This window comes from Halalkalibacter kiskunsagensis, assembly GCF_037027555.1.
Classification (GTDB): Bacteria; Bacillota; Bacilli; order Bacillales; family Bacillaceae_D; genus Halalkalibacter; species Halalkalibacter kiskunsagensis.
Genome location: NZ_JAXBLX010000023.1, coordinates 1 through 57671, shown reverse-complemented (window position 1 = coordinate 57671; position 57671 = coordinate 1). Strand labels below are relative to the sequence as shown.

54 protein-coding genes and 1 pseudogene (1 of these 55 running past the window's edge) are annotated in these 57671 nt (G+C 40.4%); 42 read left to right on the top strand and 13 right to left on the bottom strand.

Features of this window, described 5'->3' with window-relative positions; all coding sequences use genetic code 11:
• The 5 genes from SLH51_RS14470 to SLH51_RS14450 all read left to right on the top strand — a co-directional run.
• Positions 1 to 240 carry the 3' portion of a carbohydrate ABC transporter permease gene (locus SLH51_RS14470; protein ID WP_335962047.1) on the top strand. It extends 687 nt beyond the left edge of the window, so 240 of the gene's 927 nt are visible here — the last part of the coding sequence; the start codon falls outside the window, past its left edge; its stop codon occupies positions 238 to 240.
• Between the two features lies 1 nt (position 241).
• Positions 242 to 1084: a carbohydrate ABC transporter permease gene (locus SLH51_RS14465; protein ID WP_335962046.1), complete on the top strand. Its 843-nt coding sequence runs from the start codon at positions 242 to 244 to the stop codon at positions 1082 to 1084.
• A 33-nt stretch (positions 1085 to 1117) separates the two neighbouring features.
• Positions 1118 to 2146, top strand: coding sequence for a Gfo/Idh/MocA family protein (locus SLH51_RS14460; protein WP_335962045.1), 1029 nt, complete (start codon positions 1118 to 1120; stop codon positions 2144 to 2146).
• A gap of 156 nt (positions 2147 to 2302) precedes the next feature.
• Complete coding sequence (locus SLH51_RS14455; protein ID WP_335962044.1) at positions 2303 to 3382, top strand: Gfo/Idh/MocA family protein; 1080 nt, start codon at positions 2303 to 2305, stop codon at positions 3380 to 3382.
• Positions 3383 to 3596: 214 nt separating this feature from the next.
• Positions 3597 to 3932: a helix-turn-helix domain-containing protein gene (locus SLH51_RS14450; RefSeq protein WP_335962043.1), complete on the top strand. Its 336-nt coding sequence runs from the start codon at positions 3597 to 3599 to the stop codon at positions 3930 to 3932.
• A 60-nt stretch (positions 3933 to 3992) separates the two neighbouring features.
• On the opposite strand, the gene SLH51_RS14445 is transcribed toward SLH51_RS14450, so the two are convergent.
• Complete coding sequence (locus SLH51_RS14445) at positions 3993 to 4193, bottom strand: helix-turn-helix domain-containing protein (RefSeq protein ID WP_335962042.1); 201 nt, start codon at positions 4191 to 4193, stop codon at positions 3993 to 3995.
• Positions 4194 to 4307: 114 nt separating this feature from the next.
• On the opposite strand from SLH51_RS14445, the pseudogene SLH51_RS14440 reads away from it, so the two are divergent.
• The 8 genes and pseudogenes from SLH51_RS14440 to SLH51_RS14405 all read left to right on the top strand — a co-directional run.
• Positions 4308 to 4445 (top strand): annotated as a pseudogene (locus SLH51_RS14440) (UTP--glucose-1-phosphate uridylyltransferase); the annotation flags it as partial.
• 244 nt (positions 4446 to 4689) lie between these two features.
• On the top strand, positions 4690 to 5628 hold the full coding sequence (gene manA / locus SLH51_RS14435) for a mannose-6-phosphate isomerase, class I (protein ID WP_335962041.1): 939 nt from the start codon (positions 4690 to 4692) through the stop codon (positions 5626 to 5628).
• Positions 5629 to 5678: 50 nt separating this feature from the next.
• Complete coding sequence (locus tag SLH51_RS14430) at positions 5679 to 6371, top strand: peptidylprolyl isomerase (RefSeq protein ID WP_390183779.1); 693 nt, start codon at positions 5679 to 5681, stop codon at positions 6369 to 6371.
• Between the two features lie 172 nt (positions 6372 to 6543).
• Complete coding sequence (locus tag SLH51_RS14425; RefSeq protein WP_335962038.1) at positions 6544 to 7326, top strand: SDR family NAD(P)-dependent oxidoreductase; 783 nt, start codon at positions 6544 to 6546, stop codon at positions 7324 to 7326.
• A 415-nt stretch (positions 7327 to 7741) separates the two neighbouring features.
• The gene (locus tag SLH51_RS14420; protein WP_335962037.1) at positions 7742 to 8077 is read left to right on the top strand and encodes a PucR family transcriptional regulator; all 336 of its coding nucleotides are present in this window, start codon (positions 7742 to 7744) and stop codon (positions 8075 to 8077) included.
• Between the two features lie 237 nt (positions 8078 to 8314).
• Positions 8315 to 9637 (top strand): Zn-dependent hydrolase, encoded by a 1323-nt coding sequence (locus tag SLH51_RS14415; protein WP_335962036.1) that lies wholly within the window; start codon positions 8315 to 8317, stop codon positions 9635 to 9637.
• 4 nt (positions 9638 to 9641) lie between these two features.
• Positions 9642 to 9785: a hypothetical protein gene (locus SLH51_RS14410; RefSeq protein ID WP_335962034.1), complete on the top strand. Its 144-nt coding sequence runs from the start codon at positions 9642 to 9644 to the stop codon at positions 9783 to 9785.
• The gene (locus SLH51_RS14405) at positions 9757 to 10317 is read left to right on the top strand and encodes a TRAP transporter large permease subunit (protein ID WP_335962066.1); all 561 of its coding nucleotides are present in this window, start codon (positions 9757 to 9759) and stop codon (positions 10315 to 10317) included. The genes SLH51_RS14410 and SLH51_RS14405 overlap by 29 nt, the downstream gene beginning before the upstream one ends.
• A gap of 211 nt (positions 10318 to 10528) precedes the next feature.
• Here SLH51_RS14405 and SLH51_RS14400 read toward each other — a convergent pair whose 3' ends face one another.
• Positions 10529 to 11056: a YsnF/AvaK domain-containing protein gene (locus tag SLH51_RS14400; RefSeq protein WP_335962033.1), complete on the bottom strand. Its 528-nt coding sequence runs from the start codon at positions 11054 to 11056 to the stop codon at positions 10529 to 10531.
• A gap of 177 nt (positions 11057 to 11233) precedes the next feature.
• A complete protein-coding gene (locus tag SLH51_RS14395; protein WP_335962032.1) occupies positions 11234 to 11710 on the bottom strand; it encodes a YsnF/AvaK domain-containing protein in 477 nt (158 codons plus the stop codon).
• A 294-nt stretch (positions 11711 to 12004) separates the two neighbouring features.
• Between SLH51_RS14395 and SLH51_RS14390 the strand changes: the two genes are divergently transcribed.
• On the top strand, positions 12005 to 12847 hold the full coding sequence (locus tag SLH51_RS14390) for an SDR family oxidoreductase (RefSeq protein ID WP_335962031.1): 843 nt from the start codon (positions 12005 to 12007) through the stop codon (positions 12845 to 12847).
• A 461-nt stretch (positions 12848 to 13308) separates the two neighbouring features.
• On the top strand, positions 13309 to 14535 hold the full coding sequence (locus tag SLH51_RS14385; RefSeq protein ID WP_335962030.1) for a dicarboxylate/amino acid:cation symporter: 1227 nt from the start codon (positions 13309 to 13311) through the stop codon (positions 14533 to 14535).
• A gap of 97 nt (positions 14536 to 14632) precedes the next feature.
• On the opposite strand, the gene SLH51_RS14380 is transcribed toward SLH51_RS14385, so the two are convergent.
• Positions 14633 to 15799 (bottom strand): ROK family transcriptional regulator, encoded by a 1167-nt coding sequence (locus tag SLH51_RS14380; RefSeq protein WP_335962029.1) that lies wholly within the window; start codon positions 15797 to 15799, stop codon positions 14633 to 14635.
• A 351-nt stretch (positions 15800 to 16150) separates the two neighbouring features.
• Here SLH51_RS14380 and xylA point away from each other — a divergent pair, with 351 nt between their 5' ends.
• The 3 genes from xylA (at position 16151) to tkt (ending at position 21554) form a co-directional block, all read left to right on the top strand.
• Entirely contained in the window at positions 16151 to 17482 is a 1332-nt protein-coding gene (gene xylA / locus SLH51_RS14375) for a xylose isomerase (RefSeq protein WP_335962028.1), read from the top strand.
• A gap of 239 nt (positions 17483 to 17721) precedes the next feature.
• Positions 17722 to 19221: a xylulokinase gene (gene xylB, locus SLH51_RS14370; RefSeq protein ID WP_335962027.1), complete on the top strand. Its 1500-nt coding sequence runs from the start codon at positions 17722 to 17724 to the stop codon at positions 19219 to 19221.
• Between the two features lie 326 nt (positions 19222 to 19547).
• Positions 19548 to 21554, top strand: a complete 2007-nt coding sequence (gene tkt / locus SLH51_RS14365) for a transketolase (RefSeq protein ID WP_335962026.1) — start codon at positions 19548 to 19550, stop codon at positions 21552 to 21554.
• Between the two features lie 262 nt (positions 21555 to 21816).
• Here tkt and SLH51_RS14360 read toward each other — a convergent pair whose 3' ends face one another.
• Positions 21817 to 22623 carry a histidinol-phosphatase gene (locus SLH51_RS14360; RefSeq protein ID WP_335962065.1) on the bottom strand — a complete coding sequence of 269 codons (807 nt, stop codon included), beginning with the start codon at positions 22621 to 22623 and terminating at the stop codon, positions 21817 to 21819.
• A 121-nt stretch (positions 22624 to 22744) separates the two neighbouring features.
• A complete protein-coding gene (locus tag SLH51_RS14355) occupies positions 22745 to 23152 on the bottom strand; it encodes a helix-turn-helix transcriptional regulator (protein ID WP_335962024.1) in 408 nt (135 codons plus the stop codon).
• Between the two features lie 77 nt (positions 23153 to 23229).
• Between SLH51_RS14355 and SLH51_RS14350 the strand changes: the two genes are divergently transcribed.
• The 6 genes from SLH51_RS14350 to SLH51_RS14325 all read left to right on the top strand — a co-directional run bounded on the left by SLH51_RS14350 (position 23230) and on the right by SLH51_RS14325 (position 32313).
• Positions 23230 to 23451 carry an ABC transporter permease family protein gene (locus SLH51_RS14350; protein WP_335962023.1) on the top strand — a complete coding sequence of 74 codons (222 nt, stop codon included), beginning with the start codon at positions 23230 to 23232 and terminating at the stop codon, positions 23449 to 23451.
• Between the two features lie 407 nt (positions 23452 to 23858).
• Positions 23859 to 24869 (top strand): LacI family DNA-binding transcriptional regulator, encoded by a 1011-nt coding sequence (locus tag SLH51_RS14345; protein ID WP_335962022.1) that lies wholly within the window; start codon positions 23859 to 23861, stop codon positions 24867 to 24869.
• A 516-nt stretch (positions 24870 to 25385) separates the two neighbouring features.
• The gene (locus SLH51_RS14340; RefSeq protein WP_335962021.1) at positions 25386 to 28199 is read left to right on the top strand and encodes a pullulanase; all 2814 of its coding nucleotides are present in this window, start codon (positions 25386 to 25388) and stop codon (positions 28197 to 28199) included.
• 1025 nt (positions 28200 to 29224) lie between these two features.
• Entirely contained in the window at positions 29225 to 30418 is a 1194-nt protein-coding gene (locus SLH51_RS14335) for an efflux RND transporter periplasmic adaptor subunit (protein ID WP_335962020.1), read from the top strand.
• On the top strand, positions 30402 to 31091 hold the full coding sequence (locus tag SLH51_RS14330; protein WP_335962019.1) for an ABC transporter ATP-binding protein: 690 nt from the start codon (positions 30402 to 30404) through the stop codon (positions 31089 to 31091). Before SLH51_RS14335 ends, SLH51_RS14330 begins: the two co-directional genes overlap by 17 nt.
• Entirely contained in the window at positions 31084 to 32313 is a 1230-nt protein-coding gene (locus SLH51_RS14325; protein WP_335962018.1) for an ABC transporter permease, read from the top strand. Before SLH51_RS14330 ends, SLH51_RS14325 begins: the two co-directional genes overlap by 8 nt.
• 113 nt (positions 32314 to 32426) lie before the next feature.
• Here the strand turns inward: SLH51_RS14325 and SLH51_RS14320 are convergent, their stop codons facing one another.
• A complete protein-coding gene (locus SLH51_RS14320; RefSeq protein ID WP_335962017.1) occupies positions 32427 to 33047 on the bottom strand; it encodes a cell wall hydrolase in 621 nt (206 codons plus the stop codon).
• Positions 33048 to 33393: 346 nt separating this feature from the next.
• Complete coding sequence (locus SLH51_RS14315) at positions 33394 to 34161, bottom strand: SGNH/GDSL hydrolase family protein (RefSeq protein ID WP_335962016.1); 768 nt, start codon at positions 34159 to 34161, stop codon at positions 33394 to 33396.
• Positions 34162 to 34414: 253 nt separating this feature from the next.
• On the opposite strand from SLH51_RS14315, the gene SLH51_RS14310 reads away from it, so the two are divergent.
• Entirely contained in the window at positions 34415 to 34567 is a 153-nt protein-coding gene (locus SLH51_RS14310) for a hypothetical protein (protein ID WP_335962015.1), read from the top strand.
• Positions 34568 to 34633: 66 nt separating this feature from the next.
• Here SLH51_RS14310 and SLH51_RS14305 read toward each other — a convergent pair whose 3' ends face one another.
• From SLH51_RS14305 to phnF, 4 genes are all read right to left on the bottom strand, one after another.
• Positions 34634 to 35326 carry an N-acetylmuramoyl-L-alanine amidase family protein gene (locus SLH51_RS14305; RefSeq protein WP_335962013.1) on the bottom strand — a complete coding sequence of 231 codons (693 nt, stop codon included), beginning with the start codon at positions 35324 to 35326 and terminating at the stop codon, positions 34634 to 34636.
• Between the two features lie 247 nt (positions 35327 to 35573).
• On the bottom strand, positions 35574 to 36746 hold the full coding sequence (locus tag SLH51_RS14300; RefSeq protein ID WP_335962012.1) for an MFS transporter: 1173 nt from the start codon (positions 36744 to 36746) through the stop codon (positions 35574 to 35576).
• Between the two features lie 115 nt (positions 36747 to 36861).
• Positions 36862 to 37953 carry an ABC transporter ATP-binding protein gene (locus SLH51_RS14295; protein ID WP_335962011.1) on the bottom strand — a complete coding sequence of 364 codons (1092 nt, stop codon included), beginning with the start codon at positions 37951 to 37953 and terminating at the stop codon, positions 36862 to 36864.
• A 358-nt stretch (positions 37954 to 38311) separates the two neighbouring features.
• Complete coding sequence (phnF, locus tag SLH51_RS14290) at positions 38312 to 39034, bottom strand: phosphonate metabolism transcriptional regulator PhnF (protein WP_335962010.1); 723 nt, start codon at positions 39032 to 39034, stop codon at positions 38312 to 38314.
• Between the two features lie 218 nt (positions 39035 to 39252).
• On the opposite strand from phnF, the gene nagA reads away from it, so the two are divergent.
• The 16 genes from nagA (at position 39253) to SLH51_RS14210 (ending at position 55528) form a co-directional block, all read left to right on the top strand.
• Complete coding sequence (gene nagA / locus SLH51_RS14285; protein ID WP_418769971.1) at positions 39253 to 40440, top strand: N-acetylglucosamine-6-phosphate deacetylase; 1188 nt, start codon at positions 39253 to 39255, stop codon at positions 40438 to 40440.
• Positions 40437 to 41189 carry a glucosamine-6-phosphate deaminase gene (nagB, locus tag SLH51_RS14280; protein WP_335962008.1) on the top strand — a complete coding sequence of 251 codons (753 nt, stop codon included), beginning with the start codon at positions 40437 to 40439 and terminating at the stop codon, positions 41187 to 41189. The genes nagA and nagB overlap by 4 nt, the downstream gene beginning before the upstream one ends.
• Before the next feature lie 516 nt (positions 41190 to 41705).
• Entirely contained in the window at positions 41706 to 42662 is a 957-nt protein-coding gene (locus SLH51_RS14275) for a calcium/sodium antiporter (protein ID WP_335962007.1), read from the top strand.
• 246 nt (positions 42663 to 42908) lie between these two features.
• A complete protein-coding gene (locus SLH51_RS14270) occupies positions 42909 to 43250 on the top strand; it encodes a DUF2294 domain-containing protein (protein ID WP_335962064.1) in 342 nt (113 codons plus the stop codon).
• 188 nt (positions 43251 to 43438) lie between these two features.
• Complete coding sequence (locus SLH51_RS14265) at positions 43439 to 44512, top strand: ABC transporter substrate-binding protein (protein WP_335962063.1); 1074 nt, start codon at positions 43439 to 43441, stop codon at positions 44510 to 44512.
• 17 nt (positions 44513 to 44529) lie between these two features.
• Entirely contained in the window at positions 44530 to 45468 is a 939-nt protein-coding gene (locus SLH51_RS14260; protein WP_335962006.1) for a nucleoside hydrolase, read from the top strand.
• A gap of 48 nt (positions 45469 to 45516) precedes the next feature.
• Positions 45517 to 46338: an ABC transporter permease gene (locus SLH51_RS14255; RefSeq protein ID WP_335962005.1), complete on the top strand. Its 822-nt coding sequence runs from the start codon at positions 45517 to 45519 to the stop codon at positions 46336 to 46338.
• Between the two features lie 7 nt (positions 46339 to 46345).
• Positions 46346 to 47134, top strand: coding sequence for an ABC transporter permease (locus tag SLH51_RS14250; protein ID WP_335962004.1), 789 nt, complete (start codon positions 46346 to 46348; stop codon positions 47132 to 47134).
• Between the two features lie 13 nt (positions 47135 to 47147).
• Positions 47148 to 48209 (top strand): ABC transporter ATP-binding protein, encoded by a 1062-nt coding sequence (locus SLH51_RS14245; protein ID WP_335962003.1) that lies wholly within the window; start codon positions 47148 to 47150, stop codon positions 48207 to 48209.
• Positions 48210 to 48227: 18 nt separating this feature from the next.
• The gene (locus SLH51_RS14240; protein ID WP_335962002.1) at positions 48228 to 49940 is read left to right on the top strand and encodes an adenine deaminase C-terminal domain-containing protein; all 1713 of its coding nucleotides are present in this window, start codon (positions 48228 to 48230) and stop codon (positions 49938 to 49940) included.
• Between the two features lie 376 nt (positions 49941 to 50316).
• Positions 50317 to 50574 carry a hypothetical protein gene (locus SLH51_RS14235; RefSeq protein WP_335962001.1) on the top strand — a complete coding sequence of 86 codons (258 nt, stop codon included), beginning with the start codon at positions 50317 to 50319 and terminating at the stop codon, positions 50572 to 50574.
• Positions 50575 to 51004: 430 nt separating this feature from the next.
• Positions 51005 to 51475, top strand: a complete 471-nt coding sequence (locus SLH51_RS14230; protein ID WP_335962000.1) for a hypothetical protein — start codon at positions 51005 to 51007, stop codon at positions 51473 to 51475.
• On the top strand, positions 51468 to 52727 hold the full coding sequence (locus SLH51_RS14225; protein WP_335961998.1) for a glutathionylspermidine synthase family protein: 1260 nt from the start codon (positions 51468 to 51470) through the stop codon (positions 52725 to 52727). The genes SLH51_RS14230 and SLH51_RS14225 overlap by 8 nt, the downstream gene beginning before the upstream one ends.
• Positions 52718 to 53134 (top strand): DUF350 domain-containing protein, encoded by a 417-nt coding sequence (locus tag SLH51_RS14220; RefSeq protein WP_335961996.1) that lies wholly within the window; start codon positions 52718 to 52720, stop codon positions 53132 to 53134. Before SLH51_RS14225 ends, SLH51_RS14220 begins: the two co-directional genes overlap by 10 nt.
• A gap of 71 nt (positions 53135 to 53205) precedes the next feature.
• Positions 53206 to 54453: a glutathionylspermidine synthase family protein gene (locus SLH51_RS14215; protein ID WP_335961995.1), complete on the top strand. Its 1248-nt coding sequence runs from the start codon at positions 53206 to 53208 to the stop codon at positions 54451 to 54453.
• 55 nt (positions 54454 to 54508) lie between these two features.
• Positions 54509 to 55528: a potassium channel family protein gene (locus SLH51_RS14210; protein WP_335961993.1), complete on the top strand. Its 1020-nt coding sequence runs from the start codon at positions 54509 to 54511 to the stop codon at positions 55526 to 55528.
• A 175-nt stretch (positions 55529 to 55703) separates the two neighbouring features.
• Here SLH51_RS14210 and SLH51_RS14205 read toward each other — a convergent pair whose 3' ends face one another.
• Positions 55704 to 56684: a glycerophosphodiester phosphodiesterase family protein gene (locus SLH51_RS14205; protein ID WP_335961992.1), complete on the bottom strand. Its 981-nt coding sequence runs from the start codon at positions 56682 to 56684 to the stop codon at positions 55704 to 55706.
• 130 nt (positions 56685 to 56814) lie between these two features.
• On the opposite strand from SLH51_RS14205, the gene SLH51_RS14200 reads away from it, so the two are divergent.
• Entirely contained in the window at positions 56815 to 57528 is a 714-nt protein-coding gene (locus tag SLH51_RS14200; RefSeq protein WP_335961991.1) for an FHA domain-containing protein, read from the top strand.
• Positions 57529 to 57671: the final 143 nt, after the last annotated feature.

The window sequence follows — 57671 nt, the reverse complement described above, 5'->3', positions numbered from 1 at the left end:
ATCTTGATTACTTTAATAATTATTTCAATTGATACATTTAACACATTTGATATGGTCATGGCTCTGACGGGTGGCGGGCCAGGACAAAGCACAGAAGTAATTGCTTTAAGCATCTATACGGTTATCTTTAGAGAATTTAACTTAGGTCAAGGAGCAGCAACAGCTGTCGTTTTACTGGCGATTAATATTCTTATGACACTTGTGTACTTAAAGGTAATAGGAAGAAAGGGGGAACAATAAGGTGAATAACAAAAGGAAAAAACTGTTAGCTAAAACAGGGTTGTATAGTAGTTATTTCATTATTTTATTGTTTTTTCTCTTTCCGTTGTTTTGGGTGGTTTCACTCTCGCTAAAAACTTCTCAAGAGTTGTTTGCGGTTCCACCTCGGTTGATTCCGGAACATTTTGCTTTTGAGAACTACCTACATGTCCTTGAAAATACGGGTGTTCTCTATTACTTGAAAAATTCAGCAGTCATTGTGTTTTTCACAGTCATTTGTGCGTTGATCGTAGCGGTTCCAGCAGCTTATGCGATTTCTCGTTTCAAGTTTAAATTCAAAAATCCAGTCTTGATCGGAATTTTAATGACACAAATGATTTCAGCTGTGGTCATCTCGATTCCTTTGTACCGTTTGTTTGCACAATTAGATTTATTAAACAACTATGTGACACTTATCATTGTATATGTTGCGGTCGTTCTTCCGTTTTCAACTTGGTTTCTGAAAGGCTATTTTGATACGATTCCAAAAGCGTTAGATGAAGCAGCGATTGTCGATGGATGTAATAGATGGCAAGTGTTAACGAGAATCTTGATTCCAACGAGTCTACCAGGAATTATTTCGGTGACCATTTTAGTAGCGGTCCAAAGTTGGTCACAGTTTGTCATTCCTTTTATCTTGCTTGATGATGAAAGGATGTACCCTGTGTCAGTTGGGGTCATGAACTTGCAATCGACACAGGAGTCGATTACGACTCACTACTTAGCGGCGGGGAGTGTTTTGTCTGTATTACCAGTTATTCTCTTGTTCATCCTCTTACAGAAATTTATCGTAGGAGCGCTGACAAGTGGTGCTGTGAAAGGATAAATTCTTTTAAATAAAACGAAGAGGTGAATGTTAATGATTAATGTAGCATTACTAAGTAAATGGCATGTCCATGCAGGAGAATATGCCGAGCAGGCAATGAACAATGAGCATATTTCGGTAAAGGTCGTTTGGGATGAAGACGTGGAGCGAGGAAGCAAGTGGGCAGAGGAGTTAGGAGTCCTATTTGAACAAGACTTGGATGCGGTGTTACAGAACCCAGAAATTGATGCGGTCATTGTAGATACGCCGACGAATCAACATAAAGACGTGATTATCGCTGCAGCTAAAAACAAAAAACATATTTTCACAGAAAAAGTATTAGCCTTTTCCGTTAGAGACTGTGAAGAGATCCATAACGCTGTGAAGGAGAACGAGGTTCAACTCATGATTTCGCTTCCGCGCTTAAATGAAGATTACTATTTGTATGCTCAAGAGGCGGTGGATAAAGGGTTGCTAGGGGAACTAAGTACGGTTCGCTGTCGGCTGGCTCATAACGGGGCTGTCGCATCAGAAGACAATCCAAATGGCTGGTTACCTGCCCACTTCTTTGATGCAAAGGAATGCGGGGGAGGAGCATTTATCGACCTTGGCGCCCATCCTATTTACTTATCGAACCGACTTGCAGGAAAAGCAACGGCTGTAACTGCCAGGCTGCAACAATCGTCAAGTTATGATGTTGATATGAACTCGATTGCCATCATTGAGTATGAGTCTGGTGCACTAGGTACGCTCGAAACTGGCTTTTTATCAAGTGGAAGCCCATTTCAACTTGAGCTATATGGAACAGAGGGAACTCTATTAATTGAAGACCGGTCAATTCGGATCAAGAGCAAACAATTAGGAGAGGATTGGGTTAATCCAACAGACATTCCGGCATCACTCCCACTTGCGCTAGATCAGTGGGCGAGTGCCATTGTTTCTGACGCGGAATCTAGTATTTCGTATGAAGATGCTTTCAATCTTACGTTAATCAACGAAGCCGCGGCGCTCTCTAATCAAGAAGGACGTCGTGTGGAGGTAAAGGAGATTTTAAAACCCTTATCGAATGAAATAAGTAAGTAATACTTAAGATTACATTAGATGCGCAAATAGGGTCTGATCCCTAACGATTAATAGAGATGTATATAGACCCTTCATAAGAGATCGACATGCCAAAAGCAGCTCTATCAAATCGGGATCACCCTTAAAACACACATAGAAAAAGTAGGAGGAAAAAACATGTCTAGAACTGTAAAAGTAGCGATTATCGGTTGCGGAGGCATTGCCAATGGTAAGCATATGCCAAGTTTGTCTAAGTTATCAAACGTTGAACTAGTAGCCTTTTGTGATGTACTAGTAGAAAGAGCGGAAAAAGCCGCAAAGGAATACGGGACTTCTGAAGCAAGAGTCTATGAAGATTATAAGGAATTACTAATGGATGAGGCGATTGAGGTAGTACATGTTCTTACGCCAAACGATAGCCATGCGGAAATTTCTGTTGCTGCGCTTGAAGCCGGAAAACATGTGATGTGCGAAAAGCCAATGGCGAAAACATCTGAAGAAGCGCGTTTGATGATCGATGCGGCAGAGCGTTCAGGGAAGAAATTAACGATAGGGTATAACAATCGTTTTCGTCCGGATAGTCAGCATTTGCATCAAGTATGTGAGCGCGGTGATCTTGGCGAAGTGTATTTTGCAAAGGCTCATGCGATTCGCAGGCGGGCAGTCCCAACATGGGGTGTCTTCCTGGATGAAGAGAAGCAAGGTGGGGGTCCTCTTATTGATATTGGAACGCACGCATTAGATTTAACACTATGGATGATGGACAATTATAAGCCGAAATCGGTGATGGGGGCTGTACATCACAAGTTAAGTCAGAAAAAAGATGCAGCCAACGCATGGGGACCGTGGGATCCGGAGAAGTTTACCGTAGAAGATTCGGCTTTCGGATTTATTACAATGGAAAACGGAGCGACGATTGTGCTGGAATCAAGTTGGGCACTTAACTCGCTAGAAGTCGATGAGGCGAAGTGTTCATTAAGTGGAACCGAGGGTGGAGCCGATATGAAAGACGGCCTTAGAATCCATGGCGAAAATTTTGGGAAGTTGTATACAACGAATGTCGAGTTAGGTGCTGGGGGCGTGGCGTTCTACGATGGGAAGAAAGAATCGGATGCAGATCTTGAAGCCCGTCTGTGGATTGATAATGTGATCAACGATACAGAGCCAGTCGTCAAACCTGAGCAAGCCTTTGTCGTCACTCAGATCTTAGAAGCAATCTATGAATCTGCGAAAACTGGCAAAGCAGTATATTTCTAGGTGCCTGGTACCTCCCGAATTTTGTCAAATTCAAGTCCAGTAGCCATACTTTGGTTGCTGGGCTTTGTTGAGCATTGACGACATACAGAGATATTTAAAGCTTGGCGGTGTTTCCGTTCGAGCTGAATAGAGCTTTTATTTTTATATAATAGCTGATAAGCTATTATAGTAAAAAGAATGTGTTTGCGCTAAAGAGAGCGAGGTTTGGGTATCTATGATAGGTGAAAACGTCAAAAAGTATCGACTTGAAAAGGGGCTCTCAATGTCTGAACTAGCGGAAAGAGCAGGAGTTGCCAAATCTTATGTTAGTTCGATTGAGCGTAATATTCAAACAAATCCATCTATTCAGTTTCTAGAAAAAGTGGCAGTGGTGTTAGGTGTCTCTGTGGAGGCATTGTTAAGTGAGAAATCGGAAAGTGATGATCACAAGCTCGATGAAGCTTGGGTAGAGTTAGTCAAAGTGGCTATGGATTCAGGGATTAACAAAGAACAGTTTCGCGAATATTTAGAGTTCACGAAATGGCGTAGTGAACACCCGGAAAATGAATGAGCGAAAAAAACATTACATTTAAGTAGCTGGGGGCTAGTGGTTCACTCAACCGAACTCGGTTTATATACTGCCTGCAATGAGCTGAACGAGTTCAACATCTAGAGCTTTTGATATTTTTTGTAAAATGACGATATCTGGTTTTTGTTGTGCCCCTCTTTTAATGTAACTAATGTACGATTTTGAGACTCCAGATGCTAGTGCTAATTCAGTTAAAGTCAGCCATTTGTTCAGCCTATTTATTCGAATATTTTCCACGTTCATACACCTGCTCCTCTTCAATTTTCTTTTGTTATGATGATCGTCATATGATGGTTTTTGATACGCTACTATTGTTTTCGTTAAATCGGTATAGTCTTTTGAGTGCATCCCCCCTTCCTATTAAAAAAGGGAAAATTGAGTTGTTTTAATGAAGTACAGAAATCTTCGAACCTAGTAGATATTCACTATATTCGTCAAAAGGAACCAAAAGGATTAGGGCATGCGATCTGGTGTGCGCGGCGATTTATCGGGGATGGTGCCAGGCACCTCCCGAAGCAGACTTTTAGAGAGTAACTTGAAAGCGTTGGATCTGCGGAGGAAGTGCTTGGACTATTGATTGAGATTGAATAAGGTTGCGGGGAGGAGAGCTGATGTTGGTTTTCCTCTTTTTTATTCGTTGAACCAAACTTGTAAATTGGATATATTAAAACAGAGCAATTGATACTGTCTTCTAAAATAGCAATGCTTTAGTCTATTATATTTTTATAGGAGTGAAACGATGAGCAAAGAGATTTTATTTTTCGAACCGGTGTTTAAAGAGCGCATTTGGGGTGGCGATTTATTAGCGAAGTCTTTCGGATATGAAATTCCTTCATCAAAAACGGGGGAATGTTGGGCCATTTCTGCTCATGAACATGGGCAAAGTGTTGTAAAGAACGGTACATATCAAGGGGTTACTTTAGGAGATTTGTGGAGTAAACATAGAGAATTGTTTGGAAATGCGAAAGGGGACAAGTTCCCGATTTTAACGAAAATACTTGATGCAACGACGGAACTATCGGTTCAAGTTCATCCGAACGATGAGTATGCAGATAAGTATGAGAACGGTGAGTTTGGAAAGACTGAGTGTTGGTATATCATTGATTGTAAAGAGGATGCCGAGCTTATTTTAGGTCATCATGCCAAAACGAAAACAGAATTAGAAGAGATGCTAAAAAATGGCCGTTGGGACGCATTTATTCGCAAAATTAAAATTAAGAAAGGCGATTTTATTTTTGTACCAAGCGGAACGGTGCATGCGATTTGTGAAGGAACAATGATTTTAGAGACGCAGCAAAATTCGGATGTAACGTATCGAATTTATGACTTTGATCGGACGGATGATGTGGGAAATAAGCGTGATCTTCATCTTGATCAATCGATTGACGTAATTACGGTGCCGCACGAGGATGTTCAGCTACAGTTTGAAACGGTCGAATATGGTGACTTAGCGGTTACGTCATTTGTGAAAACGGACTTTTTCACTGTTGAAGAATGGAATATTAATGGACAAGGATCAAAAGAGCACGGTGAGAATTTTCTTTTAGTGAGCGTCATTGAAGGTGAAGCTCGCTTGAACAATGAACCAATTCAAAAAGGTGATCACTTTATGTTGCCTAGAGGCTTTGGCGAGATCAAGGTAGATGGCAAGGCGAAATTAATTGTTTCTTATTTGTAGGTCATTCGGAGGGTGCCTGGCACCTCCCGAAATTTGTAAGGAGGATAATGATGAGCAGATTAGGATTAACACAGAGAGCTTATTTTGTTGTATTGGCAGCATTGCTTCTCATGCTAGCAGGCTGTGGAACTCAGCCTGATGAAGAGCAAGCAGAAGATCAACTAACGGAAGAAACAGAACAATCAGAACAATCAGGTGAACAAAGTGACTACTCATCGATGGTTGAAGAAAATCCAATTGTTACGATCACGATGGAGAGTGGGGACGAGATCGTTCTTGAATTGTATCCGGATATTGCGCCGAATACAGTTGCTAACTTTATTTCATTAGTAGAAGAAGGTTTTTATGACGGGTTGCTCTTTCACCGTGTCATACCTGGATTTATGATTCAGGGAGGAGACCCTGTGGGAGATGGATCAGGCGGTCCTGGTTATGAGATTGAGGGGGAATTTGATGCGAATGGGTTTGAAAATCCGTTAAAACATGAGCGTGGTGTTCTTTCAATGGCACGGACGAATGACCCGAATTCAGCTGGATCACAATTTTTTATTATGGTGGAGGAGTCAACTCAGCTTGATGGACAATATGCTGGATTTGGAAAAGCAATCGAAGGAATGGAAACCGTTGATGACATCGTCCATGCTGACCGTGATCATCGTGATAAACCAGAAGAAGATCAGCGAATACAATCAGTGACAGTCGATACGAAAGGCTATGACTATCCAGAGCCAGAAAAGCGGTAGGTGCCTGGCACTGCCCGAAGTTTGTTGAACCGAGTGTGAACACACTCGGTTCTTCTTTTTGTTTTCCTGTGAATACAGTCTGTTAAGTCTGAATACTTGGAAAATGATGTTTTTCTTTGATATAATACGCTTACATTACATAACAAATGATTAGTTTGAGGGGTTGGATAATATGGATTTAGGGTTGAAGGGAAAAGTAGCACTAATAACAGGTGGAAGCAAGGGGATCGGACTTGAAACAGCTGTTCAATTAGCAAAAGAAGGTGCGAAGGTGGCGATTTTGGCACGAACGGAAGAAAGTTTGCAAACAGCCGTTGGTCTGATTGCCGAGAAAACGGGTTCCGATGTCTTGCCGATTGTGGCTGATGTGATGTCAAAAACCGATTGTACTCGAGCAGTGGAGGAAACGGCCAAGCACTTTGGCAGGTTGGATATTCTTGTGAATAATGCGGGGACTGCAGCTGCAAAACCGTTTGAGCAGGTAGAAACCGAGTTGTGGGAAAAGGACTTAGATTTAAAAGTATTCGGTGCGATTCACTGTGCTCGTAGTGCACTCCCACATATGCGCCAAGCTGGTGGAGGGGCAATTGTAAATATCACAACTTCATCTGCGAAAACACCGCCTGCCTCGTCATTGCCAACAACCGTTAGCCGAGCAGCTGGGTTGGCTCTTACGAATGCAATGAGCAAAGACTTAGCAGCTGATAATATTCGAGTGAACTCAGTGTGCATCGGTTTAATCCGGAGCGATCAGATCGAAAAGATGTGGAAAAGTCAAGCTCCGGATTTAACATGGGAGCAATTTGCCACAAATCCAAAACATGATATTCCATTAGGGCGGATTGGGAATACGGATGAAGCCGCAAAAGTGATTACGTTTCTCGTATCAGATGCTGCCTCTTATGTAACAGGAACTGCTGTTAACGTGGATGGAGGAAAGGGGGCAGCGCTTTAGTGGTGCCTGACACGCCTCGAAGTTTGTCAAATCATTGAAGAGTTTCTGCTATAATAAAAGTGTTTAGAGAGTACATACTCCTTTGTGGAGTATGTATTTTTTTTTGAAAGAAAATTCGAGTAATTCAAAGAAGTATGAAGGCCTACCAAAGGGGGAAATGGCTCCACACACGCTGCACGTCGAAAGACTGTTACCCACTTTTCCTTCGACTTAAAAAAAGGCGGCGGTTCCGCTCATTGCATCTAAGAAAAGATCGCCACTTGCAGCTTCGCCTATGGATTTTTATTTCATTTATTCTAGGAGGAAGAGTGATGAATACAGAAAAGAAATTAATCAGCTTAATCAATTCTGTTAGGGTGTTAACCTGTTCCAAGCCATGTGAAAAGAGGAACGAGTCTACGAGCAAATCAGAAAGTTGTTCACGGCAATCCAACAACGTGCCGATGGAAGTATTGACTTAGCAATTTTGACAGGGATTGGACGAAAGGTGAATACACTGGAAGAAGTGAAGCTTTCGTATCGAGATGCCAAGAAGTGCATCGACTATTTGCAAACAACCCAAGCGGAAGAGATGGTTTTGTCGTATCAACAACTAGGGATCCAGCGTTTATTTTTAAAAACAGAAGTGGATGAATTAAAAGACTTTGTCGAGGATGCGCTAGGAGTAATTATTTCCTATGACGAGAATCATGAGACGGAGCTTTTACAGACGTTACGGGTGTACCTTGAATGTAATCAAAATATGGTGTAAAGTGCGAAAGAGCTCTACGTTCATACGAATACGATTAAACAAATTTTGAACATCGGATCGCTAGATGGAAAGAAAGCGTTTGAATTGCAATTAGGTCTATATATCCATGAATATTTAAAGGTTCAGTAGTGGTTATTGTTGGACTTAGACAAAAAATATCCTTTCTGTTTGTACTTATAGGACATTAATTAATTTTAAATATTTAAAGAGAGAATATTAGGGGGGGCAACGGTCTATATGTCAAAATCTACGTCGTTTCAGGAACGTTTCCTGGCTAAATTGATACAAGATTATAATGGTTCCTTTGACCATTCAGGGATTAATGGGAAGAGAGTTGCAGAAAGACTTGCAGAACTTTCGAACATTGGCCTGACAGACGAGGGGGGATGCAACCGAATCGCCTTTTCAAAAGAGGAACGTCAAGTAAAAGAGTTAGTTAAGATCTGGATGAAGGAAGCGGGTTTAGTGGTAACCGAAGACGGTGCTGGAAATGTCTTTGGACGCTACAAGGGTATACAGGACAAGCCTGCTGTATTATCTGGTTCTCATGTGGATAGCGTTCCAACTGGTGGTCATTTTGATGGGCCGCTTGGTGTTTTAGCAGCTCTTGAAGTGGCTGCTGCATGGAAGGACACTGGATATCAACCGGACAAACCGTATGAAGTTGTTATTTTTACGGATGAGGAAGGTGCTAGATTTAATGGAGGGTTACTCGGCAGCCAAGCAATGGTTGGGGTGCTTGATTCAGACAAACTGAGACAGTTGCAGGATTTTAACGGTGATTCTTTTGAAGAAGTCATTGGTAGAGACGGGTTAACCTTGGATGGATTTGTTAGTGCGAAAAGGAACCTTTCAGATATTGCTGCTTTTGTAGAGGTTCATATCGAGCAAGGGAAACGCCTAGAAAAAGAAGAGTTACCGGTTGGGATTGTAACTGGAATTGCCGGTCCAACATGGTTAAATATCTCCTTTAAAGGGGAAGCTGGTCATGCTGGGAATACGCCGATGAATGATCGTAAGGATGCTCTTATAGCAGCAAGTGAATTTATTGCTAGTGTTAAGGATTTTCCTCCAACGGTTAGTTCATCAGCGGTTGCAACGGTTGGAAAAGTTGAAGTGTTTCCAAATGGTGTGAATGTTATTCCAGGTGAGGTTAAGTTAACCGTTGACATTCGTGACATTCAAGCTGAACCGAAAAATGAAGTGGTGCGTCTTGTGACCGAAGCAGCTAAACAAAAGGCGGCTAAGTACGAGATTGATGTTGAAATCAAAGAAACATTGAGTGTGTTACCGGTGGTTGTTAGTGATGAGATGAGAGCAAAAGCGGCGTTCGCAGTAGAAAAAGTGCTAGAGGTGAATCCTTACTATTTACCAAGCGGGGCTGGTCATGATGCGATGTTCGTAGGTCGTTATGTACCAATGGCAATGCTGTTTACTCAAAGTAAAGAGGGGATTAGTCACAATCCGAAAGAGTGGTCCTCACTTGGCGATTGTATCCAAACAATTCATGTATTGAAAAATGTAATAGAGCAATTATGCGATGAAAATGGAGGAGAGTAATAAAATGAAAAAGTTTAAATGGGTAGGTGTAATGGCCATTGCGGCTATGACAGCGCTTAGTGGGTGCGGAGAGAGCAGTGGAAATGGAGGGGAGCAAGCGGAGTCTCCAGCTAGTGGAAATGATGATCAAACAACCTATCATCGGTAATTTACGCGCTGTTAGTCGGTTATTTGTTTATCGAAGTTTGAACTTCAAAAACATTATGATCTCACTGAAAGAGACGATACATGGTACTAGTGTTGTGATGGTTACGGTGTGTACATCGATGATCTTCACGTGGGTATTAATTTCAGAAGGAATTCCAAACATGATTGCCGAGGCTTTGCATGGGTTTGGATTGCCTGGATGGGCGTTGCTACTTGTAGTAATTGCGATTATGCTCGTCGCAGGTATGGTGATGGAGCTCGTTCCAAACTTGTTCTTATTCATTCCAATTTTCTTCCCGATTGCAACTGAGATTGGTATCGATCCAATTCGATTTGCGATTGTCATGCTAGTAAGTCTTGCATTAGGAATGTTCACACCTCCTGTTGGAGCAACACTATTTATTTCGTGTTATATTACAAAAGTAGGAATTGAAAAGACAATTAAAGATATTCTTCCATTTTTTGTTGCTGGCATTGTTGTCGTGCTTTTAATTGCATATGTGCCATTTTTTACACTGTGGTTGCCGGAATAGTTTGAGTGAGATGCCTGTCGCTCGGCAAGTTTATTAAAAGAGAGAGCTTACCAAATTGGTGTAATAGCTTTCTCTTTCTTTCCTGTGAACTAGCTATTGATGAGGTTTCTAGTAAGAATGAAGAACGCAACTTATGGGTGTAGTGCACCTTCTCATCTATAATCTAAAGTGATATGAAGGTGCTGTGGAAACATTTGTGTAGTTTTAAAGTTTACTGTTTCAATTCAGTTGCGTTTTCCTCTTCTCTCACATCAGCGTCACCCTTAATGTCATAGTGAGCTGTTTCCTTTTTCACCGTTTCTTTTACTTGTTCCATTTCTTCAATTTGTCGTTTTGATATGGAAACCTCATTTACTTGAACAGGATGTTTACTTATTTCAACCTCTTCTTCTTTCAGAGGAATGCGTAACTCTTCTTCACTCCCAGCTTCGATAACCATTTCCTCACGTCTGACCGGGATCGTGAATGTTTTCTTTTCTTCCACGACTTCTTTATGAATTTTCACTTCACCCGTTTGCACGCGGTCTTTTTTTATATCCAGCTGTTCTTCGCGCAACTGGATTGTTTGTTCGGTTGACCGATCTGACTCTAACGAATCGTTATTTCTTGTAGATACTAGAAAAAAACTAATAGCACCAACGATTGCTCCTAGAATAAGTCCAAGTGAAATGGAAATACCCATTATCCAGCCAATTATTATTACTCCAATTATCGCTCCAATAAGAATAAACTTTCCCATAGGACCTCCTAAAATAACTTTTTATTATTATGCACATTTAGCGTCAAAAGTATGAAAATGGCTTTAACAGCAACTAAAAAGCCACTCCTGATGGGTCCAGTGGCAATGCTTATAGAAAAGAGAATGATTCAAGAGGCCAGAAAGGACCTTTGAATCACTCTCTTTTAGATTTCTTAATTAGTCTTCGTTAATGATATCGGCATTACCATGTGCTTCAACTTCTGCAACTTCTTTATGAAGGACATCGCGCACTTGCTCTGTTTCTTCAACGGCGCGCTTATGAGCTGACACCTCACCAGTGACAACCGTATGCTTCTCAACATTGACGGTCTCTGCCGTAACCGGTATGTGAACCGTTTCTTCTTCCTTAATTGGTTCATCCGTTGGCTCGTGATCAACGGCTCTTCTTTCAATAATGACTTGATCATGTGAAACGGGAACATTTACTACTTTTTCTTCTTCGACAATATCCTTATGAAGTTCGACATCGCCAGTTTCGGCACGGTGTTTGTGAATATCTAATTCTTCTTCACGAAGATCGAGATGAGCATCCTCTGCGGCAAATTCTGCATCAGCCTCTCGATCTACCTTACGTACCTCTTTTGGATTTTCCTTGCGAGTTTCTTCTTCATTAAACAAATCAAAAAAGCCCATGTTGAAAAACCTCCTAGGAAATGTGATTGGATCGTCGTACAGGTAATAATGTGTCCTCTGTTTGTAAACTTATTCGTTAGAGAGAAGAAGCGTCTTTGTGTAAAACTTGGATAAGGAGCAGTATACAGTATTTTTTGTTTAATTTAGCCTTTTTTAGGGTGGAAATGAATAAGTTAGGTATTTTATAGTCTGGATTAAACATGAAAAGGGTGTTATATGTAAAGAGAGGTTTAATGAAACTTTACATACTTGCCATTCGTGTATCTTGAAAAAATGAAAAAATAGGGGGATGACGTGAAACAAACAGCAATAATTACAGGAGCCTCGAGTGGGTTTGGATTACTGACAGCAATTGAATTTGCCAAACGTGGATATTATGTGCTTGCAACAATGCGTTTTGTGGAAAAAGCAGCACAATTTAATACGTTAGTCGATGACAAGAACTTGCTAAAGCGAATTGAAGCTTTTCCACTTGATGTAACGGATTCTAGTTCAATTTCAGCATTGAAAAAGAAAGTGGAATCACAAGAACGAGTTGCCGTGTTAGTAAATAATGCAGGGTTTGCCATTGGTGGGTTTGCAGAAGAAGTGGACATGGAGGATTATCGTCGGCAATTTGAGACGAATGTGTTTGGTGTCATGGCTGTTACTCAGGCGGTTCTACCGACTATGCGTGAACAGAGAACAGGAGCGATCCTAAATATGAGCAGTGTAAGTGGAAAGATTGCGTTTCCGGGTTTATCGCCTTATGCCGCGTCGAAGCATGCCTTAGAAGGATATACGGAAAGTCTACGATTAGAAATGAAGCCATTTGGAATCCAAGTGGCACTTGTTGAACCAGGCTCTTATAAAACGAATATTTGGACTTCTGGAATGAAAGTGTCGGAACGCTCACTAGAGGAAAATTCTCCTTATTATGATTATATGAGAACGATTACGGACACATTAGAATTTGGTAAAGAAAAACACGGTGATCCAAAAGAAGTAGCGATGCTCGTTTGTGATCTTGCTTCGGTGAAAAAGTTGAACCAATTACGCTATCCGATTGGAAGAGGGTTGAAAATGACATTGCTTATCAAGAAGTGGCTGCCGTGGCAACTTTGGGAAAAGATTGTATTGAAGAAACTGAAAGTGTGAGCGCTGTCAGAATTTCTTACCCGTTGTTGGATTATACGAGAATAAAGTTAAATTCTGAATTGTTTTTTCATTATAGAGAAGAGGTCTAGTGCTAAAACTGACAAACGTTTGTTATATTATATGACAGTGGGCTTGAAAAATAAAATGGTTCCTTTTATTATGTTCTTTATGTTCTTAAACTAGTTAAGGAAGAGAACAAGTGAAAAACTCATCATCAGTTGTAGGAGTTAAACGTTGAAATACAGAGGAATTGCTTTTATTTAGGCCAAGGTCTGTGAAAGTTGTTAAATGTAAAATGGATGAAATACATAAATTATGGCCAAAAATGGTTTAATGTTTCCGTTATGCACAAAGAGGGTATAAGCCTTAATTAACAAAATGCACTTAAGCTAAAATTCATGAACGTATACCTTCTACCTGATGATGAATGAAAATTAGAAATCATGAGAGGAGAATGTCGGTTGAGTTTAACGAAAAAAATTATAATCGCACTGATACTCGGGGTAGGTGTTGGAATTGGCTTCAATGTTTTTGCTCCTACTCTCTTTGAACCGGTCGATGCGTATTTTCTAGCTCCGTTAGGACAGCTATTCTTAAAGCTTATTACGATGCTTGTCGTACCGCTTGTGTTCTTTTCCATTGTACTTGGGACAGCGGGCATGGGCGACACAAAGAAGTTAGGGAGAATTGGAACGAAGACCGTTGGTTTTTACCTTGTGTCAACGATGCTGGCACTTTGTATTGCCTTTGCTGTCGCTCTTGTCGTTCAGCCTGGACAAGAAGGGTTGATGGGAGAAGGGGGAGAAGAGTTCGTCGCACAAGATCCACCTCCTGTGATGGAAACGCTCCTAAACATTATCCCAACGAATCCAATTGATTCATTAGCTTCAGGGGAGATGCTGCAAATTATTGCCTTTGCGGTATTCGTTGGAGTTGCACTTGCTGCACTTGGGGAAAAGACGAGTGGTTTCACGAAGCTAGTGGAGCAAGGAAATGACATTATGATGTACCTTGTCACGATTGCGATGAAGCTTGCACCGTATGGGGCCTTTGGACTAATCGCATCTGCATTAGGGAAACTAGGGCTTGATGCCTTATCTTCGATGGGGATGTACATGTTTTGTGTCATTTTTGCGCTCATCTTGCACGTAGTCGTTGTATATTCTGGTACCGTTTATTTCTTTGGAAGAATGAGCCCAGTAACTTTCTTCAAAGGCTTTTTCCCTGCGATGACGGTTGCGTTTAGTACGTCAAGTAGTAATGCAACGCTGCCACTTTCGATGAAAACAGCGCAAGAAAACCTAGGTGTGTCCAAACCAATTTCGGGCTTTGTACAGCCGCTTGGAGCGACGATTAATATGGATGGTACAGCGATTATGCAAGCTGCGGCAACTGTATTTATTGCTCAAGTATTTGCGGTGCCACTTTCAACAGGTGACTTAGTCACAGTTGTGTTAACAGCTACGCTTGCAAGTATTGGAACAGCCGGTGTTCCAGGAGTTGGGATGATTATGCTTGCGATGGTGCTCCAATCTGTTGGACTTCCTGTAGAAGGAATTGCTCTTGTTCTTGCCGTTGACCGTATTCTTGATATGCTTAGAACGTCTGTTAACATTACAGGGGACGCTGCATGTGCGGTGTTCGTTGACCGTAGTGAGGGCGGGAAAGAGAAAGTCAAAACAGTGTAGGTGCCTGGCCCCACCCAAAGTTTGTCGAATGAGAAAAGGTCTGCTTCCTAGCGCCATTTTGTCGCTAGGAGGCAGACCTTTCGTTTGAAGTGGTATTTTACAAATCTTTATACATTTCTGTATCAATAAAGTTCTCAATCGCATAAGCGGAAACGCCAAGTGCGGAGGAGTGACTTGCTAGATCGGAAAAGGTAATTTGTAAGTTTGATTGATTATGTTTAAGCGTGCGATCTTCGACAACTTTTAGGACTGGGTTAAGCAGTAAATCCTCTGCAAGTGCTAACCGATTTCCAATAATGATCTGTTGTGGATTAAAGGAATTAATAATATTGTTCACGCCAATTCCGAGCTTTTCACCAACTTGCTCGAAAATTTCTTTTACTTCGTCGTTTGTATGTGCCTGTTCAATTAGTTGCTCTAAGCTTTGCACCGGCGCAGCTGCAATTTCTGTTGCTGCTTGTTTTAATAACGCTTTCTCAGACGCATATAATTCCCAGCATCCACGGCTACCACAGCTACAAGGATCTCCGTTTACTTCAATAATCATATGGCCCATTTCACCGGAAAACCCTTCAGCTCCACGGTATAATTCATTGTTTAAAATAAATCCGACACCGATCCCAATACCAGCACTAATATAGATGAGATTTTCAAAGTCTTTTCCAGCACCGAATCGTTTTTCACCATAAGCACCGGCATTCGCTTCGTTATCAATGGTGACTGGAAGAGCAAACTCTTTTTCAATATCCTGTTTCAAAGAAATATTTTTCCATCCTAAGTTCGGGGCATTGAGGATTGTTCCTTCCTTTGTTACGATTCCTGGAACACCAATGCCAATTCCGACGACACCATAAGGACTTTCTGGGGCGACATAACGTAAAAACTGAATGACTTCTTTCAGTAAAATGACGGTTTCCTCATAGGAATTGTTTGTAATCGTAATCATTTTCTCTTCGATAATTGTTCCACATAAATCGGTTAGCACACCTAAAATATAATTTACGCCTAAATCAATTCCGATTGAGTATCCAGCTCGTTCATTAAACAAGAGCATGACAGGACGTCTACCGCCACTGGATACCCCAGGTCCCGTCTCATAGCATAAATTTGCTTCTAATAGCTCAGTTACGATCGTCGAAACAGTTCCTTTCGTTAGACCAATGTGTTGGGAAATATCGGCCCGAGATAAGGGAGCCCGTTCTATAATCGACTGTAGTATTGAATGTTTGTTTTTCACTTTTACAACTTGCTGGTTCCATGACATAGATCTTTGTCCCTTCGTTTATTAATAGAATGTAGGTCGCTCTTTTTAATATATATAGTTATATCACAAATCTAAGTAAATTTAAAACTTAGTTAGTGTATTAAACGAACTAAGGTTCGCAAGGGATAGTTTGTAAACCTGTATTAAATGGGAGATATTTATTTGTATGTGAGCTAGTTCAAGAGCAAAAGGTGTAATCCTAAGCCCGAGGGAAGAGGTTGGAAGATAAAAGAAGGAAAATTTTTAAAAAAAACTTAGTTAGTTCGATAGACAAACTAAGTTTCACCTGCTATAATGAAGATGTAATGAAAACGATTCCAAAAAACATCATAACATATTGGAGGAATAAAAATGAGCTATTTTAGCAATGTAAACAAAGTGAAATTCGAAGGTCCTAATTCTACTAATCCATTTTCATATAAGTACTACAACCCAGAAGAAACATTTAACGGTAAGACAATGGAAGAGTATCTTCGCTTCGCAGTATCTTACTGGCATACATTTACAGGAGAAGGTGCAGATCCATTTGGCGCGGGTACTGCTGTTCGTCCGTACGATCGTCTTTCAGGAATGGACTTGGCAAAAGCACGTGTGGAAGCTTCATTCGAATTTTATGAGAAGCTTGGCGTTCCATTCTTCGCTTTCCATGATTTCGATATCGCACCTGAGGCAGATTCACTTAGCCAAACGTTCAAAAACATCGATGAAATCGTAGCAATGATTAAAGAATACATGAAAACAAGCAATACAAAACTTCTTTGGAACACAGCAAACATGTTCACACATCCACGCTGGTTATCAGGGGCAGCAACTTCTCCAAATGCAGATATCTTTGCTTATGCAGCAGCAAAAGTAAAGAAAGGTCTAGAAGTTGGGAAAGAGCTAGGTTCTGAAAACTATGTATTCTGGGGTGGCCGTGAAGGGTACGAAACACTTTTAAATACAGATATGGGACTTGAGCTAGATAACTTAGCACGCTTCTTCCATATGGCGAAAGACTATGCTAATGAAATTGGATTTGACGCTCAGTTCTTAATCGAGCCTAAGCCAAAAGAGCCAACAACTCACCAATATGACTTTGACGTTGCAACATCTTTATCATTCTTACAAAAATATGATCTTCAAGATCACTTCAAGTTCAATATTGAAGCAAACCATGCAACACTAGCTGGTCATACGTTTGAACATGAATTACATTTAGCACGTGTGAACGGCATGTTAGGATCAGTGGATGCGAACCAAGGCGATACATTACTTGGCTGGGATACGGATGAATTCCCAACGGATCTTTACTCTACAACACTAGCAATGTATGAAATCTTGAAAAACGGTGGACTTGGAACTGGTGGATTGAACTTTGATGCAAAAGTACGTCGTGGTTCATTTGACACAGATGACTTGTTCCACGCTCATATTGCTGGTATGGATGCATTTGCTATCGGTGCAAGAGTTGCCCAGCGTCTGCTTGAAGACAAAGTATTAGAAGACTTTGTAGCAGATCGTTACAGCAGCTACACAAGCGGAATTGGCCTTGACATTGTTGAAGGGAAAACAGACTTCCACAAGCTTGAAAAGTATGCACTAGGACTTGGCGAAATCAAAAACAAGTCTGGTAGACAAGAAAAACTTAAAGCAACGATCAACAAGTACATCTTAGAAGCATATGCAACGGTAAACGCGTAAGAAGTTCGCAAAAAAAAGGGAGTATTCCCCTTTTTGTATAAGTGGAATCGTAGCCATTACAAAAACATGACAATAGCAAAAAAAGTGTGCTGGATTCTTTATGTATTCAGCACACTTTTTAAAAGAGAACAACGATGAATTTTTTAGTGAACATAGTGAAGGATAAAAGCAAATCAAGTGATTGGCTCGTTTCTTCAAAAAGGCGTTTTTCTTACGACATTATTAATGGGGTGACCTAAATGAAATATGTAATTGGTGTGGATCTTGGCACGAGTGCTGTCAAAGTATTGCTTATGAATAACCAAGGCGAAGTGTGTCTTGAGGTATCAAAAGAATATCCACTCATTCAAGAAAAATCTGGTTATAGTGAACAGGATCCAAACGAATGGGTTGAAAAAACAACCGCAGCGTTAACGGAACTCGTTGAGCAGTTTGATGGCGACGTTAGTAGCATTGAAGGCATTAGTTTTTCAGGACAAATGCACGGTCTTGTCTTATTAGATGAGGATCAAAACGTTCTTCGCAATGCCATTCTTTGGAACGATACACGTACAACTGAACAATGTCAGCAAATTTATGACATGGTCGGCGAAGAACGTTTGCTTGAGATCACGAAAAACCCAGCGTTAGAAGGTTTTACCTTGCCAAAATTGCTGTGGGTGAAGCAATATGAGCCAGATGTTTTAGCGAATGCCTCAGTCTTTATGTTGCCAAAGGATTATTTGCGCTTGAAAATGACAGGTGCGACACATATGGAATACTCGGATGCGGCAGGAACGTTAATGTTAGATGTTGGCGAGAAACAGTGGAGCGATGAGTTACTTGCGCTTGTCGGCATTGACGCGAAACTTTGCCCGCCACTTGTTGGTTCGTCTGAGTTTGTCGGTCATGTTACTGTAGAATTTTCTGGTGAGACAGGACTAGCTTCTACTACGAAAGTCTTTGCTGGTGGCGCAGATAATGCGTGTGGTGCGATTGGTTCAGGCATTCTTTCTGAAGGGAAAACGCTTTGTTCGATCGGAACATCTGGTGTTGTCCTTTCATACGAAGAGCGCAATGATCGCGATTTCCAAGGGAAGGTTCATTATTTTAACCATGGCGAAGAGAATGCGTTCTATACGATGGGAGTTACGCTGGCTGCTGGATACAGCTTAAGTTGGTTCAGAGATACATTTGCAAAAGATGAGCAGTTTGAAACGTTATTAGAAGGTCTCAACAATGTACCGATTGGCGCAAATGGTTTGTTGTTTACACCTTATTTAGTTGGCGAAAGAACCCCTCATGCAGATTCTGTCATCCGTGCGAGCTTTATCGGAATGGATGCATCACATAAGCGCATTGACTTTGCTCGTTCGGTTATCGAAGGCATTACGTTCTCGTTAAACGAATCAATTGAGATTTTCCGTGAAAGTGGCAAGACGATTGATACGATTATTTCCATTGGCGGCGGAGCGAAAAATGAGACATGGCTGCAAATTCAAGCAGATGTCTTTAACGCGAAAATCGTCAAATTATCAAGTGAACAAGGACCAGCTGTCGGAGCAGCGATGCTAGCAGCGTACGGTAGTGGTTGGTATGACTCATTACAAGAATGTGCTGACGTGTTTATTCAAGAGGCAACCACATACACACCAGTACCAGAAAATGTAGAACGCTACAATGAGTTATTCCAATTGTATAAAGAGGTCTACGCCCAAACAAAGGTTTTAAATGAAGGATTGAAAAGCTTTCGCTCATAATGACTCTCACATCCGGATTTTTGTCGAAAATTAATCATTGTAGGAGGAGTGGGAGATTTCTCACTCCTTAAATATGCGTGATTGTATCTCTATTAGTTTTGTATAACAGTAATTTCGCTCATATAATGGCGCTTTAGGTGATATAACTGGAAATTCGCTAATATGTAACAGAATAGCTTGTAATTTCGGAAAACTACTAATATATTTATAGAATAATTGATAATATCCAGAAATTAACTGGATAATTAGTCGAAAAAACTGATAAGATTGAAAAATGGCAAATAACTCGCAATTCATTTTACATAATTCGAAAGGACGTGTTTTTCTTGTCAACAGAACAACTAACAATCGAGCAATTAGCAGTTAACACAATTCGAACACTATCAATTGATAGTGTCGAAAAAGCCAACTCAGGTCATCCGGGGATGCCAATGGGCGCAGCGCCAATGGCGTTGTCTCTTTATGGTCAAAACATGAAGCATAATCCACAAAATCCAGAGTGGTTCAACCGCGACCGCTTTGTTTTATCAGCTGGTCATGGTTCGATGCTGCTTTATAGCATTTTACATCTATCAGGTTATGACGTTTCATTGGACGATTTGCAAAACTTCCGTCAATGGGGAAGCAAAACACCAGGACATCCTGAATTTGGTCATACAGCAGGTGTCGATGCAACAACAGGTCCACTAGGTCAAGGATTCGCAATGGCTGTTGGGATGGCAATGGCAGAAAGACATTTAGCAGCGACATTTAATCGTGACGAGTACAATGTTGTTGATCACTATACGTACAGCATTTGTGGAGATGGAGACTTAATGGAAGGTGTGTCAGCAGAAGCGGCATCACTTGCTGCACACGTAAAGCTTGGCCGTCTTGTTGTATTATATGACTCAAATGATATCTCGCTTGATGGAGATTTAAACCTATCATTCTCTGAAAGTGTAGAAGGTCGTTTCAAAGCTTACGGATGGCACTATCTTCGTGTAGAGGATGGAAATAATCTTGATGAGATTAACAAAGCAATTGAGCTTGCTAAACAAGATGATCGTCCGACATTAATCGAAGTAAAAACAACGATCGGATACGGTTCACCAAACAAAGGTGGAAAATCAGCTTCTCATGGTGCCCCACTAGGAACGGATGAAATCAAGTTAGTAAAAGAAAACTATGGTTGGACTGCGGAAGAAGAATTCCACGTACCAAGCGACGTAAAGAACTACTTTGAAAAGGTACAAGAAGCAGGAGCGAAGCAAGAAGATGAGTGGAAACAGCTTGTCGAGCGTTACAAAAAAGCATTCCCAGAACTAGGGGAGCAACTTGAGCAAGCTATTAGTGGTGAGCTACCTGTAGACTTTGATAGCGAGGTTCCTTCGTATAAAGCTGGAGTGGACAAGGTTGCTACTCGCTCTTCTGGTGGAGATGCACTTAATGCATTTGCGAAAAAAGTTCCAACAATTTTTGGTGGATCAGCTGACTTAGCGTCATCGAACAAAACAATGCTAAAAGGCGAGTCAAACTTTAGCAGAGATAATTACAGCGGCCGCAATGTGTGGTTTGGTGTTCGTGAATTTGCCATGGCCGCAGCGATAAACGGAATGGCGCTTCACGGTGGAGTGAAACCATTTGGTGCAACATTCTTCGTATTCTCTGATTACCTACGTCCAGCTGTGCGTCTATCAGCATTAATGAAGCTTCCTGTTACGTATGTATTTACACATGATAGTGTCGCAGTTGGGGAAGATGGTCCAACGCATGAGCCTGTTGAGCAACTGGCATCATTCCGTGCAATGCCTGGTGTAAACGTAATTCGTCCAGCTGACGGCAACGAAACGGTAGCAGCATGGAAAGTTGCGCTTGAGTCAAAAGATGAGCCAACAATGCTAGTATTAAGCCGTCAAGATTTAATGACTTCAGCTCAATCAGTGGACGTTGCATACGAAGGCGTAAGCAAAGGTGCTTATGTTGTATCTGAAGCAAAAGGAGAAGTAGCTGGGTTACTACTTGCAACAGGTTCAGAGGTTCAGCTAGCAGTTGAAGCGCAAAAACAATTAGAAGCAGAAGGTATTTTCGTTTCTGTTGTTAGTATGCCGAGCTGGAATAGCTTTGAAAAGCAATCAAAAGAGTACAAGGATTCTGTCATTCCACCAGCTGTAAAAGCACGTGTTGGAATTGAAATGGGCTCATCTCTTGGTTGGAGCAAGTATGTTGGAGACAACGGTGAAGTGATCGCAATTGATCAGTTCGGTGCATCCGCTCCAGCAAGCAAAATTTTAAGTGAATACGGCTTTACGGTTGAAAATGTTGTAGCGAAAATGAAGTCGGTTTTAAAATAGTGCTATAACCAAAAAGAAGCAATTGCCCTTTATGTGAAAGGCGCAGTTGCTTCTTTTAGTGTTTATAATGGTCATCAACACCCCATTATAAGTGTCCTAATAATGGGGTGTTGACCATTACCTCAAAAGAGTGGCAATGGCTCCGCACGCTGCACGCCTTTATGAGAAACCCACTCATAAAAGGCTTAAGAGAAGGCAGCGGCTCCACTCATTGCTTCGAGTTTTCTCAAAAGGTAAAAAGCGACCTTTTGAGAAAACTCTTTTACAACAATACAACCTGCCGCTTCTTCTCTACATAGTAAACCATCTCGCGAAAGCCGATCTCCTTTAGCGTTTTCTGCACATCTAAGTAATCATCGCCAATCCGATCAGGAACATGCGAATCTGAACCGAACGAGATATCTACTCCAAAATGCAAGGCGCGCTCTAAGATCTCGTTTGACGGGTACCAACCGCCGCAGTCCTTTGTTTTACCGGACGTATTGACTTCAATTGATACACCCTCGCTGCTAATAACCTTTAGTGTTTCATCGATAATTGGTGTCTCAATTTGTGTGAACTCGGGGTAAAAGCCTTTCATCGCATCAATGTGACCGAGTACTTGAAAGATCCCGCTTTTCGCGGAAGCTTGGATCAGTTTATAATAATCTTCCTTGTTTCTAATGCGATCAGCCTCATGTAATCCATCCCATCGTCCCTTTTTAAAAATACTTACGTCATTGACCCAATGAACGGACCCGATTACAAAGTCAAATGGATGCTTAGCAATGTTTTGTCGGTAAATATCTTCATGTTCTGGGAAGTAGTCACTCTCTAAGCTAAGAAGCACGTGAATTTTATCTTTGTACTTTTCCTTCAGCGTTAACACTTCCCCTACATAGGAAGCAAGCTCACTTTTTGCCATGGCAATGCGGGGATGCAATTGATCTTCGTCACTGAAAAAAAACGGCGAGTGATCGGATATTGCAATGTAATGAAGCCCTTTTTCCACCGCTGACTGAATATAGTCTTCAATTTTTCCTACGGCATGCCCGCACCGATCGTGGTGGGTATGTAGATCGAACAGTATGTTTGTCATAAGTATCCTCCAGTAGAATGTTTTCTCTTTCTATTGTGCTATGAAATGAAAAGCAGAACAAGGCATAAAAAGTAAATTTTGTATTTATTCAGAAAAAAATGACTTATGAACGTTAGTACAGATTATGAAAGGACGTTCTTTCGAAATTCAGACGGCGTACATTTTTTTGTCGTTTAAATGTTCGAATGAAGTAACTAGTGTTATCAAAGCCAACTTCTAGTGAAATTTCAAGAATCGTATGATCAGTTTCCTTCAATAACTTTGCCGCTTTATTGATTCGAATCGTATTGATATAGTCAATCGGAGTCATTTGTACAAGGGATTTGAAAAAACGACTCAAGTGGCCTTCACTCAATTGTATAATCAGCCCAAGTTCTTTAATCGTTAGCTTCTCACGAAAATGTTGATCAATGTATTCGAGAACTTTTTTTAGTCTGTTCATTTTCTCAGAATTAGCTGACGGAAACGTTGTTGTTTTCGTTTCGACTGGAAAATTCATGATGATTTCAGATAAAAGCATAAAACGTTGTCCTTTGATGATTAATTCAAATGCCGTTATTGAAGCCTGTACTAGTAACCATCTTTGTGTTAAATTTCATGAATGTTTGGAATGAGTTTACAGCACCATTGTATTTCTTAAATTCAGTTGATAAATGGCCAGTCACTCTTGCTGTTTACAATTTCTTTGGTCAATTCAGTGCACAGTGGAATCTTGTAAGTACCAATATTGTGCTTACTTCCATTCCTGTGTTAATCGTCTTCATCATTGGGCAAAAGCACATTGTCAGTGGACTGACATCAGGTGCGGTGAAAGGGTAATTAATAGGAAAGGAAGTACCTGTGGCAGGTGCTTCCTTTCCTAATTTATATTCAGGGGGAGTCTCTAGAAAGGATTGTAAGGAAACCTACTATTGTAAATTCTACAGTTTCTGTAACTCCTTAGATAAAGCTTTATATAGTAATACTATCACTGCTCTATTTTAAATGGTCAAAAGGAACTAGTGCTTAAGGTACGTACTAGCTTCTTTTTTTCTTACATAACATACATTCATAGATTTTTAATTTCATACATATAGATAGTGTTCTAATCCCAATCCAATTCCCGTATTGTTTGTTCAAGTGTTTGCACAATAAAAGTAGTTCTAAAAATTCTTGCAGTTTAAAAAATAAGGTGTTACAGTAATAATTACTAACGTTGCGAAAACGTTTTCCTAAAAGGTGATGAAATGAAAACAACAATTAAAGATGTTGCATTACAAGCGAATGTCTCTATTTCCACTGTCTCAAGAATCATAAATAACCAACCTGGCTATTCAGAGGCAACAAAAGAAAAAGTAGAAAAAGTGATCAAAGAAATGGGTTTTCATCCAAATGGACTGGCAAGAGGGTTAATTCATAAAAAGACCCATACGATTGGTGTTCTTCTTCCAAATATAATCAGCTCTTTTTCTTCGAAACTGTTAAATGGAATCGAAGAAAGTGCCCATGAAAATCATTTTAGTACGATTGTTTGTAATACAGGGCCATTGGGGAACCGTACGCTTGAGTACTTGAGTGTGTTAGGGGAAAAGAAAGTAGATGGCATCATTCTTACGAGTTCTCCCCTAAAAGAAGAATACTATAAAGAAATTAAAGCGTTAGACATACCCGTTATACTATTATCATCGATGTCCTATCGCTATTCAGTCCCCTATGTAAAAGTCGATGATAAACAAGCAGCATACCATGCAGCAAGTTACCTCATTCAAAATGGACACACGAAAATAGCAATGATAAGTGGATCACAAGATGATGAACTTGCTGGATTGCCAAGGTATGAAGGTTTTATAAAAGCGTTAGGAGACCATGGTTTGTCAGTGAATGAAAACATCATTGTGTATGGAGATTTCGGTTTTCAATCCGGCAGAACAAGTATGGAACAATTATTACCATTCCGAGATGAGTTTACAGCCATCTTTGTTGCTAGTGATGATATGGCGATGGGGGCGATCTCAGTCGCATCTGAACACAACTTAAAGGTTCCTGACGATTTTTCCGTAATTGGCTATGATAACACCAACATTGCTGAAATGGCGATTCCTCCATTAACAACCGTAGCACAGCCGTTACGAGAGATGGGGAAGGTCGCAATTACAAAGTTAATCGAAATGATTAATAATCAGGACACAATAGCAAGTGCCATTATGGCTCATGAAATCATTGAAAGAAAAACCGTTAAGAAAATAATAAGCACCTAACTATTTGATAGGTGTATTCTTTTCTCGGTTTTACGAAAAGCTTTTCGTAAAAAATGGAGAGGCTTTATATTATTAATTGAATTATCCTTTGTTTTATTTTAGAAAGCGGTTACTTTAGGTGAGGGTTACTTCCGCATTATTCGCATTGGTGCTAATCGGTATAAATCGTGAAAAACAATAACAGCACAGCCTAAAGCTATTACTTCGAAGATTACATTATAAAAAAACAGCTTTTTATAGGTAAGATATTATTTAATAAAAGTTACGAAACCCTTTTCGTTTAACGACAAATTTCTGTTAACTTTAACTCTTTGAGTTTTTAAAGGAGGTGAGAGTTTTTATTGCGGATTGCTTGTAAACAATCAACTAGACGATAACAGCAGGAAAGTAACTTAGTTCAATTACGAACCTATTTATGTGCTTTAAAAACTAATTAGGGAAAGGACAAAGAGCTAAGCTAACAAAGGGGAACAACCTTTTAAATTTGAAATCTTATTTGAAAAAGGAGTAGAGAAAATGAAAAAATCGTTGATTATCATCATGTTATTACTAATGATCTCTTCGTTGGGATATTTTTCGTTTACCGATTCAGGGGCAGCAGAACAAGTAGTAGCGAATCAAGCAGAGTCTTTAGATATCCCTGAAAATACGTTAAGAATCCACTATGAAAGAGAGGATCAGCATTTTACTGAGCTTGGTCTTTGGTTATGGGAAGATGTCGCTAGCCCTACTAATAATTGGCCTTCAGGAGCGATACAATTTAAGGAAGATCAAATGACGAGTTATGGTGCTTATCTTGATATTGAGTTACAAGAGAATGCCGAGAAAGTAGGATTTCTTGTGTTAAATACGACGACTGGAGAGAAAGATGGAAACGACAAGTTCGTTGAGATTAGCTCTCTAGACAAGAATGAAGTATGGATTAAAGAAGGCGATGACGTGGTTTATACTTCTTCGGACGGGGAAGTACCGATAAAAATGTTGTCAGCTAACGTGTTATCAGACACGAAAATTCAACTGAATTTTTCTTATACAATGGGTTTAACAGAAGAGGGCATAGCCGAGGAAATGATGATATTTGATAAAGATGAAAACGAAGTGGAATTGACAAATGTGACAATTGAAGATGATAAGACGATTGAACTTCACGGTAATTTTGACGTATCTCAGGCTCCTTTTACCGTAAAGTACAAAGAGCAATCGCTCACCGCTATTATTGGGTGGCAGCTAGTAGATGAAATGTACGCTTATGATGGTGACTTAGGTGCAGAATTACATAGTGATGGTACAGCGACGTTGAAGTTGTGGTCTCCTCTGGCTGATGATGTATCTGTGATCTTATACGACAAGGACGATCAGGATTTGGTTGTAAAAGAGGATATAGAAATGACAAAAGGAGATCGTGGTGTATGGCACGTAACACTTAATAAAGAAAATACTAGTTTAAAAGATCTACAAGGTTATTACTATCATTATAAAATTGATCACGGCGGAGAAGAAAAGTTAACGCTAGATCCATATGCTAAGTCTATGGCTACGTGGGATCATGCAGGAAAATATTCCATTGGGAAAGCTGCGATTGTTGATCCTTCAACGCTTGGACCTGAATTAAATTTTGCGGAAATAGAAGGATTTGAAAAGAGAGAAGATGCGATCATTTACGAGGTTCATGTAAGAGATTTTACATCTGATCCAAGCATTGATGATGAACTCACTGCACAGTTCGGAACGTTTGCAGCTTTTGCAGAGAAATTAGATTACATTGAAGATTTAGGGGTGACGCACATTCAACTGTTACCCGTTATGAATTACTTCAATGTAAATGAGTCAGAAAGTGCGGAAAGATTGTTAGAGTATGCTTCAACTGGTACGAATTATAATTGGGGCTATGATCCGCATAGTTATTTTTCACCAACCGGGGTGTATTCAGAAAACCCAGATGATCCAGAGCTCAGAATAGAAGAATTAAAGATGTTAATCGATGAAATTCATAGCCGCGGCATGGGGGTTGTGCTTGATGTCGTTTACAATCACACAGCAAGAGTAGAGATCTTTGAAGATCTTGTCCCTAACTATTATCACTTTATGGATGCTGATGGAACACCTAGAACAAGCTTTGGTGGTGGACGTTTAGGCACAACTCATGAAATGGCAAGAAGAATTCTTGTTGATTCGATTACGTACTGGGTTGAGGAGTTTAAGGTTGATGGATTCCGCTTTGATATGATGGGAGATCATGATGCAGATAGTATTCAAATTGCCTATGATAAAGCAAAAGAACTAAATCCGAATATCGTGATGATCGGAGAAGGCTGGAGAACGTTTGTAGGGGATGAAAGCGGCGGCGATGTTATGCCAGCAGACCAAGACTGGATGCAGCATACAGAAAGTGTCGGGGTATTCTCTGATGAATTTCGAAACGAATGGAAGTCTGGCTTTGGCAGTGAGGGAGAACCAAGATTCATTACGGGTGGAGAAAGAAATATCCAACAAATATTTGATAATATTAAAGCTCAACCTTATAATTTTAAGGCAGATGATCCTGGCGATGTGGTTTCATATATAGCAGCCCATGATAATTTAACGCTTCATGATGTCATCGCTCAATCGATTAAGAAAGATCCAGAATTACATCAAGAGGAAATTCACCAACGAATCAGACTTGGAAATACAATGCTTTTAACCGCTCAAGGAAAAGCCTTTATTCACGCAGGTCAAGAGTTTGGACGTACGAAGCAGTTCAGAGCGGAAACGTCAGAGCCTCCATATAAATCTACTTATATGGAAGATGAAGATGGCAATCCATTTACGTATCCATACTTTATTCATGATTCGTATGACTCGTCTGATGTGATTAATATGTTTACTTGGGATCAGGCTACGAATGCAGAGTTGTACCCTATCAACAATCTGACAAGGGAATATACAACAGGTTTGATTGCTTTAAGAAGATCAACAGATGCTTTTAGACTCGGAACAAAAGAATTGGTAGATTCCAATGTAACGTTACTAGATGCTCCAGAAATAGAGGAACAAGATTTAGTAATAGGCTATCGAAATGAAGCAACAGATGGTACGGCTTATTATGTATTTGTCAATGCAGATAATGAAGAAAGAACAGTAACAATAGGGAAAAACCTAATGAAGGGCACCGTTTTAGTAGACAGTGATGAAGCGGGAATCGAGGAAGTATCAAAAAGGTCAGGCTTTAAACTGACGGGGCGCAGCATCACGATCGATCCATTGACAACAGTGGTCATCAAGATGGAGAGTGAGGAAGAAAAAGACAATAATGGAAAGGAAAAAATCAACAAAGGCGTGGGGAAATAGGTAGAAGTTTAAACAAAATGATTGAATAGGAGTTGAATGGATAGTGACTTCTATTCAATCTATAAATCTAGGAGGAACATATTGCGGGTGAAATAAGAAGCACAAACATAAGGGAACGGGGTATTTGACTTCGGGAAGTGTCTGTTACCTCCCGAAGTTTGTTGTTATTTGTTGGTGTAAAGTAAATGTCGATAATTAACAGAATAATCTTACTTTATATTTACGAAGCTTCGTTCTTGTTGTAAATTAAGATTTAAATTCATACTTTGTTTTCTTAATTGACCTATCTGCTATAAGGAAAGTGATAATATTGATACCAGCTGATTGAATCACTGTTGGTATCATTACTAGGTTAGGAGCGAAATAAATGCCCAGAAAAAAAGAGTTTGGATCCCTGATGCCTTTTACCACATTACAAGTCGCGGAAACAGACGTGATCCGTTGTTTTTTTGCAAATTCTTGAAAAAGTTTATGAGAAAATTCCGTATCAGTTAGTCTCTTACTGCCTTGACAAACCACTTCCATCTTCAGTTACTATCAAAGGAAGAAACCATTCCGAAAGTGATGCTCCTCATTAAAAAGTGCTATGCCCATTATTTCAATACTAAGTATGGCTTGACTGGACATGTTATTGAAAAGAGGTATTTCGCTGATGTGGTCTATGACGAGGCTGCGATGCTTGATGTGAGTCGTTAAATCCACTTAAACCCAGTAAAAGCCCAAATCGTTGATCATCCTGCTTCCTATGATTGGAGCAGCTTTTCCTTTCTATCTACCCCTTATGCTACGCCGTCAAAATACTTGAATACCCACCATCTATTAACCTATTTCACTCGAACAAAAGAAGAACGTAAAAGCGAGTATGCGAAATATTGTCTCGATTCCACTCGACAAGTGCCTGGCACCGCCAGAAATAATGTCGAACTTCCTAAAAAATTGTAAAATAACCCTTGAAATAAATTGGAATAAATTAGATAATATTTCTATATTTTAGAAAAGTTTGTATAGTGAGGGGCCGTAAATGGATGAAAAAGAAAATAGCTCTAATTGTTAGTTTGTGTATCGTTGCGATCGTTTTACTAGGGGGGGGAGCGGCGTATTATTTTATGAATCAAAGTCAGCAAGTTGGGGCGATGTTGGAAGAGCCATGGGTTCAAAAGGTATCTGATATGATGTATTTGGATGATTTTTCTCCTTATGCTTTCTCGGGGAAAATTGAACCTGAGAAACATGAAAAGATTTACGTGGAGCCTGATAAAGGGACTGTAAAAGAGGTGTTTGTGAAAGAGGGGGACACAGTTGAAGAAGGGACTCCATTATTTGAGTATGAGCCATTAGAGGATTCAAATTTGGAGCTTGAGCAATTAAAAATGCAACTTGAGATGTCCTATTTACAAATTAATCAAGCGCAGAAAAGACAGACGAAGATGGAAAAAGCAATAAAAGAAGCAGAGAAAGAAGAGAAAGAGCTGCTGCAAGAGGATTTGGAACAAGTGAAATTTGATCTGCGTATGATGAATTTAGAAGCAGGACAGCAACAAAAGCAAATCAAAAGTCTAACTGATGAGCAAGAATCAACCACGGTGCTCAGCAAAAGTGCGGGGATTGTTCAGTCGATCAATCAAGATATTGCGGATGGGGCACAAATGGAACAGGCACAAGGCGCATTTATTCAAATTGTGTCAACTGGCTCTTACCTCATAAAAAGCCAAGTGAACGAGTTCCTGATCGATACATTAGAAGTTGATACGAAAATGAAAATTACGAAGAAAGCTGGAGGAGACGAAGAATGGCAAGGAACCATTACCGAGATTGGTCGACTCCCGGTTGGAGCGAACGAAGACAGTCAAATGATGGATATGTATTTGGAAACAAACCCGCAGTCATCAAACTATCCATTTACTGTCCTTATTGAAGACCATAGCGGGTTAGAAATTGGGTTTCATGTTAATCTTGAGCCTATTTCAGAAGAGGAATCTGTATCTTCTGTAGTGAAGGTCATGCAGGATTTTGTTGTTTGGGATGAGGACGAGCCTTATGTATGGGTCGTAGATGAGAATCAGACAGCTAGGAAGCAGTACGTGGAAGTTGGACATCAATTTGATGAGGAATTTGCCATTGAAATTGTGAGTGGTGTGACGCTTGAAAATTATCTTGTGTATCCTGATCCTTCAGTAACGGAAGGAAAAGAGGTTATGATTTATGATTCGTTTGAGTAAAATCTATAAGTCATACAAACTAGGAAAAGAAGAGATTCCGATTTTAAAAAATATTCATCTTTCGGTTGAAGCAGGCGAATTTTTAGCGATTATGGGGCCTTCTGGTTCGGGGAAATCAACTCTTATGAACATTCTTGGTTGTTTGGATAAACCGACGTCAGGCTCCTACAGTCTTGAGGCAATGGACATGCTTGCCGGAAAAGAAGGTGTACTAGCTGACATACGTAATAAGCAAATTGGTTTCGTCTTCCAAACGTTTCATCTCTTGCCACGTTTAACGGCTTTGCAAAACGTGGAGCTTCCATTGATTTATAGCAAAGTGAAGAAAAAAGAAAGAAAGAAATTAGCATTTGAATCACTAGAAAAAGTCGGCTTAGCTGATCGAGTTTCGTTTCTTCCGACTAGACTTTCTGGTGGACAAAAGCAAAGGGTGGCGATTGCTCGCGCGCTTGTAAACAATCCAAAATTTATTTTAGCGGATGAGCCAACAGGAGCGCTTGATACGAAATCGGGCGAGCAAATTTTAAAGCTTTTTGCGGACTTAAACAAAGAAGGCGTAACCGTGATTATGATAACGCATGATCGAGAAGTAGCGGATAAAGCTGATCGCATTGTTTATATTCGAGACGGGGAATTGTTGCTCGAAGAAAGAGGTGAGAGCCTCAATGCTTGAGAACATTCGAATTTCCCTTCAAGCGATTCTTTCTCATAAACTTCGTTCCATTTTAACGATGTTAGGGGTGATTATCGGGATTGCTGCTATCATTGCGATCGTCTCGATCATTGAAGGACAGAGTGAAACGTTAAAAAGCAATTTAGTCGGGATGGGCAATAATACCATTAACGTTGTCTATGAGGATATGAGTATGATGGGAGAAGGGTATTACAATACGACGTCTTACCTCTCAGCTCCTCCTGTGAAAGAGGAAACCGTCGAGATGATTCGCAATCAGCCGAATGTGGCAGGAGTTTCTCTTTATCATGAATCGTGGAATGTGATGGCATTTCATCAGACAAACTCAGCTTACCCGCAACTATACGGGGTGGATGAAGGCTATTTTGAGCTTTTTCCAATGACACTTGTAGAGGGAAGGCAGTTATTGCCTAATGAGTTAACGGGTACTACTCAAGTTGTAATGATCAATGAAGATGCAAGGAATGAGTTGTTCCCAGAAGGTGAGGCGGTGGGACAACTGATTGACATGTCAGGTATTCCTTTTCGTGTCGTCGGTGTGTTTACCGATAAAGGAGAAGAGGATGTCTTTTATTATGGCGAGTGGACCCAACCAAAAATGTATTTACCAAGAGGGGTTTGGCCGCTTTTAGAAGGGTTTGAGGCGCCAACGCAAATTGCTGTTCAAGCTGTGTCTTCCGAGCATATTCAAGAGGCGGGCATGATGGCTGCTGATATGCTAAATGCCGAGCTTTCCCCTGTTGATATGCAAACAGCGATGTATTCTGTGATGGATATGCAGCAGATTGCAGAAGAAATGGCCGCTTATAACCGGACGTTTGCGCTACTCTTAGGTGGAATTGCGAGTATTTCCTTATTAGTTGGGGGAATTGGTGTTATGAATATTATGCTCGTATCGGTGACAGAACGCACACGCGAGATTGGGATCAAAAAGGCGCTAGGAGCGAAGCGCTACATCATTCTGTTTCAATTCTTAACAGAGGCGATCGTGTTAACTAGTTTAGGTGGCGCCCTAGGAATTGGAGGGGGAATTGGAATTGCCAAGCTCATTTCGATGATAACGGGCATGCCGTTTCTCATCTCAGTCCCAGCGATCATTGGTTCACTTATATTCTCCATGTTTGTTGGAATCGTATTCGGACTGCTTCCTTCGTTGAAAGCATCGAAGCTACAACCGGTGGATGCGTTGAGGTATGAATAGGGTGCCTGGCACCGCTCGAAGTTTGTCGAAAGAAAAGTGATAAAAAAGAGAAAAGATGCCTCAAAAGCCCCATAGCCTATAGAAGGATATGGGGCTCTTTTTGTAAAATTTTATTAATCTGCAAATAGATGACTGCCGATTGTAAACTTCGGTGTTCTTGTAAAGATCCATTCAGATGTTGCGATCGTAGGGTTGTAATAGTATGTAGCACCTTTAGATGGGTCCCATCCACGCCATGCGTCTCTAACAGCTTGATACGATGCCTGAGTTGGTACTAAGTCATATTGACCGTCATGAACAGCCGTAAAGGCATTTCGTTGATAAATGACGCCATCAACAGTTGAAGGGAATTCCGATGAATGGACCCGATTTTTGACGACGGCCGCAACAGCGACTTGGCCTTCATACGGTTCACCACGTGCTTCGCCGTGTACAATTCGAGCAATTTTTTCAATTTCCTTGAGACGACTTAACGTTTGAGGTCCAGCCACCCCGTCATTTAATAGGTTGAATTCTTGCTGCAGATTTCGCACAGCTTCCTCTGTTAATGGTCCATAGTATCCCGTAGCATTCGTATGTAAGTATCCTAACGCAATTAACTGCTTTTGTAATTGTACGACGTGTTCGCCGCGGTCTTCCTTTTGTAAAAGATTCTCGTTAGCTTGTGACGTCGTTGGTAACATCACCAAGAATAGTAAACAAAAAGGAAGGAAAATGATAGCTTTGTTTGTCATGGAAAAAACCTCCTTTTTTATAATGTAACCGTAAAAAAGGGAAAATCCAAGTCAAATCTAGTAATTGAGTAAAAATGACTAGATGCCAGGTACCTATCGAAATTTGTCGAAGAAATACCTCCTTCTGCGATTTTACGAGAAAGAGGCATTGGGATAATTGTGAAACCTATGAATAGTTCGTATCGATAGTAGAACTCCTAAATGATAAATGGGTTTACATTTTAAAGGTAAGTGAAAGCAATTATTTTTATATTAAGTGTTTTCTTAAATAACAAATAAAGCGTGAAAGCTATAAAAAAATAGAAAACCCCCCTCCAAACTCCAAGGGGAGAAGTAGGGGAAGTTATTATTGCAGCAAATAAGTTGCCATATAGTCAGCCCAGATCACATGTCCTTCTTTTGTAGGCAAATGATCTTTGACATATTGACTAAGTTCGTCATTTTCTTTTGGCCATGCTCTCCAATGGTTTGCGTATTCATACCCTTTATCTCGAATGATATCCTTTAGTTCGTTGCTGTAGATATAATAATCTTCAGCATTAGGAATTGGATTTGTCGGGAAGGTCACAATCTTTGTGTCAGGAAGAGCTTCTTTTGATTGGTCGAGAATTTCTTCAAAGTTTTCTAGTGAGTCCTCAAATGCAATTGTTTCATAATCGTTTCCTAGTAATAGTTCAGTTAAGAGAAGGTCTGGTTGACTATCGATGACTGGATCAAGGTAGTCATTTTCAAGTACTTCAGCTGATGTAGCTTGGTCAACATCAATAACGGTTAACGTTAGTTCATGATCCGGTAAAGAAAGTTGGATTTCAGAAACTAGTAAATGAGGAAACGAATCAGCTTCATCGACACTCGTTAAAGCGGTTGACCCAAAAACGGTGACACGAATTTCATCTCCCTTTTCTTTCCTGGCTGCTAGTTCTTTAATCGTTCCGTCTAGCTTTCGTATCACTTCGTCTTCCGCTGTTGTCTCTTCTAAGCTGACACCTAAAGCATTTGCTTGTTCATTCGCCTCTGCTGCGATAGAGTTTAGTTTTTCCTGATAATGCAAATAACCAAATACAAAGAATAAGATACTAACAGCAATCGTTGCGTAATAAAGAATTATTTTCACTACGAGAAAAACCACCTTTTCATAAGAGTAAGAGAGGTACAAATGATATATATATGTATGAGCCCTAACTTTTTCCAAATCTACTCTATTATCCCTAATGAAACTATAACAAGTATTACTAGGGAAGTAAGACGAAATGTGTCTTGTGTACTAGAGTTTTCTACGACAAATTTAGCAATGAGATAAATAAGAAGGAAACGAAGCGACACGACATACGTAAAAGGAAATACATGTGTTGAAAGGGTTGAATGAAATGGATTCTTATATTGTCGGTTGGGGAACACTAGCCTTAATTAAAGCGGGGCTTGCGCAAGGGAAAAATCGAACCGGAATTAATTGGTTCCTGTTATCTCTTGTGCTAGGTCCGGCAGCAACGCTCATTCTGTTAATGGTAGAAAAGCGTTAGTGGGAGTCGGCGTAGAACATCAAAAACCGAGTGTACCTCAATTGAAAGCACACTCGGTTTGCATAATTACACTTTTTCAATGACAATTCGCTCGGCTGTTTGAAGGTTTCGTGAAACCGCATTCAAAATATTTTGTTCATCGCGATAAGCTCCCTCTTGCGTACCATCAACAATGACTCGATAAAGGTCGTTTGGAGTGGTCGTTTGTTTTCTAGTAAGGTTGAACGCTCCTGCTAATCCGTTCACGTGGCCTTGGGCAACTGCTTGGCGCCAGCTTGAACTTCTTAATTTTTCCGCATCGCTAGTGTTATCAATAAACCCATTCTCCGTTAAGAGTGCGGACATGGCGGTTTCGCGTAATACGTGGAAGTTCGCTTTCTTTTTGCCACGGTTTGACAAGTTATTTACTTTCGTAATCTCATCGTGCATTATATTTCTGTATTGGGCAGTAAGAGATGAATCTGTTAGACTCGTATGAATATAATCTTCATATCCTTGTGCTGATCCATTAAAGGCATTGACGTGAATCGATAAAAAGTAATCAGCTCCCCATGAATTGGCATCATTTGTCCGCTGACTTAAACTTCTAGTCGTATCGGTTGTTCGGCTCATGCGAATATTAACATCCTCATAGTCTTTCTCAAGCAAATCACGAATACGGAGTGCGATATCTAATGTAATATTCTTTTCCTGTAATCCATTCGCCGTTGCGCCTGAATCAGCCCCACCGTGACCTGGATCTAAATAAAGTTTGAACATTCTATTTACCTCCTTCTACTAAAGCGTATTCTGTAAAAAGAACAACGGTATAGACAACTGTGTGCCTGGCACAGCCCGAAGTTTGTCGATAGGTGAAAATCGGAAGGAGGAGCTATTATAAAAGGAGATACTTAGTAGAAGATGGCAATCGGAAAGCAAGGCATCTAAAAGCCCTCATAACGGGGAATGAGTCGAATTTAATTAAAAAGAAAGAGGGAGTCGTCTAATTGACTGCACTCCCTCTTTCTTATGATGAACGTACGTGAAGTTTCCTTGTTTGCGCGAGATAGACTCGGTAAAAAACAAGTGCAATAATAGATAGGATGATTCCTGATAGATAAGGCAATCCAAACGAAAGAGAAAACAGCCAACCGCCTAATGGAGGGCCAATAATTCTTCCAAGTGAGTCAAATGAAGATAAGAGCCCCGTCATACTCCCATGTCCGGTTGTTGATGTTTTCGTCACAAGCGAGGAAACGCTTGGACGGATCAATCCGTTTCCGATCCCAAAAACTGTTAGGAAGATGGCGGCCGTGAGAAAGCTATCAATGAATAAAATAAGTCCGAAGCCAATCGCAGAAATAATAATTCCCACTTGAATAACAGAGCCTTCACCGAACTTCTTAGTCATTCTACCAACCAACCCACCTTGTACAAGTGCTCCGGCAAATCCCATAATCATAAAAATATACCCAAGCTGTAAGGCGCCTAGCCCAGCTTTTTCTGCAGCAAAGTAGGCAAAGGTTGCTTCTAAGCCAGCTAAAGATAACGAGACAAAGAGCTGGAGACTAAACAAAATTGAATTTGGGCCCTTTAATGTTTGACGAAGTGACCTCTTTTTCTTCGACTGCTTTTTCCGATTTTCTGCTGTTAATGATTCCTTAAGGCTAACCATTACTAAGAAAAATGTGAGCAACGAGGAAACCGCAGCAATATAAAATGGCGTGTTGATGCTAGACTGTGAAAAAACACCGCCAATGGCAGGGCCGAAAATAAAGCCTAAACCGATTGCAGCACCAACGATCCCCATTCCCTTTCCACGATCTTCCTCTGTTGTAATATCAGCTACATACGCCATAACAGTAGGCATGTTCGCAGAAGAAAGAAATCCACCAATGATTCTAGCAGCAAACAGCATCCAGAGCTGCGTGGAAATCGCCATTAAGAAAAAAGAAAGAGCAAGTCCGAGAATGCCAATCATCATGACTGGCTTACGACCAATTCGATCGGAAATTCGCCCCCACATCGGAGCGAAAAGAAGCTGCATGAAGGAATAAACAGCCATTAATAAACCTAACTGAGTTGGCGAGGCCCCCATCTCCTCAGCATAGAAGGGGATAACAGGAATAATAATTCCAAACCCTACCATAACGAGGAACATAACTAAAAATAAAATAGGCAATGCTTTTTTTGGTTTCAAAAGAATGTTCACTCCAATAATTAAGCTATTTCAATCTTAATTATAGCCTAGGAACGCAGCGCGTGCCAGGCACTGCCCGAAGATTGTCGAAATCGGGGCGTGCCTAGCACGTTGGTTACCGTATTCTGAGTTCGGATTTAGGGTCAAAGAAGTGAACTTTGTTCATATTGAAGGCAAGTTCTAATGAAGTTCCAGCGGATAGGTCGGTTCGTGAATCAACACGTGCAATGAAATCTTGATCGCCGACCTTTGAATAAAGGTAAGACTCTGCGCCCATTAGTTCAGAAACTTCAATTTTTGCTTGAAGATTGGAATAGCCATCAGAAGAAAAGAGTGCAGGGTCATCATGGATGTCCTCTGGACGAATCCCTAAAATAAGGTCTTTGTTGTTGTATTGTTTAATTACATTGAGTTTGGCGGTAGGAACTTTCACTTTAAAATCATGAATGAGGAAATAGCCATCTTTTAATTTGCCTTGGAGGAAGTTCATCGCAGGAGAACCGATAAAGCCGCCCACAAATACATTTTCAGGAGCATCATAAATCGATTTCGGACTGCCGACTTGCTGGATGAAACCGTCTTTCATAACGACAATACGACTTGCCATTGTCATGGCTTCCGTTTGATCATGGGTAACATAAATCGTGGTTGTTTGAAGGCGTTGGTGTAGTTTCGTAATTTCAGCACGCATTTGAACACGTAGCTTCGCGTCTAAATTGGATAAGGGCTCGTCCATCAAAAATACTTTTGGATCACGTACGATGGCACGACCGAGGGCGACACGTTGACGTTGTCCACCAGACATGGCTTTTGGCTTACGGTCTAGCATATCAGTTAATCCTAGAATTTTTGCTGCTTCTTGTACACGTCTTTGGATTTCTTCTTTCTTGAATTTCCGCAGTTTTAGTCCAAACGCCATATTATCGTAGACGCTCATATGCGGATAAAGAGCATAGTTTTGAAAAACCATCGCGATATCTCGATCTTTCGGCGCGACATCATTCACAATCGCACTGTCAATGTGAAGTTCTCCTGCAGAAATATCCTCTAAACCTGCGATCATTCGTAACGTTGTCGACTTCCCGCAACCAGAAGGACCAACAAACACAATAAATTCTTTGTCTTCGATATCTAGGTTAAAGTCTGTAACAGCTGTAACGTCCTTATCATAAATTTTGTAAATGTTCTTTAATGCAATATCAGCCATGTCAATCCACTCCTTATTTTTTGTTTGTCGATTCGTGCGGGTGCGAAGGCTTCACACGCTGCATGACCTTCTGAAATTCAGCCGAACTGACAACCTCTTGTACTGAACAGATTTATTAACTTAATGGTATAACGAAGTAGTCTATAAAGCTATTGTGATCGTGCATAGAAAAAGAGAGTGAATTTTGTGAATATGTTCTGAGAGATTATGTGTCAGTGGGGCCTGGTACCGCTCGAAGTTTGTCGGATTTTGTTGCAGAAGAACCAGAGGATCGGTTTTGTTTAAAAGTGACGAAATAGAAGAACCTGTAATCAATCAAAATCCAAGAATCAGTTGACTCTTGGATTTTTTGTCGTCTTTATCTTGGCATCTGAATCTTATACCGATACTTATCGGCCCGATAAGACGTTCTAGAATATTCAAACGGTTGTCCGCTTGTTGAGTACGTCACTCTACGTACGAAAAGAACAGGATCTCCTTTTGAAAGATGTAAGTGGACAATTTCATCTGCATTCGCTAACGTTGATTCAATTTCTTGCTCACCATGAGAAATTGTCAGCTGTAGCTCTTTTTCAATATAGTCATAAAAAGAAGAGGAAAGATCTTTTTCTGTCATCTGACCGACGACTTTTTTCGGTGTATACGTCGTTTCAAATGCAATTGGCTCTTGATCAGCTAAACGAATGCGTTGGATTTTATAAATTGGATCGTTTGCATGTATTTGTAACTTTTGAGCAATATACGCTTCAGCCTGGATAAGCTGAAAACTAATGATTTGCGTCGTTGGCTGTAAATTTTGTGCTTTCATTTCTTCACTAAAGCTTGTAATTCCTTTTAGAGGTTGCTCGAGTTTTTTCTCAGCTACAAATGTTCCACGCCCTTTTTGACGGGTGATTAACCCTTCTGAAGCTAAATTCATAATCGCTTGTCGAATGGTCATTCTGCTTATCGAATACTTTTCGGAATACTCGCGCTCAGACGGGAGCATGTCACCAGGCTGCAGTTGTCCAGACATAATCTGCTCTCTAATCTCTGCTTCAAGTTGATAATAAATTGGTAAGGGAGAATTTTTATCTAACATTAAATCACTCTTTCATTATATGTTCTTTTATAGGATGGTTTGGGGGCTGCAAGGACTCCGTACATTGCCTTTAGCTGGTATCTACAGGGGAACCACGGTTTTTACTGCCGTTTCTTATAGTTTATCAAAGGACAAGCAAGAAGTATACACAATGTCTAAATGTATAGACAACTATATATCATTATGATACATTAACTAAAGAGAGACGATAGATAGGAGTGAGTCACTTGAAGGACGAAACCTTGCTTATAAAAAATGTGCGCTTGTATCAAGAGGCGGGAGTGGTTGAAAAAGGCTACTTGCTACTTCAATGTTCAAAGATTATAAAAATGGGGGTAGAAAGCGAACTTGAATCGATCACTCATGCTGGTGAAACGATTGATGGCGAAGAACTAAACGCCATTCCTGGATTTATTGATGGTCACATCCACGGGGCAAACGGGGCTGATATGATGGATGCGACTCCAGAAGCTTTGGAAAAGCTTGCACAAATTTTGCCGGCGGAAGGTACGACGAGTTTTTTGGCAACCACGATTACACAATCACAAGAAAATATAGATAAAGCACTAGAAAACATCGCTCGTTATAAAAATAAACCTAAGACGTCAGAAATACTAGGTGTTCATTTAGAAGGACCTTTTATTGAAAAAACAAAAGCAGGTGCTCAGCCAGTCGAGTATGTCATTCCACCTTCAATTGAGTTATTTAAAAAATGGCAAAAGCTATCAGGAAACAAGATCAAAACGATTACTTTTGCCCCAGAAAAGGATGAGGATCGCACATTTCTCACTTATTTAGCTGCTCAAGGGATAAATGTATCAGCCGGGCATACCGGAGCAGGAATAGACATAATGAAGGAAGTTGTAAAGCTTGGAGTTAACCAACTTACTCATCTATGCAATGCCATGAGTGGGTTACATCACCGAGATGTTGGTGTGGTAGGGGCTGCCTTTTTATTAGAGGAACTGCAAAGTGAATTAATCGTAGACGGAATTCACGTATCGCCTGAAATGGTGAAGATACTTTATAAAAGTATTGGACCAAGTCGGCTGAGCTTAATTACGGATTCGGTACGGGCAAAAGGGTTAGCACCAGGGGATTATGATTTAGGTGGGCAAATAGTTACGGTTGATGAACAGCAGGCTACCTTGCAAGACGGGACGCTAGCAGGCAGTATGTTAAAAATGATTGACGCAGTGAAAAATATGCGGGAGTTTACAGGTGCCTCTGTACAAGAGCTCATTGAAATGGCTTCAAGCAATCCGGCTAAGCAGTTACAGCTGTATGATCGCAAAGGTAGTCTTGCAGTTGGGAAGGATGCTGACTTGTTGTTGGTTGATGATGATCTATCAATACATTATACAATCTGTCAAGGAAAAGTAGCGTATAAGGGGGAAGGGAAATGAACCTTGTCAAAGTGAAGAATCATGAAGAAATGAGTGAGAACGCATGCCGTATCATAATGAACAAGGTAAGTTCCTTATCATCACCTGTTCTAGGACTTGCAACGGGTTCGACGCCAGAGCGTTTATATGAATTATTAATAAAAGAATACGAGCGTAAATCAATCACATTTTCACATGTGACGACGTTTAATTTAGATGAATATGTAGGGTTAGGCGAAACGCATTCGAATAGTTATCGCTACTTTATGGATCATCACTTGTTTAAAAAGATTGATATTCCAAAAAGTCGTACTCATGTCCCAAATGGTACGGGAGGTGATTTAAAGCGAGAATGTCACTATTATGAAGAGCTGATCGAAAATGTTGGTGGAATTGATTTGCAAATTTTAGGACTCGGTCTTAATGGACATATTGGCTTTAATGAACCAGGGACGCCCTTTTCAGCGAAAACGCATATCGTTGATCTTGATTTCTCAACAAGAAAAGCGAATGCCCGTTTTTTCCGTAGTGTAAAAGAAGTTCCGACCCAAGCGATCACTATGGGAATTGAGACAATATTACGCAGCAAACAAATCTTGCTACTAGTATCTGGAGAGCAGAAATCAGAAGCATTGCAGCGCTTGCTAGATGGAGAAGTGTCTGAGGAGTTTCCAGCGTCGGTATTACGAAATCATCCGAACGTTACGATCATTGCAGACGCAGCAGCAGTTGGGATGCCTGGTACCTCCCGAAATTTGTCGACTAGATAAGATGAGAGATGAGTGAATGTACGTTATTGGCAGTGATGGAGGCGGCACAAAGACGACGGGTGTGATCGTTGATTCAGAAAACAAGGGTAGTGGCACAAAGTGTCGTTGGTGCCTCCAATCCCAATAGTGTTGGTTTTGTACGTGTAGTTCAACTCATTCAGCCGATAATCTCACCGGCTGAATGTGCTGCTGTTGCCGCTCGACAAGTGCCAGGCACCCTCTAACAGGAATGTCCAGAATGTGAGACATTCCATGATCGAGATATAAACGCAGGATTAAATCTTAAAAATGAAGCAATAAGACTTCTAACCGTAGGGACTACGGAGCTAGCCTAATCAATAACTAGCGGTTACGCTGGTGTTCTTAGGAATCCCCCACTTCAATCAGACCGGAAGGTCGATAAGTGGCGGGTAGTTCAATTGTATGACAACTCTCAGCTTTTCATAAACTAGGTGGACTGGAAAATGTAAAAGAGGGTATAGAAAAAAAGTCCTAAAAAAGAGGTTGGTGTAACGAGTGGTTTATATTCTTTTACTCTTAGGATTTATTTTGCTTATAAAAGGCGCTAATTACTTCGTTGATGGTTCCTCAAACATCGCAACAATGCTGAATATTTCTCCGCTTTTAATTGGATTAACGATTGTCGCATTCGGAACGAGTTCACCAGAGGCAACGGTCAGTATATTGGCAGCATTAAATGGAAATGCAGATGTCGCCATGGGGAATGTGGTTGGAAGTAATATATTTAATATCACGCTTGTTGTTGGGATCACAGCGATGTTGAATCCCTTAAAAGTTGAAAATGATACGATTCGAAAAGAAATTCCTTTTACAATGCTTGCAAGTGTCGTCTTGCTGATCTTTATAAGCGATGTGATGTTGCAATCGGCAACGAATAATGTCATTACACGCAGTGAAGGATTGGTGTTGTTACTCATTTTTGCTGTTTTTCTCTATTATATTTTTGAAGTGGTTAGAAATCATAAGGCTAGTTTTACAAGAGTAGAAAAGCCAGTACAAACAAAAAATTGGGGGAAACCGATCATCCTAACGATTGCTGGTTTAGCTGCCATTATTTTTGGAGGAGATTTGGTCGTTAAAAGCAGTACAGAAATTGCCTATTCCATTGGTATGAGTGAAACATTGGTCGGATTAACGATTGTCGCTGTCGGTACATCATTACCTGAATTGGTTACCTCGATAACAGCTGCTTTGAAAAAGCAAAGTGAAATTGCGTTAGGAAACATCGTAGGGAGCAATATCTTCAACATTTTATTTGTCCTTGGTGCATCCTCTGTCATTGTCCCACTTGGCGTAGATGCAAGAATTTTTATCGATGTTGTGATTATGATTGTTTTAACCTTTTTACTGTTACTTTTCTCAAGAACTCACTTTAAGGTTGGAAAAGCAGAAGGACTGATTTTAGCGGTTATTTATATCATTTATCTGGTGTATATCATTATGAGAAATTAGAAAGGTGCTTATTTGCTAAGCAATTTAGAAATAATGAAAAAATAGTGGCAAAAATGAATGTTTCGTAATGAAATTACGATAATTACCAATCATTTTCAAGGTAACTTGCGTATTCTGTGATAAAATCTAACATTATTATTCTGAAAAAGTAGTTGATTAAACAAAAAAACCGAACGATTCTATTGATTAAATATGAAACCTTTTGTATAATAGTTTTAACTTGATATTCTTCGGTGGGTGATTGCTATAATCCAAATTGATACGAGTCAAAATAAGAAGGTTCTTGCCCATATATATAACGAGGTTTCGAAGGAATTGTTTGGTGTTGGGACAACTTTGCTAAAGGTGTCTATCGACCAAAACATTATTACCTTTCAAGCTAAACATCGCCGTTCACCGCGCTCAGCCGCTTTGGAGGGAGAAGACCCTAGCTTGAAGCTCGAAGTCGATTTTCGCATGTCATTGCTATATAAAAGAAAATTAAGAGAAAAGCTAGAACAAGAATTGGAGTTGCCAATTGAAGCGGTCTTACGTGATTACGACGGGGCTACTCAAAGAGCTTTTACCAATATTGTTTTACTACTTTAAGATTAAATTAGTGGATTTTCCTTTTGGATCTATCTAAAACGAAAACCACGTTCTAAAACAGTGGATACGTCTTACCTTTGTTAACAAAGAGAAGATGATCTTATCGAATGAATTTTTTCATTCTTTAAGGTCATCTTTTTCTTTTTTATATTTGATTTTTACACATAATGATGTTGGAGGGGTTAATGATGAAAAAAATGATGTACAGTACATGGCTCTTATTTTCCGTCCTTGTTCTGGCAGCTTGTGGCGAAAATAATTCTGAGACAGAAGGAACAGAAACAGGTGAAACGCAATCAGGTAGTCCTACTGAGCTAGTAATTTCTACTTGGGGCTTTGCTGAAGATTTCTTCCGAGCTGAAGTATATGGTCCGTTTGAAGAAGAGCATAATGTGAAAATTGTCTTAGATACAGGGAACAATGCGGAAAGAGTGAGCAGAATTGAACAAGGTAGTTCAAATGTCGACCTTATTTACTTATCTGACTATTATGCCGAGCAAGGAATCGAAGCTGGTTTATTTGAAACGATTAACCGCGACAACATTCCAAATCTAGAAGAAATTTATGATGTTGCAAAAGCACCAACAGGAGAAGAGTATGGTCCTGCCTACACAATTGCTCAGTTTGGGATAGCCTATAACCCAGACCAAACAGACCAAGAAATTTCATCGTGGGCCGATTTGTGGAGCGAAGAGCTATCTCGAAATATTACGATTCCTGGCATTACAACAACATCTGGACCGATGTTTTTAGATGCGGCTTCACGTGTCGCTGGTAACACAGAGTTTAACGAAGATGAAGCATTTGCAAAATTAGTTGAATTAAATCCGAATATTGTCACCGAGTATGGTGGAACATCTGAGTTTGTAAATATGTTTGTCCAAGGGGAAATAGCAGCTGGACCGATTATGGAAATGTTCTTTGCACAAGTACAAGAATCTGTACCAGGAGCTGTCTTTGTTTCACCTGAAGAGGGCGGATATGCGGTCATTAATACGATTAATGTTGTGAAAGGGACAGAAAATAAGGAACTAGCGGAAGAATTTATTAACTGGATTTTAAGCAAGGAAGTACAAGAGGCTGCTACTGTTTCAAAAATCGATTCTCCTGTTAACACAACACTTGAGTTAACAGAAGAGGAAGCGGCTGGTCTTACGTATGGTGCTGATGTAATTGAAAGCTTGCATACGCTTGATATGGGCTTTGTTAACGAACATAACGATGCTTGGATTGATCGTTGGAATCGTGAATTAGCTCAATAAATTTTTGATAAAAGGTGATGAAGATGACAAAAAAAGTAATCCTTGATGTTGATACCGGTATTGATGATGCACTTGGAATTATTCTTGCTGTGAAAAGTCGACAATTTGAGATTCTAGGTATTACCACAACAAATGGGAATGTGTCTTTGGAGACAGCGACCACCAATACATGCAAAATTTTAACAATGCTTGAAGTGGAGCATGAAATACCTGTTATAAAGGGCGCGTCAACACCGCTTCAAAGACAAGCTTTTTTTGAGCACCGGATTCACGGTCAGGACGGGCTCGGCGGAGCTCTTGCTGACATGGTCGTTACTAAACAGCCTGAGGATCAGTTTGGACCAGACTTTCTCATCGAACAAGTAAAGGCCTATCCGAATGAGGTAACACTTGTGATGACTGGACCTTTAACGAATTTGGCTTTGGCGATTGAAAAGTGGCCAGAGCTCGCAAGTGAAGTTGAGGAAGTGATCTTCATGGGCGGAGTTGTCAAAGGGGTTGGCAATGTAACGCCAACCTCGGAATACAACATGTATGTCGATCCAGAAGCCGCAAAGGTCGTGCTTCACGCGGGAATTCCTAAATTAACACTTGTCGGCTTAGATGTGACACGACAAGCGTTGCTTTCAGAAGAACATATTGCCAAGCTAACAGATCCGGTGCTTGCTGACTATGTAAAGGTGAGCACTGCTGATTATTCAAAGCGCTATTTCGAACGAAATGGCGTGAGGGCTTGTGCGCTTCACGACCCATTAGCTGTAGGGGTTGCGCTGCAAAAAGAATTTGTTAAAACAGAGAAATACTATGTGGATGTTGAAACGAAAAGTGAAATTTGTGATGGGCAAACGGTTTGTGATTTTCAAGATCGTATGCAACAAAGACGTAACGTAGACGTGTGCGTAGATGTAAATTCGAAAGCCTTTTTAGATATGTTTGTTCAGACACTAAACACTTGACCCGAGTAACACAAAACCCTTAGAAAAACCAGAACAGAGGTTTTAACTATGAAAAAAAGAACGCTTTACTTGCTATTACTACCTGGACTTTTATTTTTAACAATCTTTATGGTTGTTCCGATTGCTTTAACGATTGGGACGACGTTTTTACAGGAGGGTAGCTTTACATTTTCCGGCTACCTAACCTTTTTTACCGATGATTATTTTATGAGTATTCTTGGAACGACGTTGCGAGTTAGTTTGCTCACAACGATTACGTGTATTATTTTAGGTTTCCCAGTGGCGTATTATATTTCAAAACTACAATCAAGAAAGAAAGTCATTCTTCTACTTTTAACGATTTTTCCACTGTTAACGAGCCCGGTTGTACGTTCGTTTAGTTGGATGGTCATTTTAGGGAAAAATGGTTTGTTAAACAATGTCTTGTTATCTCTAGGCTTAAGACAGGAGCCGCTTGAGATTTTATATACACCGACAGCGGTAACGATTGGGTTGGTGCATTTGTTCTTGCCGTTAATTATTGTGACACTTGTAGGCGTGCTTGAAAACATTGATCAAGATTTACTGCGAGCTGCTGAGAGTCTTGGTGCTTCGAAGGTCGCGGTATTTAAAAAGGTTGTCTTGCCGCTTTGTGTACCGGGGCTGATGATTGGAAGCATTCTCGTGTTTGTCGGGAGTTTTACAGCCTATACGACACCAGCGTTACTCGGGGGAAGACAGCGGGTCATCTCAACCTTTCTTTATCAAAATGCAATCACGCTAAATGATTGGTATTTAGCATCGATCATTGCGACGATTATGATCGTTGTCACGTTTGTTGTCATTAGTTTAATGAATAAAGCAGCTCATAAGCTGAATCCAAAGGGGTAGAAAGTGTATGCAGGAAAAAAATAGATGGTTGGCCCTGTTTACGCTTCTCGTTTTTATCTTTTTGCTAGGGCCACTTGTAATTATTTCAGTTACGTCCTTTGAACCAGGAAACGTCTTGAAGTTTCCGCCAGAAGGATTTTCATTTAAATGGTATCTTAATATCTTTGAAGTGCAAATGTTTCTTCAAACTTTTAAAATTTCAATTCTCGTTTCACTTGCAGGCAATTTGTTAGCACTCGTACTCGGCATTCCAGCAGCGTATGCACTTAGCCGTGCTGATTTTAAAGGGAAAAATGTGTTGAACGCGATTTTCATTTCACCGATTTTAATACCAGGAATTGTCCTTGGTTTTACGCTATTAAAATACATTATTGTCACGTATCAACTGCCAATTTATGCAGGACTGTTTATCGGACATACCGTTATTATGCTTCCATTTGTCATTCGAGTTGTTTCTTCTAGCTTGTCTAATTTTGATTTTTCCATTGAGGAAGCGGCATTAAGTTTAGGGGCGGGACGCTTGGAAACCTTTTTCAAAGTCGTGTTACCGAATATTAAAACAGGGATCATTGCAGCTGTCTTAATTGCCTTTTTGGAGTCCTTTAATAACGTTGATATTTCTGTTTTCATGACAGGACCAGGAATTAGTACATTGCCAATTCAAATGTTGACGTATGTTCAGTATTACTTTGATCCGACGATTGCATCGATTTCTGTTCTGCTCATGATTTTAACGGCTGTTTTGATGTTTTTAATAGAACGGTTACTAGGTTTATCTTACTTTACTAAACGATAACGGAGGCATACGAATGGCATTACTTAGCTTACAAAACGTATCAGTTGCCTATAATAAGCAAGATATTTTGCAAGACTTCAATTTAAATATAGAAAAAGGAAAGCTGATCTCACTTTTAGGACCGAGTGGATGCGGAAAAACGACGACGCTTCGGCTCATTGCGGGATTTCTAGAGGCTGGAGCAGGCAAGTTTTTGTTTCAAGAAAAAGACTATACGAAAGTACCAGTGAACAAACGAAATTTCGGATTTGTGTTTCAAAATTATGCACTTTTCCCTCATTTGTCGGTGTTTGACAACGTCGCTTTCGGTTTGCGTCTTCGGAAAATGTCAAAAGCAGAAATCGAAAAGCGTGTCGCACGTATTTTAGAGATCGTCAATTTAGTCGGTTTTGAAAAACGATTCCCACAAGAGCTCTCAGGTGGACAAAGACAACGAGTAGCGATTGCACGTGCGTTAATTATTGAACCAGATCTCTTATTATTTGATGAACCACTAAGTAATCTTGATGCGAACCTACGAGTGAATATGCGTGTGGAAATCCGTAGAATCCAGCAGGAGCTTGGGATTACAACGGTTTACGTTTCACACGATCAGGAAGAGTGTTTTTCTATTTCGGACCAAGTTGCGATTATGAACAAAGGGATTATCGAGCAACTAGATGATCCAGCGACGATTTACAAGCATCCAAAAACGAAATTTGTCGCTGATTTTATCGGATACAAAAATTTTATTACATTTGATGAACGAATTGATCATGGCGAATCAATTCAATTGTTGATTAACAATCATCGTTTTGCTGTGAAACGGTATTCTGGGGCAGGGTATGACGCAAGTTTAATAGGTGCCATTCGACCAGATCATATTGTCATTAAGCCTCATTCAGAAGAAAGATCGGATGAAAACAGCTTACATGGAACGATTAAGGTGAGTACGTTTCTTGGCAGAGGCTATCAATATATGGTTGAAACACCGATCGGGCAGTTTACGGTTAATGAAGAAACTGAGAAACCATATAGCATTGATCAAGATGTCATTCTTGAGTTCCCAAAAGAGAAGTTAGTCTTAGTTGAGTAATCGTAAAGGAGTGATTAGATGAAAATCGATCTCTTAATTGTAAATGTAAAAGTATTTAATAGTTACTTTCGAAAATTTGTGAGCGGAAATGTTGTCATAATAGACGGAAAGTTCTTGTACATCGGCCAACGTTGCGAAGAGACGTTTCAGGCTCGTGAGGTGCTTGATGGTCAAGGCAAATACATGATTCCTGGCTTAATTGACATTCATCTTCATATCGAAAGTACGATGGTCACACCTGAGACATTTTCGTTTGGGTTAATCAAAAACGGAGTGACGACGATCGTACCAGAGCCTCATGAAATGGCGAATGTGTTCGGTTTAGAAGGTGTGAAAGAGATGATGGCGGCAAGCCGTGATTGTGTCGCTGATATGTTTTACGGAATTCCGAGTTCGGTTCCCGCAACGACACTGGAGACAACAGGTGGTTCGATCGAAATTGAAGATATGGATAAACTCTTGCACTCAGAAGAAATCGTTTGTTTAGGCGAGATTATGAATTATGTCGATGTCATCTCAGATGATCGAGCGTGTAAGACGAATCAAATCCTTGAGCATATTCGCAAAAAATACCCTCATCTAACAATCGAAGGCCATGTTCCAAAGCTACTTGATTTGGATTTGCAAAGAATGGTGTATGCGGGTGTTGATTCAGATCATACGCATCAGACAATTCAAGGGATGGAAGAACGAATTGCTGCAGGAATGTTTATTGAAATTCAAGAGAAATCAATGTCTCAGGAAATCATTGATTATTTAATTGAAAAAAATGTTACAGAACATTTTTGCTTTATTACCGATGATGTCATGGCAGATTCATTTGAAAAGCGAGGGCATCTGAATCATATTGCACAGAAGGCGATTTCGATGGGAATGAAGCCGGAGCAAGTAATTTATGCATGTACGTACACGCCAGCACAGAGAATGAAGTTACAAGATCGCGGGGTAATCGGACCTGGGAAGGTTGCGGACTTTCTGTTACTTAGTGACTTAGAAGAATTTACTATAGAGAAAGTGTTTAAAGACGGGAAAAAGGTATATGACGTTGGTGAAGAATATGTACAGGCGAAAAAGCCGAAACAATTCTCAACTGCTTTCTATGAAAGTGTGAAACTGAATTTGCTGTCAGAAGATGATTTTGCCATTAAGGTCGATGAGCCAGATGCGAGTTATTCATGCCGAGTGATGATTGTAAAAGATGGCTCTACGTTTACGGAAGAGGTAAGAGATACGTTTTTGGTCAGTGAGCAGAATCTTTGCTGGGAAGAAAGTGAGTACGGCTTAATTGCCACATTTGAGCGTTACGGGAAAAATGGCAATCGTGCTCATGGATTAATTGGTGGGGATATTATAAGAAAAGGCGCAATTGCGACAACGTATTCGCATGACAACCACAACTTATTGGTTATTGGGCAGAATGTTAGTGATATGGTACTAGCTGCGAATGAGGTGATTCGCAACCAAGGCGGGATTTGTGTAGTGGATGATGGGAACATCGAGCAAATGCTGAAGTTACCAGTCGGAGGCATCCTATCAGAAGAACCACTAGAATTACTAGCGAAGCAAGTAAAAGACCTACGAAAAGCGATGGAAGATTTAGGATACAAGCATTACAACTCAATTATGTCGATTAGTACTCTCTCATTATCAGTGAGCCCAGCATTGAAAATCACTGATTTTGGGTTGATTGATGTGAATGAAGGAGAGGTAGTACCACTAGTCGTCGGGTAGCATGCACCACCCGAAGTTTGTCGAACGAAACTCTCCGGATGACGTGTATAAAACCATTCATTTTAAGTTATCTTAATAGTAAAAGCTCCTTTCGTATTCGAACCAAGTTAACCTACGGATCCTACGAAATGGAGCTTTTTTGTGGTACCAGGTACTCCCGAAGTTTATCGTGCAATTACAGTTATCAGAAAATTTAATTATTATATCGTGAAATTATCTAACATAAACCCTTTTCAAATTTCTATTTTCATATTATTCTTATAATTAATAAATCAGAAAAATTAAACAAGTTCTAAGTGATAGATGAAAACAAATGTATCTTCAAATTAAGGACAAACTATACAATGTGAGATTATTTACTAAAGGAGTGGCTAACATGATGAAAGATATCGTAAGAGGGTTCACTATTAAAAATTACTATTTAGCTGAGATTGACCATAGTGGAAATGAAGAATATAGAAGCAATATGGATAGGTGGAGCTGGGATATTTATATTGCTGCAAATGAGAATAGTGAATATCAAGGAAAGGCAGTGGCCCCAGGCAAGGGTGTTGAGGTCCCGTGGACTCCATTAGGTGGACAAGACTATCTCGAAGAAATGATGGGAATGTGCCAACAGCAAATGACCAACTAATCGTGTGTATCCTAAAGAGGAGGTGATGATGGAGGTCTCTCTACCATGTATTCTGTCTTTGAAAGGTTCTTCACAATCATCTTCCCTAGTACGAAAAAGAGTCGCATTCATTGCGGCTCTTTTTCAATTGGTAACGTCTCAAGGTTACATTCATAGAGCTATGCGATCTGACTTTACCTATGCCAGGACTGCTCAATCAATTTGTATTCAATCATACGGCGACATGATAGAAATAAATTGAGTAAATACATATAAGTGATCAGACCTTGGACTAACTAGGTTTTTCTCAAGTAAGTAAATACATAAAAGGAAGTTTGGTTAAAACCTTCCATCAAGTGCCAAAATATTGATAGAATCAAATAGGTGTCAGAGGACAAAGAGTGAAACCAATGATCATTCGAAACGTATAGAAATTGGAGGTGTTTGTCACATGAAGAAACCAAAAACCGATAAACTTTTAAAAGGCTTCCTTGGATCGAGTGTCGCGCTTTTCGGTTTAACGGCTTGTTCACAGGGGGCACAGGAAGAGCTGTTTTCTGTACCGGCTGAGCCTGAAGAGGAATTTCAGCCTGAAACAGAACCCCCTTCACCTGAAGAGGCAGATTGTGATACGTGGACGTGGGACGAGGAAGCACAGGGGTATCAATGTGTTGAAGAAGGCAATGCGAACCATGGTCATTACTATCATGGGGGAAGTTGGTTTCCGACAATTGCTGCCTTTATGGCAGGAAGAGCGATGGGAGGAGGAGGCGGTGGCGGCCAAGTGAGACAGCCAGCGACAAATCCTAGAACCGATCAAAACGTAAACCAACCAAGACAAGATAATAATCAACAAAGAAGTCCGAGCCGTGCAACTAACCCACGGTCTGGTATGGGCGGTGGTGGTATTTTTGGTGGATGATTACAACGTGTGCCGCGACCGTTTTTATGAAACGATTCAAGGCTTTTGGGACCGGTTATATGGCGTGGAGTATGCCTTGTTTGATTGTCTCGATTTCGTAAAAGAAGAGGTTTCTAATATACGACGAGCAACAAAAGAGAGCTATGCCGTTTACAAAAAGGTCAACGAAATGATGCGATATGCACCCGATGAATCGTTCATAGATTTAGGTTTTCCAAAAAAGGCATTGCCTTTTCTAAGGCTCTCATTGCTTCCATATGAAACGGTAATTGGTCGCTTTGACTTTGTGAAAACCAATCAAGGGTTAAAACTATTGGAGTTTAATTCCGATACTCCGACCTTTATTCGGGAGCTTTTTGATGTGAATGGTTTGGTGTGCAAGGAATACAAGCGAGAAGACCCAAATGAAAACGAAGCTGAAAGGTTAGGAACTGCGATTCGTAACAGTGTCTATCACTGTGCCCAAGCCATTGGGGTGAAAAATCATCCATATGTTGTTTTTACGGCACATGAAGAGGATATGGAAGACCGTGGAACGATGATGTATTTAATGGAGGTTGCCCAAATTAAAGGCTCAACATTTGTACCGCTACGTGACATTCAAATTGTTACAGACGGAAACGAGAGTGGAGTCTATGATGACAAAGGGAATCGAATTGATGTTTTGTATCGTCATACATACCCGCTAGAAGCGCTACTTGAAGATGTCACAGATGATCAATTTCCGATTGGGATTGAATTTATGAAATTGGTTGAACAGAAGAAAGTTGGAATGCTGAATCCTACGTCTGCTTTCTTGATGCAAAGCAAGGCGGTTATGGCTTTAATATGGGGAATGTATGAACAACGTCATCCTCTCTTAACAGAGGAGGAGCTTGCAGTGATTGGCCGTTATTTTTTGCCGACATATTTAGACGAAGAGCCTTTTTTGGAAACAGGCGAGCGCTATGTCTCAAAGCCTGCCTTTGGACGTGAAGGCGACACGGTTGTTGTTAAGCAAAACGGAAAAATTATTTATTCACAAACGAAGAGTTCGTACGATCACTATGTCAAAGTCTATCAAAAATATGTTGATTTACCAACGTCAGTCGTGCAAACAGAACATGGACAGCTAGAAGCACATTTATTGTACGGAAGCTTTATTGTGAATGAAAAGCCGAGTGCCTTTGGGGTTCGTGCAGGAGCAAAAATCACTGATAATCTATCTTATTTCTTACCTTGTGGAGTGAAAGGAGCAATGGAATGGACATAACTTATTATTTACAAACGTTTGATCATTTTGTCATCTATCTTGCTATATCTCTTGTGTTGTTTTTGATTGGAACCTATATTTTTAAGCTACTTACCCCTTATTCGGAGCGTGCCCAAATCAAAAATGGGAACACTGCGGTTACGCTGAAATTACTCGGGAAAATGGCCGGTCTTGTTGTTGTGTTACAATCGGCAATTCGTAGTTCAATCAACTTAGTTGATTTAGCAATTTGGGCATTGATTGCGATCGTCATTCAAATCGTGTTGCATTTAGTAATTGAATATATCTTTACTCGGAATACGAGTTTAGCGAAAGAAGTGGAGAATGGAAATGTGGCAGTTGGTTTATTCTTAGGCGGGGTCTCCGTGCTAGTCGGAATGATTGTGGCGGCAACCATTAGTTATTAATACGGCATCACCTTGCACAGCGTTAGATGAAGGTTGATTTGAAATAAATCTTTTAAAAGGAGGGATGGTTCATGCTCCCCTTTCAATCGTTAACGGAGCCGTTTGAGGCAGAAACGTATTTGAAAAAATGGCTTGAAGTCGAAAGGAAAGCTGCAGCAAAAGGCTTTACATGGGCTTCCTTATATGAAAATTATGAAGATAACCAGTACATGAGTGACTCGTTATTAGTTGTTCCACAGTCGTTAATCACGGAAGTTGAAAATGCATCGAGAGCTGTGAATGACATTTTTGGGAAAACATATGAGCAGCTTTTAAACGATCAATCATTGATCCATAAGTTAGGAATCTCCGTATTTTTGTGGGACTTGTTACTCGCTGAGAGGAAGACGGCCTTTTCGTATTTTAGTCGCTATGATTTTATTGCGTCCGCACAAGGGTTAAAAGTCATTGAGGCCAACACCGATACACCTGTTGGACTTGTTGAAGCAGCGATTGCACAAGACGTTTTATGTCAGGAGCATCACCGTGAGAATCCGAATGCACGGATGACTGCCAACATCAAACAGGCGTGGAATCAAGTGATCAGAGACTACGGAATTAGCAGCGGAGATACTCTTTATTTTACGAGTGCAGACTGGCATGATGAAGATAAACAGACGGTGCAGTATTTGATGAGTTTGTATCCGCAACAAGCAAAATACGTGCCGCTTGAGGAGATTGTCGTTGGAGAAGAGGACGTAAAGACCCCTGACGGCGAACGGATTGACTTTTTGTACCGACTGTATCCACTTGAATATTTCTTGGAGGAAAAGAGTGGAACAGGTGAGTTAATTGGTGAGAGGTTTATTGTTCATGTGCAGAATGAAAAAGTGAAGATCATTAATCCACCGTCTGCCTTGCTAATGCAGTCAAAAGCTGTGATGGCGCTCATTTGGGAGAAGAAAGATGAATGGTATACAAGGAGTGAGCAAGCGGCGATTGAGAAGTATTTCCTACCAACGTTTTTCACTGCTCATCCCCTGCACGACTCTTATGTGAAAAAGCCTGTGCTCGGTCGTGAAGGGGGCGGGATCCGAATTGTTTCAAACGGGAGGGTATTAGAAGAGGATGTTGACTATTATCAAGATCAAACCGCCGTGTTTCAACAATACTTCCCGATGCCAGATCAGACGATTGACACGTGGGACGGCCCGTATACAGGGAAGCTATTGATTGGATCTCATGTGATCCATGGGGAGCCGAGTGGTCTATTTTTTCGAGTTGGTGAACTCATTACGGGCAACTTATCGATGTTTGCAGCGTATACAGTGCAACGCTAAAGGGGGAGTCCCTGTCTTTAGCGCATGGATGCCGAATTGTAGGGAGGTGAGTAGCATGCACTTTTTTTTGAAAATTAGTTTAGGGTTAATTAAGATGAGAAACCTGACATTGTTTCTTACGACGGGAATCTTTATCCTCCTTAGTACGCTAATCATGTACGCATTGGAACCAGATAACTTTGAAAGTTTACTAAATACTTTCTATTTTGTCATGACAACTTTTACGACAGTCGGGTATGGAGATTATTCTCCTGTGACGTTACCAGCGAAACTATACTCTGTTTTTATGTTTATCATTGGTATTGGCTTACTTGGGGTTGTCATTGGGAAGATCGTTGATTCGTTTACGATTTTTCGCAAAATGAGAGAAGAAGGGAGGATGAGCTATATGAAAGGAAACCATATTGTCATTAGTGGCTGGGGAAAGAAATCAGAATCGGCAGTACAAGAAATCCTCGATTCACACGAAGAAGTGGAAGTCGTGATTATTGATACGCTGCCGAAATCACCCGTTGATTTAACGGAAAATCGAGTTCATTACATACAAGGGGATCCAACAGCTGAAGAGACGTTTGTGAAAGCCAATATAACAAAGGCCAATGCGTTAATTGTTTTTGCAGATGATACGATTTCAGACCCTTCACTAAAAGATGCGAAAACATTGCTCGTTGCAATTACCGTCGAGCGTCTAGCCCCGGATGTGCATACAACAGTCGAAGTCATGGCAGAGAAAAACATATCCAATTTTTCTCATGCAAAAGTCGATGAGTTTATTTTAGCGCAGGAGACCATCTCCCGCCTGGCCGTACGCTCAGCTCTTTATAAAGGTGTCAGTCAAGTGTACTCACAGCTTATTAGCAGGCAGCATGGCGATGATTTGTATAAGCTGTCCAAAAAAGCTGAATGGACTACGTACAATGATGCGTTCCAAGATTTACTCGTACAAGGCGCCACCTTAATTGCAGATCGAAACCTCCTCGATATTAATCGCAGGTTGAATGAACCGATCCCGGAAGAGGCTGTGCTTTATATTATTTGTGATAAAGAGACGTATAAGAAGTTGACGGTTGCCTAATGCTTATCCAAGCACGAGTGAAACTGTAAGAAAAGCCTGGTTTCGATCACTCGAAATCCAGGTTTATCAAGAACTTCCCTTTTTGAATTTCAAACGATACGTCATGTAAAATGAGGTGCTTCCCAATTTTTTTATGAAGAGTTGATACATGGAACTCGCTATCATCATCTCTTCGTTAGTTAAACACCGGAGCAATTCGATCAATCCGATTTGTCCATATGCCACCTGAATAACTTGCTGGCAATCTCTTTAAATCTTCCACTGAATCAAACCCTTCAGACCAACCGCCATCCCCTGCAACGACGATGACTCGTGTATCTTGTTTTTCCATGCGATTCACAAATTTATCTGGCCAGCCCCAAAGCCACGGAGCTATCGTTTCTGGAATATGCAATTGAGTACTTTCGCATGAAGAGCTGACATAGCCTGTCCACCCACTTGCCAAATAAGGGACCAAGCAACTTTTCATCGTTGCCTTTGACATTACTCGAAGTTCTGGAATCTCCTTTTTTAAAACAGCAATCGGTTGATCTCCTCCGTAAACAGTGACACGACGCAACCGATCTTCTGGTACGCTTCGCAAAAATTCAGCAAGGAGCTCTCCCTCGTTGGGGTCATCACTTTTTATATGGATCAGAAAAGATGGATCAGAAAAATAATCAAATACTTCATCTAGTGAGGGCATCATCCCAACACCTTCTCCGCGAAACGGAAAGGTGATGCCGTTGTCTGCTGTATAGCCATAGCCAAGATCAAGTTGTCTTAATTCATCCATTGCATGTTCTCTTGTTACTCCGACCCCATCGGTACGACAGTCAAGTGTCCAATCATGGAATACTGCAAATTGCTCATCTAGCGTAGGGTGAATATCAAGCTCAACAATGTCGGCGCCCGCATCAAAGGCGGCTTCCATGGATGGAATTGTATTTTCTAAGTAAGGGTGCTCAGGTTCAAATATCCGTTGGGCTGAACATGTGTCGTTTGTTATGTTTTCCATACTAAACGTTTGACCGAGGCCGCGGTGGGCAAGAAGGAGCGGTTTTGTTTCATCTTGTTTTGCAAATAACGAGCTATTGTTAACGTACATAAATAAAATCAGCGCTAACAGGAACGCTGCATAAACAAATTTATTTTTATAGAATTTTCTCTTTATCATTATGTCCTCCAATGAATCTTGAAAACCTTTTTCTACATTATTACGGAAGACCTTACCTTTTCACAATAGTTATGACATAATAATTGAATGATAGAAAAATGATAGTCGATCTGAATAAGGGGTGAGGAAATTGAATGTACCTGCTTATTTACTTGTAGAACAAGGGACTCCTTTTGAAGAAGGTGCGATGATTCCATTGAAAAAACGAGAAGTAATACTAGGGAGAACAAGCAACGAATGGATGCCTGATGTCTCGTTTCAAAATATCTATGTCTCTAGAAAACATGCATCTATTTATACAGAAAAGGGACTTTTTTATGTGAAGGATGCCGGTAGCAAACACGGAACGTTTGTTAATCATGAGCGCCTTTTGCCAAATAAGGAAACGGTGCTTCGTAATGGGGATAAACTGGCGCTTGCCAATAATCTGATTCTGCTTTCTTTTTCAACTAGTAATTTGGAAGCAACATTTGATGTTGCTCCGATGATGAGAGATCTCGTAAAAAGAGAAAGGAAGGATGTTCAATTAGATCCCTTCCAACAAGAAGTTATTGTACAAAATAGACGGTACGTGTTTTCAGAGAAAGAATATAAATGTATCGAGCTCCTCATTCAAAACGAGCAACAATTTGTTTCGAAAGAAGAAGTAAAAGAGTACGTTTGGTCAGAAAGAATCCATTGTGATGAGCAACCACCAGATGTAAGTGCAGAAGAAGTAAATGCACTTATTTATCGAATTAGGAAAAAAACCGATGAGGTGGTTTCCATTAAAAGCATTAGAGGTAAAGGATATATTTTGTCATTAGAGGATGATGGAATTAATAAGAAGAGCAGTCTTGCATAATGAAGTATTTCTGCTTTTGTGGAGAAATCTAGTAAATAGCATTTATGTAGTAGAGTGAACTCCCCCCCACTTACCACCCTTACGGGTTGCTTGAAGTGGGGGCTTCTTGGGTAATCACCACTTTTAGCAGCTGACGAAATTGA

Bases quoted from the DNA above. Each gene is read 5' to 3' on its own strand.
- SLH51_RS14460 (WP_335962045.1), top strand. From the start codon at position 1,118: ATGATTAATGTAGCATTACTAAGTAAATGGCATGTCCATGCAGGAGAA.
- SLH51_RS14455 (WP_335962044.1), top strand. From the start codon at position 2,303: ATGTCTAGAACTGTAAAAGTAGCGATTATCGGTTGCGGAGGCATTGCC.
- SLH51_RS14450 (WP_335962043.1), top strand. From the start codon at position 3,597: ATGATAGGTGAAAACGTCAAAAAGTATCGACTTGAAAAGGGGCTCTCA.
- SLH51_RS14445 (WP_335962042.1), bottom strand. From the start codon at position 4,193: ATGAACGTGGAAAATATTCGAATAAATAGGCTGAACAAATGGCTGACT.
- manA (WP_335962041.1), top strand. From the start codon at position 4,690: ATGAGCAAAGAGATTTTATTTTTCGAACCGGTGTTTAAAGAGCGCATT.
- SLH51_RS14430 (WP_390183779.1), top strand. From the start codon at position 5,679: ATGAGCAGATTAGGATTAACACAGAGAGCTTATTTTGTTGTATTGGCA.
- SLH51_RS14425 (WP_335962038.1), top strand. From the start codon at position 6,544: ATGGATTTAGGGTTGAAGGGAAAAGTAGCACTAATAACAGGTGGAAGC.
- SLH51_RS14415 (WP_335962036.1), top strand. From the start codon at position 8,315: ATGTCAAAATCTACGTCGTTTCAGGAACGTTTCCTGGCTAAATTGATA.
- SLH51_RS14410 (WP_335962034.1), top strand. From the start codon at position 9,642: ATGAAAAAGTTTAAATGGGTAGGTGTAATGGCCATTGCGGCTATGACA.
- SLH51_RS14405 (WP_335962066.1), top strand. From the start codon at position 9,757: ATGATGATCAAACAACCTATCATCGGTAATTTACGCGCTGTTAGTCGG.
- SLH51_RS14400 (WP_335962033.1), bottom strand. From the start codon at position 11,056: ATGGGAAAGTTTATTCTTATTGGAGCGATAATTGGAGTAATAATAATT.
- SLH51_RS14395 (WP_335962032.1), bottom strand. From the start codon at position 11,710: ATGGGCTTTTTTGATTTGTTTAATGAAGAAGAAACTCGCAAGGAAAAT.
- SLH51_RS14380 (WP_335962029.1), bottom strand. From the start codon at position 15,799: ATGTCATGGAACCAGCAAGTTGTAAAAGTGAAAAACAAACATTCAATA.
- xylA (WP_335962028.1), top strand. From the start codon at position 16,151: ATGAGCTATTTTAGCAATGTAAACAAAGTGAAATTCGAAGGTCCTAAT.
- xylB (WP_335962027.1), top strand. From the start codon at position 17,722: ATGAAATATGTAATTGGTGTGGATCTTGGCACGAGTGCTGTCAAAGTA.
- SLH51_RS14355 (WP_335962024.1), bottom strand. From the start codon at position 23,152: ATGCTTTTATCTGAAATCATCATGAATTTTCCAGTCGAAACGAAAACA.
- SLH51_RS14350 (WP_335962023.1), top strand. From the start codon at position 23,230: ATGAATGTTTGGAATGAGTTTACAGCACCATTGTATTTCTTAAATTCA.
- SLH51_RS14345 (WP_335962022.1), top strand. From the start codon at position 23,859: ATGAAAACAACAATTAAAGATGTTGCATTACAAGCGAATGTCTCTATT.
- SLH51_RS14340 (WP_335962021.1), top strand. From the start codon at position 25,386: ATGAAAAAATCGTTGATTATCATCATGTTATTACTAATGATCTCTTCG.
- SLH51_RS14335 (WP_335962020.1), top strand. From the start codon at position 29,225: ATGAAAAAGAAAATAGCTCTAATTGTTAGTTTGTGTATCGTTGCGATC.
- SLH51_RS14330 (WP_335962019.1), top strand. From the start codon at position 30,402: ATGATTCGTTTGAGTAAAATCTATAAGTCATACAAACTAGGAAAAGAA.
- SLH51_RS14325 (WP_335962018.1), top strand. From the start codon at position 31,084: ATGCTTGAGAACATTCGAATTTCCCTTCAAGCGATTCTTTCTCATAAA.
- SLH51_RS14320 (WP_335962017.1), bottom strand. From the start codon at position 33,047: ATGACAAACAAAGCTATCATTTTCCTTCCTTTTTGTTTACTATTCTTG.
- SLH51_RS14310 (WP_335962015.1), top strand. From the start codon at position 34,415: ATGGATTCTTATATTGTCGGTTGGGGAACACTAGCCTTAATTAAAGCG.
- SLH51_RS14305 (WP_335962013.1), bottom strand. From the start codon at position 35,326: ATGTTCAAACTTTATTTAGATCCAGGTCACGGTGGGGCTGATTCAGGC.
- SLH51_RS14295 (WP_335962011.1), bottom strand. From the start codon at position 37,953: ATGGCTGATATTGCATTAAAGAACATTTACAAAATTTATGATAAGGAC.
- phnF (WP_335962010.1), bottom strand. From the start codon at position 39,034: ATGTTAGATAAAAATTCTCCCTTACCAATTTATTATCAACTTGAAGCA.
- nagB (WP_335962008.1), top strand. From the start codon at position 40,437: ATGAACCTTGTCAAAGTGAAGAATCATGAAGAAATGAGTGAGAACGCA.
- SLH51_RS14265 (WP_335962063.1), top strand. From the start codon at position 43,439: ATGAAAAAAATGATGTACAGTACATGGCTCTTATTTTCCGTCCTTGTT.
- SLH51_RS14260 (WP_335962006.1), top strand. From the start codon at position 44,530: ATGAAGATGACAAAAAAAGTAATCCTTGATGTTGATACCGGTATTGAT.
- SLH51_RS14255 (WP_335962005.1), top strand. From the start codon at position 45,517: ATGAAAAAAAGAACGCTTTACTTGCTATTACTACCTGGACTTTTATTT.
- SLH51_RS14250 (WP_335962004.1), top strand. From the start codon at position 46,346: ATGCAGGAAAAAAATAGATGGTTGGCCCTGTTTACGCTTCTCGTTTTT.
- SLH51_RS14245 (WP_335962003.1), top strand. From the start codon at position 47,148: ATGGCATTACTTAGCTTACAAAACGTATCAGTTGCCTATAATAAGCAA.
- SLH51_RS14240 (WP_335962002.1), top strand. From the start codon at position 48,228: ATGAAAATCGATCTCTTAATTGTAAATGTAAAAGTATTTAATAGTTAC.
- SLH51_RS14235 (WP_335962001.1), top strand. From the start codon at position 50,317: ATGATGAAAGATATCGTAAGAGGGTTCACTATTAAAAATTACTATTTA.
- SLH51_RS14230 (WP_335962000.1), top strand. From the start codon at position 51,005: ATGAAGAAACCAAAAACCGATAAACTTTTAAAAGGCTTCCTTGGATCG.
- SLH51_RS14220 (WP_335961996.1), top strand. From the start codon at position 52,718: ATGGACATAACTTATTATTTACAAACGTTTGATCATTTTGTCATCTAT.
- SLH51_RS14215 (WP_335961995.1), top strand. From the start codon at position 53,206: ATGCTCCCCTTTCAATCGTTAACGGAGCCGTTTGAGGCAGAAACGTAT.
- SLH51_RS14210 (WP_335961993.1), top strand. From the start codon at position 54,509: ATGCACTTTTTTTTGAAAATTAGTTTAGGGTTAATTAAGATGAGAAAC.
- SLH51_RS14205 (WP_335961992.1), bottom strand. From the start codon at position 56,684: ATGATAAAGAGAAAATTCTATAAAAATAAATTTGTTTATGCAGCGTTC.